This window comes from Pseudoduganella sp. jia 9, from assembly GCF_055502615.1.
On record NZ_JBUPWE010000013.1, the window covers coordinates 113,877 to 170,591 of the forward strand.

The window sequence follows — 56,715 nt, forward strand, 5'->3', positions numbered from 1 at the left end:
GGGTCAGCACGAAGATGCGGTCGTCCAGCGCCGCTTCCTTCAGCTTCTCCACCCATTCGCGCTGCAGTTCCTCCTGGCCGACCACGGCGTCGGCCACGTCGGTCTTCCACGCCAGCAGCTGGCGCAGCCAGGCAATCTTCTCGTCGTATTTCTGGCCCTGGAAGCTGGAATTGCCCTCTTCCTTGTAGCGCCAGTGCGCGGCCACGCCATATTCGGCGAAGCTGTGCATTTCCTGCGTGCGGATCTGCACCTCGAGCGGCCGGCCGTCGTCCGCCATCACCACCGTGTGCAGCGACTGGTAGCCGTTCGGCTTCGGCCGCGAGATGTAGTCGTCGAATTCCTTCGGGATCGGCGTCCAGATGTTATGGACCAGGCCGAGCACCGCATAGCACGCCTTCACGTCCGCCACGATCACGCGGAAGGCGCGCACGTCGTACAGCTCCGTGAAATCGAGCTCCTTGCCGCGCATCTTGTTCCAGATGCTGTAGATATGCTTCGGCCGGCCGAACACCTCGGCCCGGATGCCGGCCGCGGCCAGTTCCGACTGCAGCCGTTCGATCGATTGCGTGACGAAGCTTTCGCGCATCATGCGCTTCTCTTCGAGCATCTTGGCGATGCGCTTGTAGTTCTCCGGCTCGATGAAGCGGAACGACAGGTCTTCCAGTTCCCACTTGATCTGCCAGATGCCGAGCCGGTTCGCCAGCGGCGCGTACAGATCGAGGGTTTCGCGGCCATAGGCGCGCGTCATGTCGTTGAATATCTTCTGGTCGGCGAACCAGCGCAGCGTGCTGCAGCACGAGGCAAGCCGCACCAGCACCACGCGCATGTCGCTGGCCATCGCCAGCAGCATCTTGCGCAGCGTTTCCATCTGCGCCACCGCCTGCTGCGCGGCGTTCTTGCCGCGCGTGGCGGCGGGCGAGCCCTGCGTCAATTCGCGCAGCCGGATCAGCTGATGCACGCCGATGACGAGGTCGGCCACTTCCTTGCCGAATTTCGGTTCGATCGCGATGCCCTGCGCCGGATCGAGCAGGCACAGCTCGAACAGCAGCGCGGCAATGCGCGTGGCCGCGTCGGTATTGAGCAGCGCCAGCGTGCCGGCCGCGCCCACGGCGAAATCGAAGGCCGGCTGGCCGCTCGTGCACAGCTTGCCCACATAGGCCTCGCCGGCGAAATCGAGCGCGGCAAGCACGCGCGCGCCGTCTTCCTTGGACAAACCCTGCACCAGCTGTTCGGACGTTGCGCTGTTCAGCGCCGCGATGGATACCATGACAAAACCTTTGCTGCTCGTCCAGCCGCCGTTCAACAGCCGGACCACTGCCTGAATTGGCAGGAAGCCGATGGCCATTGACCAGTGTCGGCTACCCTCGTACTGCGCGTGAATCTTACCGGCAAGCGCGGCGGATCAACGCTGGGCGGCGACCACCACGATCTCGATCAGCCAGGCCGGGTTGGCCAGGTTCGCCTGGACGGTGGCGCGCGGCGGCGTATGGCCTTGCGCGACCCACTCTTCCCACACTTCGTTCATGGCCGCGAAGTCCGCGAGGTCCTTGATGAAGATCTGGGTGGACAGGATGCAGCTCTTGTCGCTGCCGGCTTCGGCCAGCAGCTTGTCGATCGACGCCAGCACTTCGCGGGTCTGGCCCTTGATATCGGCATCCGGCTCGTTCGCGGCGACCTGGCCTGCCAGGTACACGGTGTTGTTGTGGATCGCCACTTCGGACATGCGCTTGCCTACGTACAGTCGTTTGATTTCCATTTCTTCTCTTTTCTACGGGTTCAACAAAAATAGGGTGAAGTAAACACTACGTTCCAGCAGCTTCCAGCAGGAACGCGCGCGCGACGGCGATCTGGTCGGCATGCACGAACGTCGGCGCGTGGCCCACGCCGGCGAATTCCGCCAGCCGGGCACGCGGCCCGCGCTGCGTCATCATCTGCGCCGTCGCATGCGACAGCAGATCCGACTCCGCGCCGCGCACCAGCAGCGTGGGACAGCGGATCGCATCGTAGGCGGCCCACAGCAGGTGCTCGTCGGCCGCCACCGACTCGGGTGTCGCGGCGCGGAACGGCTGCGCCAGCGCCAGGTCGTAGTGCCGCACCCAGCTGCCGTCGGCATCCTGGCGCAGCACGTCGCGCGCCATCTTCTGCCATTGCTGTTCGGTATGCGGGCCGAACGACGCCGACACATCGCGCACGAATCGCGCACCTTCCTCGAATGTAGCGAAGCGCACGTCCTGGCCGATGTAGTCGCCGATGCGGCGCAGCGCCGCGGGGTCCAGCACCGGGCCGATGTCGTTCAGGACCAGCCGCTCGATGGGGCTGTCCGGCAGCGATGCCAGTCCCATGCCGATCAGCCCGCCCATCGAGGTGCCGAACCACCCCACCTTGCCGTCGCCATCGGCCAGCACGCGCGCCAGCAGCGTGACCATGTCGCTGACGTATTGCGGCACCCGGTACAGGTCCGGGTTGCGCAGCCGGCCGGAGCGGCCGCGGCCCACCACGTCCGGGCACACCACGCGGTACTCGTCGGCCAGCGCGCGCGCCAGGTCGTCGAAATCGTCCGACACCCGCGTCACGCCATGCACGCAGACCAGCACTTTCGGGTTCGACGGATCCCCCCATTCCTGGTAGGCCATGCGGTGCAGGCCCGCCGGAGAAAGGCACTGCACCGACTTCAACGCTGGTTCGATCATCCTGGCCTCCTGCCGGGTCTTGGTTTTTGGGCTACATTCTACCGTGCGTTGCCGCTAAAATCCCTTGCAAGTTTAGCGTAGCGTAGAGGAGCACCGGCAACAGCAGGCCGGAACCGGCGGCACGGACCGCCATCAACTATGGAGCAGACCATGAGCAGCACACCTTCGAACGGCACTATCCTGGCCGGCAAGACGGCCCTCGTCACGGGGTCCACCTCCGGCATCGGCCTGGGCATCGCACGCGCGCTGGCCGCGCAAGGCGCCAATATCGTGTTCAACGGCTTCGGCAATGCCGACGACATCGCCACCCTGCTCGCCGCCACGGCGCAGGAATTCGGCGTGCAGACCGTACACCACAATGCCGACATGAGCAAGCCGGCCGAGATCGAGGCGCTGTTCGCGTTCGCCGCCGAAAAATTCGGCGGCGTCGACGTGCTCGTCAACAACGCCGGTATCCAGTTCGTCGCCAATGTCGAGGACTTCCCGGTCGAGAAATGGGATGCCATCATCGCCATCAACCTGACTTCCGCCTTCCACACCAGCCGGCTGGCCCTGCCGCGCATGCGGCAGCAGAACTGGGGCCGCATCATCAACCTCGCCTCCGCGCACGGCCTGGTCGGCTCGGCCGGCAAGTCCGCCTACGTGGCCGCCAAGCACGGCCTGGTGGGACTGACGAAGGTGACCGCGCTGGAAACGGCGCAGACCGGCGTGACGGTCAATGCCATCTGCCCCGGCTTCGTGCTCACGCCGCTGGTGCAGAAGCAGGTCGACGACCGCGCCGCGCGCGACGGCCTGAGCAACGACGAAGCCAAGCGCGCGCTGCTGGCCGACAAGCAGCCTTCCGGCGACTTCGTCACGCCCGAACAGCTGGGCGGGCTCGCCGTCTTCCTGTGCAGCGACGTGGCCAGCCAGGTGCGCGGCGCGGCCTGGAATGTCGACGGCGGCTGGGTCGCCCAGTAAGCAAACGCGGCCGGCAACGGCCGCAACGCTCCCTTCCTCCAGTTATGGGAGCGCTATCGTGAATAATTTACAACAGTATCCCGAGCGATACCTTATCCTCCTCGCAGAGTGAAACTCACGCGCGCCGGCATGCAAGCCTTGCTCGCGCACGCGAATTCCCGAAATATTCCGGCCCGCGGCATACCCCCTTGAGTTAGCATAATTTTACCTGATAGCGCTATCAAATAGAGTGTTTTCCTCGTTCTTGAGCAGCGCCCGAGTCAGGCTTGTTATCTTCCAACCATGGGGCATGACGCAATGAAATCAATTTCACGCAGCACCCTTCGTTCACGCTGGCGCTACCTGACGCCGGCATTGATGGCTTGTGCCACGGGGCTATCCGCGCCGGCGGCCCAGGCGGATGTCATCGATTTCGAGCAGATCGTGAACTGGTCTTCGCCAGCCGACAATTCCATCTACGTCGGCGGGGACACGTTTGCCACCAATGGTTTCAAGGCTGTCGTCGCGGACAGCAGCTACGTGCAGAGCTTCCCCGACTACGAGCCCGGCCTGGCTGGCGCCACGATCGCCGCGGGCGATTCGGGAGCGTGCGTGTGGCTGGCCTGCCCCTACCCCATCAGCCAGCATTATGCGGGGCTGAACGACGGCTCGCTGACGCTGTCGCGCGAGGATGATGCCGCGTTCCGGCTGTCCTCGCTCTCCTTCGGCGGTATCGCCAACGAAAACGAGGAAGGCAGCACGCTGCCGTTCGGCCAGCTGCGCATCACCGGCACCAGGGCGGACGGCAGCGTGGTCGCCACGGCGGCCGATTTTCCGGAACTGCACTGGTGGGCCGAATGGACGCTCGACCCGACGTTCGCAGCCACCGCCTTCGTCAGCATCACGATCGACGCCTGCACCTATGTGGGAGGAGGCGCGGTTGGCCGCGATTGCATCAACGGCCCAGACACGCTGAACGCCTCCCAGTTCGCGCTCGACGACCTGCACGTGAGTGCCGTACCCGAGCCGGGCACCGTCGCCATGCTGGTTGCCGGCCTGCTGCTGGTGGCCGCCCGCCGCCACATGGGAGGCAAGCCATGAAGCGCGCCTGCCTGCCCCTCGTCGTTCTGGTACTGGCCGCCCTGCCCGCATCCGCGGCGCTGGCCCAGAAGACAGGCCAGCTGCGCCGCCCCTATATCGTGCAGCTGGCCGAGAAGCCGGCCGCGAGCTATGAAGGAAGCATCGCCGGCATGCGCGCGACGCGCCCCGCGCCGGGCGCCAGGCTGGAGGCCCGCTCGGCCGGCGTAACCCGCTACGCCGACTACCTGAAACAGCGCCAGGCGGGCGTGCTGGCCGGCCTGCGCAACGCCAGGGTGCTGCACAGCTACCAGCTGGTCTACAACGGTTTTTCCGCCCTGCTGACGGATGCCGAAGCGAAAGCCCTGCGCCGCAAGAGCGGCGTGACGGCGGTGATGCTGGAAATCCCCCGCAAGCTCGATACGCACTACACACCCGCCTACCTGAACGTCGACGGACCGGGCGGCCTGTGGAGCCAGCTGGGCGGCAGCGAGAAGGCCGGCGAGGATGTCATCATCGGCATCATCGATACCGGTATCTGGCCCGAGCATCCCGCGTTCGCCGATCGCGTCGACGCGGACGGCAAGCCGACTTCCGATCCTTCCGGCAAGCTGGCCTATGGCCCGGCGCCGGCAGGCTGGAAAGGCGCCTGCCAGACGGGTGAAGGCTTCACCGCCGCCAACTGCAACAACAAGCTGATCGGCGCGCGCTACTTCAACGCCGGGATCCTGGCCGAAGGCCACGACATCCACTGGAACGAGTTCCTGTCGCCGCGCGACGGCATCGCAGTGGCACCGCGCTCGGGCTTCGGCCACGGTACGCACACGGCGTCCACCGCTGCCGGCAACCATGGCGCCGTGCCGGCGCTGGACGACGTCGCCGTTTCCCCGGCGTCCGGCATGGCGCCGCGTGCCCGCGTGGCCGCGTACAAGGTGTGCTGGACCTTCACGCGCCCCGCCTCGCCCGACGTGATGGAAAACCAGTGCATGCCGGGCGACTCGGTGGCCGCCGTGGAGCAGGCAGTGGCCGATGGCGTGGATGTCCTGAACTTTTCCATCGGTGGCGCGCTGTCGGTGGACGACCCGGTCGACCAGGCCTTCCTGGGCGCGGCGAATGCCGGCGTGTTCGTCGCCGCCTCGGCGGGCAATTCGGCACCGTGGTGGCCGGCTGCCCACCTCGTGCCATGGATCGCCACGGTGGCCGCGACCAATCACGACAAGATCACCGGCGCCGAACTGCTGGTCAGCGGCGGCCCGCGCTTCGTCGGCGGTTCGCTGAACAAGGCTCCCCTGCCCGCGACGCCTTTCGTGCTGGCACGCGACGCCGGTACGGTACCGTTCGCGGACCTGACGGAAGCGGACCGGGCCGCCCGCGCCACCTGCGCCAGCCCGGAGGAGGCTGCGCAACAGGGCGCCACCGCCGCGGCCGCCATCGACCCGGCCCGCGTGGCCGGCAAGGTGCTGGTCTGCGAGGGCGGGCTCACGTCACCGAAGGCCAAGAGCGTCGCCGCGCTCGGCTATGGCGCGGCGGCGATGGTGCTGCTGCAGTACGACCAGGCGCCCAGCTACGTGCAGTACGCGCTGCCAACCGTCGACCTGTTGCCGGCCGATGGCGCCAGCCTGGGCAACTACCTGCTCGAGCATCCCGAAGCCACGCTGTCGATGTCGGCGTTCGGCCTGCACGACAGCACCTCGCCGTCGCCGACGGTGACGTACTTCTCGTCGCGCGGCCCGAACATCGCGGCACCCGGGGTGATGAAGCCCGACCTGGCGGCGCCCGGCCTCGAGATCCTGGCGGGCACCACGCCGGACGGCGACCAGGCCACGCACGACCGTATCGCGGCCGAAGGCGCCACGCAGGCCGATACGCGCTGGCGCTTCCACACGGGCACCTCGATGGCGAGCCCGCACGTGGCCGGCCTGGCCGCCATGCTGCGCCAGCAGCATCCGGACTGGTCGCCCGCGGCCATCAAGTCGGCCCTGATGACGACGGCAAGGCCGACGCAGGACGACGGCAACTTCGGCACCATGAACGGCAGGCTGCCATGGGGCCAGGGCGCCGGTCTCGTCCAGCCGGCCCTCGCGGCCGATCCGGGCCTCGTGTACGACGCTGCGCCGCTGGACTGGCAGCGCTTCCTGTGCGGCGTGCAATCGGCCAGCGTTTCCCCCGCCGAGTGCACGGCGGCTGGCACCGTCGCGGACACGAACCTGAACCAGCCCGGGCTGACCGTGCCGTTCATCGCCGACACGGAAGTACTGAAGCGCTCCGTCACCAATGTGGGCCAGGCGGCGGCCACCTACACCGCCACGGCCGAACTGCCGGGCTTCGAGGTTGCCGTCGCCCCCGCCGAGATGACGCTGGCGCCGGGTGAGAAAGGCAGCTTCTCCGTGACGCTGAAACGCACCACCTCCGTCAACCGGGAGTGGCAGTACGGCTCCCTGGAATGGACCGATGGCGTACACCGCGTGCGCAGCCCGCTGCAGGCCCTGACGCTGGCATTCGACGCGCCGGAATACATCTCGTCGTGGATTTCGCGCGGCAAGAAGCTGTTCCCCGTCACGGCCGGGTCGGCGGCGCGCCTGCAGATCGCCGTCAGCGGACTGGCCCAGCCGCAGCGCGACATCCTGTCGATCCAGGGCGTCAGCGGTACCGACTACGGCGTGGCGGAGTGCCTGGCCGGCGGCAGCGAGCGCGTCGCCCTGAAGAAGTTCACGATCCCGGCCGGCACCCTGGGTGTGCGGTTCGGCGCCTTCTCGTCCGATTCGTCGGGCGCCGAAGGCGGCTTCATCGACCAGCTGAACCTGATCATCGTCGATCCGCACCAGCAGGTGGTCGGGCTGGCAACGTGGAACACGGGCAGCAGCGCGTCCACCACGGAGCCCGAGCCGGGCGAATACACCGTGTGCGTGTCGAGCGATGGGCCGGCGAACGGCGAAAGTGCCACGTTCGCCCTGTCCAGCTGGATCATCGCGCCGGGCCAGGACGCCGGCAACGTCAAGGTCACCGCCCCGGCGCGCCTGGGCAGGAACAGCACCGGGACGGTAGCGCTGGCATGGTCGGGCCTCGACAACACCAAGCGCTACTTCGGCGTGGCCAGCTATGTGCTCGACGGGCGCACGGAAGCCTTGACGGAGCTGTTCATCGATGCCGAGCAGCCCGAAGGCCTGCCGCTGGTCCCCGCCCGCATCCTGAAGAAGCCGCCGCCGCTGCAACCCAGCCGCAACCTGGTGAAAACGGCACGCTGGGCCCAGTAAGCACCAGCAACTAGCAACTACGTAGTAACCGCATTGTGGTTATCCCTGATAGGGGAAACCACAATGCGGATAATCACAATGGTGATAACTGAGATCGTTTGCAATGATGGGAGCACTGGGAAGCCAATGGAGACTCCAATCATGAAAAAACCGTTCTATAAAATCCTGTACGTCCAGGTGCTGTTCGCCATCTTCGTTGGCGTGCTGCTCGGCATCTACCTGCCGACCGACGCCGTGGCGATGAAGCCGCTGGGCGACGGGTTCATCAAACTGATCAAGATGATCATCGCGCCGGTGATCTTCTGCACCATCGTGTCCGGCATCGCCGGCATGCAGGACGTGAAGAAGATCGGCCGCGTCGGCGGCAAGGCCCTGCTCTACTTCGAAGTCGTCTCCACCTTCGCGCTGGTGATCGGCCTGTTCGTCGCCAACATCGTCCGTCCCGGCGACGGCTTCAACGCCGATCCCGCCACGCTCGACACCAAGGCGATCGCCCAGTACACCGAGAAGGCTTCCCACCAAAGCACCACGGACTTCCTCCTGCACATCATCCCGAACACCGTCGTCGACGCGTTCGCCAAGGGCGACATCCTGCAGGTGCTGCTGATCTCGGTGCTGTTCGGCTTCGCGCTGTCGCTGCTGGGCGAACGCGGCAAGCCGCTGCTGCACATCATCGACGAGGCGGGCGCCGTCGTCTTCGGCATGGTCAACATCATCATGAAGGTCGCCCCGATCGGCGCATTCGGCGCGATGGCGTTCACCATCGGTAAATACGGCATCGATTCGCTGCTGCCGCTGGCCAAGCTGATGGGTTCGTTCTACCTGACCTGCTTCCTGTTCGTGTTCATCATCCTGGGCTCGATCGCCAAGTTCACCGGCTTCTCGATCGGCCGATTCATCGCCTACATCAAGGAAGAACTGCTGATCGTGCTGGGCACCAGCTCGTCGGAAAGCGCGCTGCCGTCGCTGATGAAGAAGCTGGAAAAGCTGGGCGCGTCGAAACCCGTCGTCGGCCTGGTGGTCCCGACCGGCTACTCGTTCAACCTGGACGGTACCAACATCTACATGACGATGGCTGCCCTGTTCGTGGCCCAGGCCACCAACACCGAGCTGACGCTGATGCAGGAACTGACGATCCTCGGCGTGGCGATGCTGACCTCGAAAGGCGCATCAGGCATCACCGGCGCAGGCTTCATCACGCTGGCCGCGACGCTGGCCGTGGTACCGACCATCCCGGTGGCCGGCATGGCGCTGATCCTGGGCATCGACCGCTTCATGAGCGAAGCCCGCGCCCTGACGAACTTCGTCGGCAACGGCGTGGCCGCCCTGGTGGTGGCGAAATGGGAAGGCGAGCTGAACATGGATACCTTGAAGCGCGAACTGGCCCACCCGTCGTCCCCGCACGAGCCGCTCGAAGAGACCAAGCACGGCGAAGACATGCCGGTTGCGAAGTCGGCATGATCCACGCAGTCTGAACCAGCATGACGGCCACCCGCGGGTGGCCGTTTTTTATGGCGCTGCTTCCCGCCCCAACACAAAGAAAAGGCACGCCGCGGCGTGCCATTTCCCTGTCTGCGCCGCGTGCGCCTTACACGGCCGAAAAATCCAGCTCGACGCCGGTGGCGGCGGCGATCTGCTCCTTCGTCACTTCCGGCGCCAGTTCGATGACTTTCAAACCGGTCTCCGTGACTTCCATCACGCCCAGGTCGGTGATGACGATGTCGACGACGCCCACGCCTGTCAGCGGCAGGTCGCACTGCTTCAGCAGCTTGTGGGACGTGGTGCCGTCCTTCGCGGTGGCCACGTGCTCCATCAGCACCACCACCTTCTTCACGCCGGCGACCAGGTCCATCGCGCCGCCCATGCCCTTCACCATCTTCCCGGGAATCATCCAGTTCGCCAGGTCGCCTTTCTCGGAGACCTGCATCGCGCCCAGGATGGCCAGGTTGATCTTGCCGCCGCGGATCATGCCGAACGAATCGGCCGAGCTGAAGTAGGCCGAGCCGGGCAGTGCCGTCACGGTCTGCTTGCCGGCGTTGATCAGGTCGGCGTCCACTTCGGCATCAAGCGGGAACGGGCCGATACCGAGCAGGCCGTTCTCCGATTGCAGGAACACTTCGATGTCGGTCGGTACGTAGTTCGCCACCAGGGTGGGCAGGCCGATGCCCAGGTTGACGTAGAAGCCGTCCTGCAGCTCCCGCGCCGCGCGCGCGGCCATTTGATCACGAGTCCATGCCATGTTCTTCTCCTCAGGCGGCGCGCACGGTGCGCTGTTCGATGCGTTTTTCCGGATTCGGGTTGTGCACGATGCGGTGCACGAAGATGCCGGGGGTATGCACGGCGTCCGGATCGATCTCGCCCACTTCCACCAGTTCTTCCACTTCGACGATCGTGACCTTGCCGGAGGCCGCCACGTTCGGGTTGAAGTTGCGCGCCGTCTTGCGGAAGATGAGGTTGCCCGCCTTGTCGGCCTTCCACGCTTTCACCAGCGCCACGTCGGCCACCAGGCTGCGCTCCATCACGTACTGCTCGCCGTCGAACTCGCGGATTTCCTTGCCGTCGGCGACGATCGTGCCCACGCCGGTCTTGGTGAAGAAGGCCGGAATGCCGGCGCCGCCGGCGCGCAGTTTCTCGGCCAGCGTGCCCTGCGGCGTGAATTCCAGTTCCAGCTCGCCGGCCAGGTACTGGCGTGCGAACTCCTTGTTCTCGCCGACATAGGAGGCGATCATCTTCCTGATCTGGCGGGTTTCGAGCAGCTGGCCGAGGCCGAAGCCGTCGACGCCTGCGTTGTTCGAGATGGCCGTCAATTCCTTGACGCCCGAATCGCGCAGGGCGAGGATCAGCGCTTCGGGAATGCCGCACAGGCCGAAGCCGCCGACGGCAATGGTCTGCCCATCCTGCACGACGCCGGCCAGGGCGGACGGCGCGTCCGGATATACTTTATTCATTGTGCCCCCTTCCATTTTTGATAAGCTAGGCGGAGTGGTCCGCCTTCGTGGCGTTCCAGAATAGGTTACCCGTAAGGAAAGTACAATACAGTAGAAATACGGCCGTATGGTTAGCCGGTACACATAAGAAAGCAATCCGAGACAGCGCAATGAATGCACCATACGAGATCGACTACGAGACCATCTTCCGGTTCGCGCCGGTGGGCATGTGCATTTCCGTCAACCGCGTGATCCAGTCCAGCAACGACGCGCTGACGCAGATGTTCGGCTACCCGCACGGCACGCTGGACGGCCAGTCGTTCTGCGTGCTGTATCCAACGATGGATGAATTCCTGCGCACCGGCCACCGCATCATTCCCATCATGAACGCGCGCGGCCGCTATTCCGACGAGCGCATCATGCGCCGCGCCAACGGCGAACTGTTCTGGTGCCACGTGACGGGCCGCGCGCTCGATTGCGCCGACCCGCTCGGCGCCGGCGTCTGGACTTTCGAGGACGTTTCCGAAAAGCGCCCGGTCTCGGCCGAACTCACGCCGCGCGAACGCGAGATCGCGGCATTCCTTGTCGAAGGCAAGACCAGCAAGATGATCGCCCGCGAAACGGACCTGTCGCCGCGCACCGTGGAAATGCACCGCGCAAAGCTGATGCGCAAGTTCGGCGCCGCCACCTCGTCGGAACTGGTGCACAAGCTGGTCGGCATGACGCGCTGACCCACAGCCGATAGCGGGACGGCGCGGCGGCGGCCCCCCCGCTGCGCGTCAGTCCGGAATCCGGGCGATCACCTTGATCTCGAAGTCGAATCCATACAGCCAGGTCACGCCGACCGCCGTCACGGTCGGATACGGCGCCTCACCCCAGAATTCCCGCGCCACGTCCCAGATATGCTCGAAACGCGTTTGCGGGTCGACGATGAACAGGCTGACGTCCACCACGTCGTCGAACGAACACCCGGCGGCGGCCAGGATCGCGTTCAGGTTGGCGAAGGCGCGCCGCACCTGGGCGTCCAGTTCCGGTTCCGGCGAACCGTCTTCCCGGCTGCCGACCTGCCCCGACACGAACAGGAAGCCATCCGCCCGCACGGCCGGCGAATAGCGGTTCTTTTCATACAGGGCCTGGCGGCCCGGGGGGAATACCACATCACGCTTGGTCATTGCATCTCTCCTTGAGCATCCCGGCTTGGGTATCCAAGCTTCGGACATGGCGCTACTGTAGCGGCCCGGGCCTTCCCGATAAACAGGCAAGCGCGACCAGGACTGTTTGTATAATCCAAACAATATCTGGGGAGAGCATGGACCGTTTCGATGCAATGAAGGCCTTCGTTCGCGTCGTCGAAGCCGGCAGCTTTACGCGCGCGGCCGAGACCCTGCACATGAGCCGCGCGACCGTGACGCAGCTGGTGCAGCAACTGGAGGCGCGCTTGCGCGTGCGCCTGCTGAACCGCACTACGCGGCGCGTCAATGTGACGGCCGATGGCGCGGCACTCTACGAGCGGGCGGTCGGCCTGCTTGCCGAGCTCGACGATATCGAAACCAGCCTGCCCGGCGCCGCCACGGCGCCCCGCGGCCAGTTGCGGGTGGACGTGCCCAGCCCGCTGGCCGCGCTGGTGGTGGTGCCGGCGCTGCCCGGCTTCCACGAACGCTATCCGGACATCCAGCTCGACCTGGGCGCCAGCGACCGCAAGGTGGACATCATCGGCGAGAATGTCGACTGCGTGATCCGCGGCGGCGAGCTGGCCGACGGTTCGCTGATGGCGCGGCGCGTGGCGGACCTGGGACTGGGCGTCTATGCCGCGCCTTCCTATGTGGCGCGTGCCGGCCTGCCGGCACATCCCGGCGCGCTGCACGACAGCGAACACCGCATCGTGGCGTTCCGCTGGTCGGGAACGGGATTCCCGTACGTGATGCATCGCGACACCGAGCGCGCCGCCGTACAGGGCCGGTACATCCTGCGTACCGATGACGGCAACGCCTATCTCGCCGCCGGCCTGGCGGGCCTCGGCATCCTGTGGCTGCCCGATTACATGGCCCGGCCGCACGTGGCGACGGGCGCCCTGCTGCCCCTGTTCACGGACTGGCATATCGAGCCGATGCCGCTGTGGATCGCCTACCCGCCGAACCGCCACCTGAGCAGGAAGGTGCGCGTGTTCATCGACTGGATCGTGGAGCTGATGGCGCGGTCCTGAGCCCGGTAGCGCATTCCACCTGCCTGCCCGGCCATGGCGGCCCCGGGCACTTCCGGCCTGGCTGGTTCGTTTATTGCGCCGTCATGCCGTCATCGGCCGAAATCACTGCACCATTGATGAAATGCGCATCCTCGCCGGCCAGCAGCAGCAGCAGGCCATCGAGATCTTCCGGCTTGCCCGGCCGCTTGCGGGGCAGCATTTCGATCAGCCGGCGCCCATGCTCGCTGGCGAAATAATCCTCGTTGATCTCGGTGGAGATGTAGCCGGGGCAGATCGCATTGATATTGATGCCATAACGGCCCCACTCCACCGCCATCGCCTTGGTCATGTGGATCACGCCTGCCTTGCTCATGCAGTACACGCCGATCTGCGGCAGCACGCGCTGGCCCGCCACCGAGGCGATATTGATGATGCGGTGCTGCTTTTTCGGATCGCCCTTGGCGCGCGCGATCATCCGCTTGGCCGCTTCCTGCGCCACGAAGAAGGCGCCGCGCAGGTTGGTGTCCATCACGAAGTTATAGTCTTCCGGCGTCACATCGACCAGCCGCTGCGTGGTCGACACGCCGGAATTGTTGACGAGGATATCGATCGGTCCCGCCTCCGTTTCGGCGTGGGCGATCGCCGACTTGATGCTGGCGTAGTCCGTCACATCGAGCGCGACCACATGGGCCGCGCCGCCATCGGCCTCGATCTCGGCACGCAATTCCTTCAGGCGCTCGACCCGCCGCGAGGCCAGCACCACTTGCGCGCCGGCGCTGGCCAGCACTTTCGCGAAGCGTGCCCCCAGGCCGCTGGACGCCCCCGTCACGAGCGCGATCTTGCCTTCAAAATTGACTTCGATACCCACGGCTTGCTCCCTTGTCTCGATGCGCGGTCGACGCGGTACGGTCGCCGCGGCACTGCTCCCGTATCTGTTCCGCCCCTGCTCCGCAAGTGATTCCGCACGGCTTCCAGCGGTATCTACGTCCTGTCCCCGCTTTGTCCCCGCTTTGTTCCGTATCTTACACAATTGGCCAAATTAGACGGGAACATCTACTACAATGCCGTTGCATTTGGGGCAGAAAAAGAGCACACTCGTGCTAATTTTCCCCGATTTCATAAACCTATAAAAATCCTATGACGAATCTCGTTGAACAGTACGGCCCGCGCGAAGCAATGGAGTACGACGTGGTGATCGTTGGCGGCGGCCCGGCCGGCCTGTCCGCCGCGATCCGCATCAAGCAGCTGGCCCAGGAAAAGGGCCAGGAGGTTTCCGTGGTCGTGCTGGAAAAAGGCGGCGAGCTGGGTGCGCACATCCTGTCCGGCGCCGTGATGGATCCTCGCGCGCTGACCGAGCTGATTCCCGACTGGAAGGAAAAAGGCGCGCCGCTGAACACGCCCGTGACCGAGGACCGGGTGCTGTTCCTGACCGAAACGAAGGCCTACAAGACGCCGAACTTCATGGTCCCCAAGTGCCTGGAAAACCATGGCAACTACGTGATCTCGCTCGGCAACGTGGTGCGCTGGCTGGGCCAGCAGGCGGAAAGCCTGGGCGTGGAAATCTTCCCCGGCTTCCCGGCCGCCGAAGTGCTGTACAACGAGGATGGGTCGGTCAAGGGTGTCGCCACCGGCAATATGGGCGTCCGGCGCGACGGCGAACCGGGACCGGATTTCCAGCTCGGCATGGAACTGCACGGCAAATATACGCTGTTCGCCGAAGGCTCGCGCGGCCACCTGGGCAAGACATTGATGGCCAAGTACGACCTGAACAAGGGGAAGGATCCGCAGGCCTACGGCATCGGCATCAAGGAGCTGTGGGAAATCGATCCGGCGAAACACCAGCCGGGCCTCGTCATCCACACCTCCGGCTGGCCGCTGGCACATGACGTCTATGGCGGTTCGTTCCTGTACCACGCGGAAAACAACCAGGTGGTGGTCGGCTACGTGGTCGGCCTGAACTATGCCAATCCGTACATCTCGCCGTACGAGGAATTCCAGCGCTACAAGACGCACCCGGCGATCCGCGGCTACTTCGAAGGCGGCAAGCGCATTTCCTATGGCGCGCGCGCCATCACGTCCGGCGGCCTGCAGTCGCTGCCGAAACTGGTGTTCCCGGGCGGCTGCCTGCTCGGTTGCGATGCCGGTTTCCTGAACATGAGCCGCATCAAGGGCAGCCATGCGGCCATCAAGTCCGGCATGCTGGCCGCCGAGGCGCTGGTCGACGCGCTGGCCGCGAACCGCCAGCACGACGAACTGTCGGCCTACCCGGCCGCGTTCGAGCAGTCCTGGCTGCACGAGGAACTGCACGTGGCGCGCAACGTCAAACAATACCTGAACAAGGGCCTGGTGTTCGGCACGATCATGACCGGCATCGACCAGATCGTCTTCCGCGGCAAGGCGCCCTGGACGCTGCGCCACAGCGAGCCGGACCACGCCTGCCTGAAGCCGGCGGCGAACTACCAGCCGATCGTGTATCCGAAGCCGGATGGCAAGCTGACGTTCGACAAGCTGTCGTCCGTGTTCATCTCGAACACGAACCATGCCGAAGACCAGCCGGTCCACCTGACACTGAAGAACCCGTCGGTGCCGGTGGACGTCAACCTGGCCAAGTACGCCGGCCCGGAAGCGCGCTACTGCCCGGCCGGCGTGTATGAGTTCGTGAAGAACGACGGGGTCGACCGGCTGCAGATCAATGCGCAGAACTGCGTGCACTGCAAGACCTGCGACATCAAGGATCCGACGCAGAACATCGTGTGGGTCACGCCGGAAGGTGGCGGCGGGCCGAACTATCCGAACATGTAAGGCCAGGCCCGGCCGTGCAGGTGTGCCGGGCGCAGGCGGGTCGGCACCAGCGGTATGATGGGCTAATGCCGCTCTGTTCCCCGGTTCGGAGCGGTGCCTGCCGCAGTAGAATGCGGCATAGCCACTCGACCCGTTGCGATGACCACCACCAGCGATCATGCAGTATCCGGCAGCGCATCAGCGTTGCCTCCCGAACTCGAGCCTGCCGCGGCCGCCCTGGCCAGCGGCGATCACGCTACCGCGCTGGCACAGCTGCGCTCCCTGACCGGCACGCTGGCGCAGTCGCCCCACCTGTGGCGCCTGCTCAGCGAAGCCGTCCGGGCGCAAGGGGGCGATCCCCTGCCCGAGCTCATCCACTGGGGCCAGCTCGATCCCGGCAATCCTGATGCACACGTCCTGCTGGGCCACGCGCTGCAAGACCGCGGCGAACTTGCCGCGGCGGCAAACAGCTACCGGCAGGCGTTGACTGCCGATCCGTCCAATCTTGCTGCGCTGGTAGAGCTCGCCGGTGTCGAGCAGGGGATGGGCAACGCCGCCGTTGCCGTGGAGTGTTACCAGCTGGCCCTGCAACTGGCCCCGAAGCTGCATCAATTGTATCCTTCGCTTGCCTCGGGCCTGCATGCCCTCGGACGCTATGAAGACGCCAATGCGGCCTGGTCGAAAGCGATCCGGCTGCTGGGCGATGACGCGCTGCTGCATTACGCGCGAGCGGAATCGCTGCGGGAGTGCGGACGCATGGGCGAGGCGCTCAACGCCAGCGAACGGGCCGTGAAGCTGGCGCCGGACGACGCCGCGGCATTGCAGCAACTGGCATCGTTACAGATGGCGCTGGGCAAGCTGCACGACAGCGCGCTGAACTACGGCAAGGCGCTGCTGCTGGCCCCGGACAACGTGCAGGCGCACATCGATTTCGCCGCCGTGCTGCACAAGCTGGGACTGGAAGACGAGGCGGTCTCGCACTTGCGCGATGCCCTGCGCATCGATTCCCAGTCTTATCTCGCCGCAGGCGTTCTCGGCGGGCTGCTGATCGAACTGGGGCGCCACGACGAGGCGCTGCCGTACCTGCGCCATGCGCTTGCAATCAAGCCCGACTATGCATACGCGCTGAACAACCTGGGTACCACGCTGCATGCTCTCGGCGAAAGCGCCGCCTCCGTGCAGTATTTCAAGCAGGCTATCGCAATCAATCCCGGGTTCATCGACGCCTACCGGAATCTGTCGCTCGTGCTCAGCCAGTTGGGCAGACACCGTGAATCGCTGGAGAACAGCGTGGTCGCAATGGCGCTGGCGCCGGATGATGCGGAGTTGCTGTTGAATCTTGCCAATGCGCAGGCGGCGATGGGCGACATCGACCGGTCCATCGCCCACTTGCGCAAGGCCGCAAGGCTCGATCCCAAGGCTGCGAACATCCGCTCGAACCTGGCGCACTATCTGAGCATGGCTGGCGAGACCACCGAAGCAATCAAGCTGTGCAGGGAGGCGATCGCCCTTGACCCAACGTTCACCGGCGCCTATTCAAACCTGCTGTTTTGCCTCGCGCACGCCGATGCCGATCACACTGCCTTTCAGGACGCGCACCGCGCCTTCGCCGCGCAGTTCGAGCGGCGGGATCGCTGGATCCGGCCGCTCGAAACGGAAGCCAATCCAGACAAGCGCATCAGGCTTGCGTTCATTTCCGGCGACCTTTACAACCATGCCGTGGCCAGCTTCATTCGTCCTGTGATCGAGCACCTGCGACACGATACATCGCTCGAACTGCTGGTCTATTACACCAATACCCTGAATGACAACGTAACCGCCGCACTGCGCGGTTACGTGCCGCTCTGGCGCGATGTCGGCCACTTGTCCGATGACGAACTCGACACCTTGATCCGCACCGAGCGGATCGACGTGCTGATCGATCTGTCGGGCCACACCGGCCACAACCGCCTGCAAGTACTGGCACACAAGCCTGCTCCAGTGCAGATCACCTGGATCGGCTATCCCGGAACGACCGGCCTCGGCGCCATCGATTACTTCCTGACCGACCAGCATCTGCTGCCGCTCGGCCGTTTTGACAACCAGTACAGCGAACACATCGCCTACCTCCCCGCCTCCGCCGTGTTCGAACCGTCGACAGAGGCCGTCGATGTCAATCCGCTGCCCGCATTACGCAACGGCTACATTACTTTCGGCAGTTTCAACCGAGCCAACAAGATCAATGGCGAAGTGGTGAAGTTGTGGGCGCAGGTCCTGCACGCGGTTCCTGCTTCGCGATTGCTGCTGGGCGCGCTGACGGGCAACAATCTGGAGACCAGCCTGCGCAGGATGTTCGACGCCGCCGGTGTGTCTGGCGAGCGACTGATATTCCATACGCGTGGCAACATGCGTGAGTACCTGACACTGCATCACCAGGTCGACTTGTGCCTTGACACGTTCCCGTACACGGGGGGCACGACAACACTCCATGGACTGTGGATGGGGGTGCCGATTGTCACGCTGGCAGGCTCGACGCCGTCTGGCCGGACCAGCGCGGCAATCCTGAGCCACCTGGAGCTTGCCGATTTCATCGCGGACACGCCGCAGGCTTTTGTCGATGCTGCCGTGGACTGGGCTGGCAAGCCGGCCGCACTCGGCGAGTTACGTGCAACGATGCGCGAACGCATGCGTGGCTCCGCCCTTGCACGTCCCGATCTGCTGGCGGCGAACCTCAGTGCAATGGTCCGGCTCATGTGGCAACGCTGGTGCGAGGGAATGCCGCCAGCTCCGCTGGTGCTGGAATCATCCGCGCAGCACGGCACGGCACGAAATCAGGATTAGGCCACTTGCAGCTTTGCAGGCAACGAAGGCACCGGTTACAATTGCCGCAGATAAACATCCAGCGGCTCCGGTGCCGAATACATTGCAACCGTCCGGTTCGCCGACCACCGTTTACGCTGCAAGTTCGAAGCGGTCGTGCAATAACGTCACGAGGATGACAGTATGAACAAGAACATGTGTGAGGTGTACCCACATGCGCCAATCAATTTCCCGAACTGCGGGATATATCGCGGTGGCGCACGATGAAACAGCCACCCACTTCGCCCATCTATGTCACGCAACCGGCCTTGCCGCCACTGGAAGATTTCATCCCCTACCTGCAACAGATCTGGAACAACAAGATTCTGACAAACGGAGGGCCGTTCCACCAGCAGTTCGAGACGGAACTCGCCCGTTACCTGGGCGTGCCGCACCTGTCGCTTTTTTCGAATGGCACGCTGGCGCTCATGACTGCCATGCAGTCGCTGCGCATTACGGGCGAAGTCATCACGACGCCCTATTCATTCGTCGCCACTGGGCACTCGCTGCTGTGGAACGGCATCAAGCCCGTGTTCGTCGATATCGAACCGGGCACGTTCAACATCGATCCACGCCTGATCGAAGCGGCCATTACGCCGCAAACGACAGCGATCTTGCCCGTCCACTGCTACGGTCGCCCGTGCAATGTGGAACAGATCGAGGAAATTGCTGCGAATTTCGGCTTGAAGGTCATTTACGATGCCGCGCATGCGTTCGGTGTCCAGCACTGTGGCAGCAGCGTGCTCAATCACGGAGACCTGTCAGTTCTCAGTTTTCATGCGACAAAAGTCTTCAACACGTTCGAAGGCGGTGCGATCATCTGCAAGGATGCGCGTACCAAGCGTCACATCGACCATCTGAAGAATTTCGGCTTCGCCGATGAAGTGACGGTCGTCGCTCCAGGCATCAACGGCAAGATGAGTGAAGTGAACGCGGCGTTCGGCCTGCTGCAGCTCAAGACCATCGATGCGGTGCTGGCGGGCCGGGCCGCGGTCGATCACCGCTACCGTGCCGCACTGCAGGACATTCCCGGAATCGAGTGCCCGGCAATTCCGGCGGAAACGCAGCCGAATCACTCGTATTTTCCCATCCTGGTCCAACCGGGCTATCGACTCAGCCGGGATAAATTATACGAAAAGCTGCGTGCTGCAGGCTTCTATGCGCGGCGCTATTTCTACCCGCTGATCAGCGAGTTTCCGATGTACCGTGGCATGCCCTCGGCCCGGCGCGAACATCTGCCGGTTGCCCATCGGCTCTCTCTACAAGTGCTTTGCCTGCCGATCTATCCGGATCTGCCCGCCGACCGGCAGGACGAACTCATAGACCTGATCCGAACAGCCTGAGAAGCCGATGCGAACGATTATCTTTGGAAACGGCGCCACTGCCCGCCTGCTACATTCGTATGCCCGCCACAGCCTCGATATCGCCGGTTTCACTGCGGACGACGCTTATGTCGAGGAAAGCACCTTTCTGGGTCTGCCGCTCGTCCGTTTCAGCGAACTCGAGCACCATTTCGCGCCCGCCGACCATGCCGTGATCGTCGCGGTCGGTTTCGTTGACATGAACGGCCTGCGGGCGCGCCGCCAGGCCGACCTGTCGGCACGGGGCTTTCGACTTGCCAGTTATGTCCACCCTTCCGTGTTCCGGCACGACGGCGTGACGATCGGCGACAACTGCATCATCCTCGACAATGTTTCGATCCACCCCGGCTGTTCGATCGGTGATGGCACTTTCATCTCCAGCAATGTCAACCTGGGGCATGACTGCGAGATTGGCCGGTTCAACTGGATCAACGCGGGGATCGCACTGGCGGGGAACTGCCGCGTTGGTGAAGCTTGCTTTTTCGGCGTCAACGCCAGTGCCGCGCACGGACTGACGATCGGCGCGCGCAATTTTATCGGCGCAAACACACTCATTTCTGCCAGCACATCCGACGATCAGGTCTGGCTGCCGGAGCCGGCACAGCTGTTCAGATTGAAGAGCCGGTCTTTCCTGAAATTCTCGAAACTACTGGGATAACATGATGTTTTCCGCAAGCGAAGGCAGCCGCCAGGGCTGCGTTGCGCCGTCTTTTTTCAATGCTGCCAACGCGCATCCCGACAAGCAGGCCATCTGGTGCGATGGCCGTACCGCCACTTATGGCGACCTGTCGACGCTTGTGCGCCGCTGGTCATGCGCGCTGGCGGAATCCGGCGTACAACCCGGCGAACAGATCGGCGTCCTGCTGCCGAACAGCATTGAGTTCGCGGCGCTGCTCCTGGTGGCAGCCGACCTGGGCGTCAGTCTCGTTCCCCTCAACACGTCGCTTGCTCCGGAAGCGGTCCAGCGCGCCTTTGCCGCCACCGAAGTTCGACATATCGTCGCCACGGCGAGTCTGCTGGGCGCCTTGAACGAAACAGTGAGCATGGGGCAGGCGTTGGTGCCAGGGCTGCAAATCTCCGTGGATGGCGCAGTGTCCGGCGCAGTGACGCTGCAGGAACTGCTCGCGCCGGTACCGCACGACGTGCCGCCGCGCGGCCTCGGCGATCCGCAGCACCCGCTGATCCTGACGATGACATCCGGCTCGACCGGGGACCCTAAACCGATCGTCCTGACACAACGCACCAAGGTGAACCGCGCCGCTGCGGCGATGGAAATGTATGGCGTTGGTCCTGACGATGTGATCCTTGCGGCCACGCCGATGTATCACTCGCTGGCCGAGCGGCTGGTCCTGATGGCACTGATGCATGGCGCCACCGCGGTCGTGATGGCGCGCTTTTCCACCAACGCCTGGCTGCGCTGCGTGGCAGAGCAGCGCGCGTCGTTTACGATCGCCGTATCGTCGCAACTCCGGCAGATCGTTGCCGAACTGCGCACGCCCGGCAGCCACGACCTGACCAGCCTTCGGTGCATCGTATCGTCGTCGGCGATGCTCGACAATGCGACGAAGGACGAGCTGCTGTGTCGCATGGGCTGCGCGTTCCACGAATGCTATGGCACATCCGAAATCGCCATTGCGACGAACCTCGACAGTTCCCGCGCCGCCGGCAAGCTGGCGTCGGTCGGCAGCCCGGCGCCGGGCGTCGACATCCGCATCCTCGGCGCAAACGACGTCGAACTGTCACCGGGGATCGTTGGCGAAATCGCCTGCAGAACCCCGATGCTTTTCGGCGGTTATTATCGCCGGCCCGAACTCACGGCAGCGGCGATGTGGGGCGACTACTTCCGTACTGGCGACCTCGGCTGCCTGGACGAGGACGGCTTTCTTTACTTCCGCGGCCGCGCCAAGGACCTGGTCATTACGGGTGGTGTCAATGTCTATCCGGCCGACGTCGAGGCAGCGGTAGCGGCGCTGCCGGGAATTAAAGAATGCGCCGCTTTTGCCGTTGCTGACGATAAACTCGGCGAAGTCGTGGGAGTTGCGCTGGTTCTGGAAGATGCGGATTCGTTCAACATGCGCGCACTTCGCGTCCTGTGCGCTGAGCGGCTGGCCGATTACCAGCAGCCGAGGCACTTTTTCGTTGTTGAAGCGTTACCGAAGAACCCGATGGGGAAAATCATGAAATTCGAACTGGCAAGACAATTCAGCAAGCCCGCCGCCGCGGCGACGCAACGATGAGCACGGTGCCGCCCCCTCCCCTGCGCATTGCCTTTATCGGCGGTGCCGTCAACTCCGCCGTGGGATATGCCCACTTTGCCGCCAGCACGATGGACCGCCGATGGGAGCTGGTGGCGGGCTGCTTCAGTACACAACAGCAGGACAATCATAGCTCCGCGGCAAGCTATGGCATAGCGGCCGATCGTACTTACGCGACTTGGATGGATCTGGTTGCAAACGAACGCGACCGGATCGATGCCGTCGCAATCCTGACACCGATTCCTGCACACTTCGACATGGTGGCCGGCTGCATGCGTGCCGGGCTCCCCGTGATCTGCGAAAAGGCGCTGACGGGAGCACCGGAACAGGCACGTGCACTCCTGGCCTTGCGCGATGAGCTTGGCGCATTTCTTGCAATTACGTATAACTATTCGGGCTACCCGATGCTGCGCGAACTTGCCCACAAGGTGCGTTCCGGCGAGCTGGGGCGTATCCTGCATTTCCAGGCCGAGATGCCACAGGAAGGTTTCGTGCGTACCGACAGCCGCGGCAACAAGCCGTCGCCACAGGCCTGGCGGCTGAGCGATGGCGAGGTGCCGACGCTGCACCTCGACCTGGGTACGCACCTGCATCAGATCGTGCATTACCTGACGGGCGAACGTCCGCTCGACGTCGTAGCTGACCAGAACCATTATGGCTGGTTTGACGGCGTGGTCGACAACTCCAGCTGCCTGGCCCGGTACAGCGGAAATATCCAGGGGCAGTTCTGGTTCAGTAAATCGGCGCTCGGCCACCGCAATGGCTTGCGCATCCGCATCTATGGCGAGCGTGCATCGGCCGAGTGGTACCAGTTGTCCCCCGAAGAGTTACTCGTGTCACACCGTGACGGCCGCCGTGAGCTGCTCGACCGCGCCGGCGCATGCGAAATCACCAATGCACGCCGCTACAATCGCTTCAAGGCCGGCCATCCGGCCGGATTCCTTGAAGCCTTCGCCAATCTCTACGTGGACTTGGCCGACTGCCTCCAGCAATATCGCGCTGCGGGCGCCTGGCAGTCCAATGAGGTATTCAGCGCTGAACTGGCACTCGAAGGGCTGCACTTCCTTGATGCCATGGTCCGCTCCACGCAATCGCGCGGCTGGGTTGCCGTGCAACGCTGAGTTATCGAACTAATAAGGAACGCATCTTGAACGACCCGATCCGCGCACGCATCCTGGCGCAACTGCAACGCAAAGGCGGCCTGCCTCCCGGTTTTACCGACGACACGGACTACATCGACGAAGGTATCGTCGACTCGCTGGCCATCGTCAAGTTCATCGTCGAACTGGAGACGGCGTTCGGCATCGAGTTGACGGAGGAGGACATCGAATCGCCCGCCTTCCGCACCGTTGCCGGCCTGGCCGGACTAGTCGCCGGCAAGCGTAGCGATGACTAGGCATCCTCAATTTGCATCGGCTGCCGAGGCGGCTAGCGCGTTTTTCTCGCCGGATCTGTCGGCCGCGCGCTTCCTGCTTGGTCGCAACGAGAATGCTGCCGCGCTCATGAGTAACCCGGCCATTGCGGCGCTGGTCGACGGCATCGTCGACGATCATGCCGCTGCCTCCGTGTGGTGCGGCAAGCCCGTGCTGAGTGGCGACGATATCCCCGCGCCGGCGCTGGTCGTGAACTGCTCGATGTCGATCAGCCCTGTATCGGCCACCCGCCGCCTGCTCGGCCTGGGCCTGGCACCGTTGCATTATGCCGACTTGCTGGAAGCGCGCCCGGACCTGGTGCCCGTCCCCTGGTTCGTTGCCGACATGCGTGCCGATCTTCAGGCGCATGGGGAGGAATGGGCAGCGCTGGCCGAACGGCTCGCCGACGATGCTTCGCGCGACGTGCTGCGCGACCTGATCGCTTACCGCACCAGCGCCGATCCGCGCCACATGGAACGCTACACCGTGCGCCTGGACGAGCAGTATTTCGAAGAATTCATGCCGATTCAAGGCGAAACGTTCGTCGATGCAGGCGGCTTCGACGGCGATACCACCGAACAGTTCTGCCTGCGCGACCCTGCATACCGCGGCGTGATACTTTTCGAGCCGTCCATTGCCAATATTGCGCGGGCCAGAGCGCGCCTCGCCGGTCGGCGCGATATCCGTTTCATCGACATGGGCGTATCGGACGTCGCAGGAACGCTGAGCTTCGATCCGGACTCGGGGTCCGCTAGTGCCGTCAGCGCGGCCGGCACCGTCGCGATTCCCGTTACCACGATCGACGATTGCATAGAAGAACCGGTGAGCTTCATCAAAATGGATCTGGAAGGCTGGGAAACGCGTGCACTGGCTGGCGCCAGACGTCATATCCAGACCGGCCATCCCAAGCTGGCAATCGCGGTATACCACCGTGCAGGGGATTTCCGCGAGGTTCCCTCCTTCGTCCTCGACCTGCGAAACGACTATGACGTGTACCTGCGGCATTACTCGCAAGGCTGGTCGGAAACGGTCATGTTTTTTGTGCCGCGAGCGCGGTACACCATCCAACAGGATAGATAGAATGCTTGCCTCCCACACTCCCGTACGAGAAATTCGCCCGAAAGTACTGTTTCAACTGATCGAGGCGTTGCAACCCGACGTCAATCCGGATTTCTCTGTCAATATCCCCAGCAGCGCAATCGGCGGCGCCACGCTGCTGGAAAGCGCCGTACTGGTCAGCCTGGCAAAGTTGACGGGCGCACGGTCATTTTTCGAGTTTGGGACCTATCTCGGCGCCACTACGGTGCTCTTCGCCACCAACTCGGCCGACACGGCCCGCGTGACGACCGTCGATCTCCCACCGGAGACCATTGAAATGACGCCTGCCGCCGACGACGCTACGCGGGTTTTGCACGACGATACCGCGAACGATAATTATCTTCGCCGGGAATTCGCCGCCAAGGGCGGGCGTTGCATAGAAAGGGCCCCTGCCCATGTCCAGGCCAAGATCACGCGTTTGCTGCAGGACTCGCGCACGATCGACCCGGCAGGACAAGGACTGGCTGGCCGGTTCGACTTCATTTTCATCGATGGCGGCCACGATTTCGACACCATTGCAAGCGATACCGCGATCGCCCGGCAACTGGCGCGGGCGGACGCGGTCATCGCCTGGCACGATTACAGGTCCGGAATTCATCAGGACGTTACCCGCTTCCTGGACGGCTACAAGGCGCCGGCCCAACTCGTCCACGTGCAACATACGATGCTGGCGTTTATGTTGACGGGGCGATTCGCCGACCTGCTTCCAAACTGAACAGTCATGCCCGAACGCGTTTCATCCGGCCCGCCAGCAGCCCGCAATGTCATCAGCTGGTACCGTACGCCCCTTGCCGGCGACGCACTGGCCAGGCTGTGCGAGCGCAGCAACTTCCATGGCTGGCTGCAAGCAGGGGGCCACGTCCTGCTGTTGCTGGCGACGGGAACGGTGACCTTTTTCCTGTTCCGCCATGCGCACTACCTCGCCGCACTGGCGGCGCTGCTGGTTCATGGTGGCTGCTACGGGTTCCTCGGCTGGGCAGGTGCCGGGCATGAACTCTCCCACCGGACGGTATTCCGCAGCCGGCGCCTGAACGACTTTTTCCTGGCGCTGTTCTCATTCCTGACCTGGAATAATCACGTATACTTCCGCGCAAGCCATGCACGCCATCACCAGAAAACCGTGCATGACGGTGAGGATTTCGAGGTCCGCCTGCCGCAGACCACGCGCTGGCAGGACTGGGCCTGGGCTTTCACGGTGGACGTGCCTGCTGCAGTGCGCGCCATCCGCATCGTCATCGAAAACAGCCTCGACGTGGTGAAAGGGCCGGCCGGACGCCTGCTGTACGCGGACCCTGCCGGGCCTGCCCGGCGCGATCTGGTACGCACGGCCCGCCGTATCCTGGCCGGCCATACGGCACTGGCAGGTGTCTTTGCCGCAACCGGCAACTGGGAATTGCTTCTGCTCGTGACCTTCGCACCGTTCATCGGCGACTGGCCGAGCAAATTGCTTGCGCTCTCCCAGCACTACGGCATGGAACCAAACGTTGCCGATTTCCGCCGCAATAGCCGCACCGTCCTGCTGCATCCGTTCGGCGCGTGGCTCTACTGGCAGATGAATTACCACGTGGAACATCATATGTACCCGGCGGTACCATTCCATCGGCTAAAGCACCTGCGAGTGGCGATCGAACATGATTTGCCGCCGGCGACCATCGGCATGCGCGGGGTCGTGGCCAAGATCAGGTCCATGCACCCGTCCCGTTGAACCATGCCCGATACATGAGAACTGGACACCGGGGAACCTTGCCCAAGCCCCTGAGTGGCTCGCCGGCGCCGCTGTCCGTGGCGGATCGCTACTTCGATCCGCTTCAAACCTTCCTGCCGGAAGCGTCCGCCGAAATGCCACCGCGCAGCGCCGTCCGCTGCGCTCTCTCACCTGGATATTAATATGACGAACAGTTCAAAGCAGACATCGCCCCACGACAAGCCAATCCTGATTTTCCCGGCAGGCATGCCCCGTTCGCTCGACTACCTGGAGCGCTGCCAGCGTGAAGGAAAGCACGTGATTGGCGCTTCATCGCTTGCATATGACGTCGCCAAACCACTGTACCCCGAATGGGCGTTTCTTCCTTTCGTCAATGCGAGCGACTTCCCTGCGCAGTTGGAGGCACTGATCCAGGCGCGCGGCATTCATGGCATCTACACACCGAATCCCGTTGTCTGGAGCTTTCTGAACGATCGCCTGGCCACCATCAGCCCGGACGTGAAATTGCTCAACAAGTGGCCCGTCCTGGAAGAACTGGCAAGCTATGCTACCGCCGAAGAACGCGCGGCGCAGTGGATGGCACACGGTCTCGATCTGGCCAGTGGTCATGAGGGAAATCCGCCCATGCACCCTCGCGCGCTCGCGGCTCTGTTTCAGCACGCCAACGTCATTCCGGGCATGTGCGACAACGAAAAGATAGGTGCGCTACATGAAATTGCACGTCACTGCCCAGCCGGAGATATTGTCGAGATCGGCAGTGCCTTCGGTAAATCAGCGTTCGTGCTTGCAAACCTGGCGCGACACTACAGGCTTGGAAAGCTATTATGTATCGACCCGTGGCAGCCAGAGTTCGTCATCCAGGACGATAATGGCGGGTTGGTCGATAGCTGCCGGGAAAAATACGACTACGACCAGGCACTTCGCGTCTTCGAGATCAATCTTCTGCCATACAGCAATGGCGACGTGAACTACCTGCGCATGCCGTCGTTCGATGCCGTCGATTTGTACGGTGCAGGCGCGGCAGTCGAAACCCCGACCTTTGGACGTACCTGTTACGAGGGAAAAATCGCCCTGCTGCACGTTGACGGCAATCACAGCTATGACGCCGCCAGTGCCGATATCCGGCAGTGGAGTCCGTTCCTGGCCCCGGGCGGCTGGCTCGTCGTCGACGATTACGTGTGGCCTTATGGTGATGGGCCGCAACGCGCGGGGGATGAATTCCTGGCGCGCAATCACGCCAGGATCCACTGTTCATTCGTCATCGGCTCCGCACTGTTCATTCAGCTCGCCCAGACTGCCTAGCACTGGCAGTACCGACGCCGTTTCCGCATTCAGTATCTTCCCGACTCCACATAATTTCGTCATGAACACCCAATCATCCGCCTCCGTCGATGACGACCTGGCAATCGCCATCGCCCACCACCAGGCGCGACGCCTCGACGAGGCTGACAAGGCCTATCGCGACATTCTCGTGCAACGTCCCTATCATCCCCTGGCGAATCATAACCTCGGCATTCTCGCGTGGCAGCAGGGCCGCCCGGTGGAAGGGTTGCCTTACCTGCGCAAGGCATGGTCCGTCAATCCCGATGAAGGGCAGTTCTGGCTGTCTTACGCGGAAGGGCTTCTGCGCGCCGGACAACCTGACGACGCGCGGGAGGTGCTCGCCAACGCTCAGGCGCGCGGGCTCGACAGCCCGGAATTGCACGCGCTGCTGTCGCAGTGCGCCGACCATCTTGCTGCGCTGGCGGCCGCGTGCCCTTCGCCCGCCGATACGCAGGCCGTCGCACGCCTGTTCAGCGACGGCGACCATGCAGGTGCGGAGGTAGCGGTCCGCGCGCTGATCGGGCGCTTTCCGGCGTCGGGCATGCTGTGGGGCATGCTTGGCACGATCCTGCAAGTGCAGGGAAAACAGGCACTGGCCGTGCTGGAGGAAGCCTCCCGGCTGGCGCCGGACGATGCGGAAAACCTGGTAGGGCTCGGCAATGCCCAGCAGGAGGCGCAGCAGTTCGAGGCAGCCATCGCTTCTTACCAGCGCGCACTGGCGCTCGCTCCCGACATGCCGGAGGCATATTGCAATCTCGGCAGCGCGCAAGTCGCGTGCGGCGACTTCGACAGCGCTATCGACAGTTTCAGTCGTGCAGTGCAGCTTAGGGACGACTACCTGCAGGCCTACCTCCATCTCGGCAGTTGCGAGGCAGCCCTGCAACGGCTTGATGCTGCAGCCGACACGTACCGGCGTGCGCTGGCGCTCGCCCCGAACGATCACGACATTGCAACCAGACTCGCTAACGTGCTGGGCGCGCTTGGCCGGCATGCCGAAGCCGCAAAACTTTATCAAGCTGCCGTCGAATCGGCTCCACGCAGCGCCATCGCCTGGCTCCGGCATGCACATGGCCAGGGTAACCTGGACGACATGGAAGCAGCCGAGGCTGCCTATCTGCGCGCTGAAGAGCTTTGCGGCGACGATGTGCAGGTTCTGCTGGAAATCGGCGTCGGCTTGCAGTTTGCCAAGGCAACGGCCGCAGCGAAGCGGGTCTATCAACGCATTTTGAAGCTCGAGCCTGCCCATGCCGTAGTGAATAGCAATATGGGCGTCATCTTGGAAGGCGAGAAAGACCGCGAGGGCGCCTGCCAACACTATCGAACCGCCATCGCGACCGATCCCGGATTTGTGGACGCTCACCAGAATCTGGCCACTTGCCTGTATCTCACGGGCGAAAAGGAAGAATCACTGGAGCAATTCCGCCGCGTGCTGCAATTGAAACCGGATCACAAGGGTGCCCTCCTCAGCATCTCTGCGCTGCTTGCCGAGCAGGGGTTGCTGCCTGAAGCCATCAAGAACTCCCGCTCGGCGCTTGAGTTACTTCCAGGGAACTTGGAACTCATCGGGAATCTGCTTTTCTGCCTGTCGCATTCGGACAGTGTATCTCCCGAAGAGCTGGCCGCCGAACATTTCCGGTTCGGCACGCACTGCGAAGCACGGGTTGCGGCTGTAACAGGCCATCCAAACGACAAGGATCCGGAGCGTGTCATCCGGCTGGGTTTTGTCTCGGGTGATTTCAACAATCATGCCCTGCATAATTTCTTTACGCCGATCCTGGCATGCCTGCGCCGCTCCGACCGGCTTCGGCTGTATGCGTATTACAACAACGAAGAAGAAGACGTCGTGACGGAGGAATTACGGCCCGGATTCAGCGTCTGGCATGCTGTTTCCACCATGACCGACGATGCGCTCGAAACCCTGATCCGCAAAGATGCAATCGATGTGCTGATCGACCTTTCCGGCCACACCAACCGTAACCGGCTTGCGGTATTTGCACGCAAGCCCGCGCCGATCCAGGCTACCTGGATCGGCTACCCGGGAACCACGGGTCTCAAAGCGATGGATTACATCGTGCATGACCGGCACACCCTGCCCCCCGACATGGCCCCGCAGTTCACCGAGCAGTTCGCCTACCTGCCCTCATGCGCCGTTTTTCAGCCCAGAAGCGATCTGCCACCGGTGAACGCACTGCCCGCGCATACCAACGGCTATATCACGTACGGCAGCTTCAATCGCATCAACAAATTGCGCAGGCCCGTCATTGCCCTGTGGTCGAAATTGCTGCGGGCACAGCCGACCTCGCGCCTCATGCTGGCCGGCATGCCGACCGAGGGCAAGTATGAACACCTGATCGACTGGTTCGCTGAAGAAGGGATCGCACAGTCCCGCCTGGAATTCCAGCCGCGTGTGTCATTGCGCGACTATGCCTATCTGCACCATAAGGTCGACTTGTGCCTGGATACATTCCCGTACACGGGAGGGACGACGACCATGCAGGCGCTATGGATGGGCATACCGCTGCTGACACTTGCCGGGCCTACGCTGGCGGGACGCAGCTCGGCGGGTGCATTGAAGCAGCTGAACCTGGACGCGTTCGTGGCGGAAAGCGAGGATACCTTCGTCGAAAGGGGTCTGGCGGTAACGTCGCGCCTGGAGCTCCTGGCCGATCTGCGGCAGCACATGCGTGCACTGTTGAGCCTGTCGCCAGTCAGCAAGCCGGCCGTCGTTGCTGCGGCACTCGAAGGGGCGGTCCGCCATATGTGGCACCGCTGGTGCGCTGATGAGGCGCCTGCAACGTTTGAAATCGACTATGACGTCGTTCCGGTTACCGCTGCGGAGATGCATGCGGCTGAGCTGGCAAGAGAAATCTAAAATTTTTCCACACGGCATTTAATTAATCGCGCGGACCGGTCGTCTTGTACAGATGAGGGCGTGAAACGCATGCCCCTGAAACCAATCACGAGGATGTAATCATGCTGAGCCTTCACACCAACAACGCCGCCCTGTCCGCTCAAAACGCCCTGTCGCGTACCCAGAACAGCCTGTCGACCTCGATGACGCGCCTGAGCACCGGCTATCGCATCAATTCCGCAATGGACGACGCTGCCGGCCTGCAGATCGCGACCCGCCTGAAATCGCAGACGAGCGGGATGACGGTTGCCATGACCAACACGCAAAACAGCAAGTCGCTGCTGCAGACTGCCGATGGCGCATTCGACGAAGTGACGAACATGCTGGTACGCATGAAGGATCTGGCGACCCAGGCCGCCGATGCCTCGTCGAGTGCCGATGACAAGACCGCCATGCAGTCCGAGTTCGATGCATTGGGCAAGGAACTGAACAACGTCCTGCAAAACACCAAGTTCGGCGGCACGTCGCTGCTGGTGGGCGGCACGCTGGCATCGTCGATGACGTTCCAGATCGGCGCCAGCGCCAGCGAGCAGATGACGTTCGACGCGAGCACCGCGCTGACCGCCCTGACGACGGCTGTCGGCAGCTCCACCGCCAAGTATGCCGCACCAACCGCCACCACGGCCGGCACGGAACTGACGACTGCCGCAAGCACCGCCATCACGAACCTGACGACCGCCATCGACAAGGTCAGCGCCGTGCGCTCGTCGATCGGTGCAGCCGCCAACCGCCTGGACCACATCAACACCAACCTGGGCAACATCAGCTCGAACACCAAGGCCGCTACCGGCCGCATCATGGACGTCGACTTCGCCAAGGAAAGCGCGAACATGACGTCGAACCAGATGCTGATGCAAGCCGGCACCGCCATGCTGAAGCAGTCCAACAGCATGTCGTCGATGGTCATGTCCCTGCTGCAGTAATCCGCCGCGACAAACTGGCGGCATACCGGCTCCCGCGGCCGGCTTCCGCCCCAGGCCAACCGGATTCCCGGTTGGCTTTTTTTTACCCACGCATGATAAGCTGACGCAATGGCCATCGATCGAGTAATGCCGTCCAGCGCGGCGCTGACAATCGCGGAACGCTTTGCCCGCGAGCGGCCGGGCCAATCGCAACCGCATCCCGCCCTCGCTGGCCGTGCGCAAGAACACTTCGACCTGGTCTTGCCGGGCGCTGCCGGCGCGTTGCCGGACGCGGTGGACGAAAAACTGCTCACCGCGGCGCTGGCCGGCAAGCTGGCCGCGGAGGCATTGCTGGCAGATCCCGTATCGATGCAACCGAACCAGCTGTTCGCGTCGCGCCAGCTGGTGGCCCATGCGGCCGAACCATCGGCACTGGCGGCGTCGTGGATGGCGATGGTGCGCACGTACGCCGAGCAGCGCGCAGCACAGGCGACGCAACGCCACGGCCGCCACGTGCCCGCCGGCATCTTCCAGTCGGAGGGTGTGCCCAAGCTGTTGCGCGATGCCCCGCCCGCGCAGTCCCTGGTATCGGAGCTCAATGCCTGGCGCTTTGCCGTCTACGCATCGGGCGCAGAGAAACTGGTGCTGCGCGTGATCGTGCGCGATGCGGACGACGAGCAAAGCGTACCGCGCCGTCGCGGCCCGGCACGGGTCGCGCTGCGCCTGGAAGTGCACCTCGCCGACCTGGGCAAGGTGGTGCTGGAGATCGAGCCCGTCGACGGCGGCGGTGTGATTCTGGAGATCGGCGCCGCACAGGTTGACGCCATGCGGCACATGCGCAAGATGATGCCGCAAATCAGCGAGCTTGCCAGTCACTGCGGCGTGCGCATTGTGCGCATACGCCTGACACGCGAGCTGCCGACGGCGGGCAGCCGGCATCCCACCGCCGTGCAGGTGGCCATGCTGACGCCGCCCATGTTCAAGGCCATGGCCGACCTGGCCGTGCTGCTGTCGCACCCGGCGGGACCTGCCGAACATTTCCACGAACCGCGCAGCTGACGTATTGCCAAGGCGCGCAGCACCCCTCGCGATATTTTTATTGTCCCCAGGCCCCGGCTCGGACGCCGGGACCGTCATGCGGGTGCGAAGCAGCGCTTACCGGGTCCGCTGCCTCACCCCACCGTGCCGATAATCGACACTTCGCGGTTCTCCGGCACCTCGTTATACGACAGCACGTGCAGCCCCGGTGCGAACAGCCGGGCATAGCGGGCCAGCAGCGGGCGGATCTGCGGCAGCACCAGCAGCAGCGGCGGCGTGCCCTGCTGCTTCATCTGCTCGCGTGCGACCGGCATATTGACCTGCAGCTGGCCCAGCAGGTGCGGGTCGATCGGGTAGTTATCGAGCACTACCTTGCCGGACTGGCGCGCCTGGTTCAGCGAACCCAGCAGCATATTCTCCAGTTCGCCGCCCAGGTTAAACGCGAGCATTTCCTTTTTCTGGCCGAACAGGCCCGCCACGATCTGCCGCCGCAGCGCGCAGCGCACCTCGGCCGCCAGCAGGATCGGATCCTTGGTGGTTTCCGCACTGTCGACCAGCGTGGTGGCGATTGGCACGATATCCTTCAGCGAGACGTTTTCGGCCAGCAGCACGCGAAACACGCGCAGCAGCTGCGTATGGGTCATCGCCTTGTCCAGCGCGGAGCCCAGCTTGGGCGCCAGCGCGTTCAGGCGCTCCATCAGCGCCGCCACGTCGTCGTGCCGGAACAGCTCCGGCAGGTATTCGCGGATCAGCTTCGACAGGTGCGTGGCGATCGCGCTCGGCGCCTCGATCACCTGGTATCCCAGGCCCAGTGCCTGCGCCTTGTCGGCCGGATCGATCCAGACCACCGACATGCCGTACGCCGGCTCGACGCCGGGAATGCCGTCGATCTGGCCATACAGGTTGGGCGACGGAATCGCCATCAGCCGGTCCGCGAAGACCTCGGCCTGGGCGATGACGGCGCCGCCCAGCACCACCGAATACTGCGACGGCTTCAGGCCCAGGTCGTCGCGCACGCCGATCTGCGGCAGCACCATGCCCAGGGCCTCGGACAGGCTTTGCCGCACGCCGCGTACCCGTTTCGTCAACACCTCGCCATGGGCCTTGTCGACCAGGCCGACCAGCTTGTAGCCGAGCAGCACCTGCAGCGGCTGCACCACCGGCAGGCTCTGCCATTCCAGTTCCGGCGTTTTGTCCTCGCGCAGCACGGCCTCGATGGCTTCGAGCTGCTTCGTGTCGGGCGGCGCCACGCCGCGCTGCTGCATGCGCCAGCCCACGTAGGCCAGCGCGCCGGCAAACGACAGGAAGGGCAGCCAGGGCATGCCCGGCACGACGCCGAGGATCACCATCAGGCCGGCGGCCGAGAACAGCACGCTCGGATTGGCCAGCAGCTGCGAGCCGACCTGGGTCTCGAAATCGCCCGCATCGGAGATGCGGGTGACGATGATCGCCGCCGCGGCCGACAGCAGCAGCGCCGGGATCTGCGCCACCAGGCCGTCGCCGATCGTCAGCAGCGCATACTGGCGGAACGCATCGCCGAAGCTCATGTCCTGCATGATCGAACCGATGGCCACGCCGCCGACCAGGTTGATGATCAGGACCAGGATCGACGCCACCGCGTCGCCGCGCACGAACTTCGAGGCGCCATCCATCGCGCCGTAGAAATCCGCTTCCATCGCCACTTCCTTGCGGCGCAGCTGGGCCTTTTCCTGGTTGATCAGGCCCGCGTTCAGGTCGGCGTCGATCGCCATCTGCTTGCCGGGCAGCGCATCGAGCGTGAAGCGCGCCGACACCTCCGAGATGCGCTCGGCGCCTTTCGTGACGACGGCGAAGTTGATGATCATCAGGATCACGAACACCACCAGGCCGACGACGAAATTGCCGCCGATGACGACATTGCCGAATGCTTCGACCACGCGGCCGGCGGCATGCGTGCCTTCGTGCCCATGCAGCAGCACCACCCGTGTCGAAGCCACGTTCAGCGTCAGCCTGAGCATGGTCGTGGCCAGGATCACGGTGGGGAACACCGAGAAGTCCAGCGGGCGCCTGGCCTGCACCGACACGAGGATCACGATCAGCGACAGCACGATGTTGAACGTAAACAGCACATCCAGCAGGATCGGCGGCAGCGGCAGGATGATCATCGCCAGGATGGACATCACGAACAGCGGCGTGGCGAACTTGTGGCGGCGCAGTTCGGCCACCAGGGAGTTCAGGAAATTCATGTCGGGGAAGCCTCACTCATCGATGTTGGTACCACTATCTGGTCGGGGAAATCGGGGCGTGCCTGGCGGCCGCCGGCGCGGAATGCCTTCAGCTGGAACACGTAATGCAGCACCTGCGACACCGCCTGGTACAGCGGCACGGGGATCTGCTGGTTGACCTGCGCAGTATTGTAGATGGCGCGCGCCAGCGGAGCCAGGCGCAGCACTTCGATATCGTGCTCCTCGGCGATCAGCCGGATGTACTGCGCCAGTTCGTCGACGCCCTTGGCCACCACGAACGGCGCCTCGGCGCGCGTGTCGTCGTACTTGAGCGCCACGGCGTAATGCTCCGGATTGACGACCACTACGTCGGCGGTCGGCACCGTCTTGCGCGCGGCGCGCTGCGACATGGCCCGCTGCAACTGCCGGATCCGCCCCTTCACCTCGGGGCGCCCTTCGCTGCTCTTGTGCTCTTCCTTCAGGTCCTGCTTGCTCATGCGCTGGTTCTTGGCAAAGAAGAACGCCTGCGCCGGAACATCGATAATGGCGAACAGCACGAAGATCGCCACCAGCGACATCACGCCATCGAGCATCAGCGCCGCGCCGCCGGCCATGGCGTTTTGCAGCGGCAACGTCTGCAATTGCGCGTAGTCATGCAGCGTCGAGCGCGCCATGTGCACCAGCACGGCGATCAGGATCGAGGCCTTGGCGATCGACAGCCCCAGTTCGAAGAAGTGCTTGCCGGAGAACAGCCGTCCCAGGTTCGACACGGGGCTCATCTTCGAGAACTTCGGCATCAGGTTCTTGGTGCTGAAGATCCAGCCACCCGGCAGCATCGAGGCCAGCACGATGAACAGCGGCACCACGAACAGCGGCGCCACCATCTTCACCAGCAGCAGGCTGGCTTCATAGAACACGTCCGACATCGCGTTCATCAGCACGTCGCCGCCATCGAGCCCGATGAAACTGGCCGCGAAGATCGTGCGGAAGTGTTCCAGGTAGTCGGGCAGCAGGAACACGAACAGCCGCAGGCTGACCAGGATGCCGACCGCCGTGGCGAGGTCCTTTGAACGGGTAACCTGGCCTTCCTCGCGCGCCTTCCTCAGCTTCTGCTGTGACGCCTTCTCGGTCTTGTCGCCACCCTCAGCCATTGCGCCTGGCCTCCTCCGCCGTCATCTGCTGCCGGATCATCTCCAGCACCTGCCCCGTCATCCGCGTGTAATGGTCGGGAATGAAGCGCACCACCTGGCCCAGCATCAGCAGGCCGAACAGCGTAATCACCGAAAAGCCCAGCGAAAACAGGTTCAGCGATGGCGCCACGCGATTCAGGAAGCCGAAACCGATCTGCACCACGACCGTGGCGAACACCACCGGGATCGCCAGCAGCATCGCCGCCGAAAAGATCCAGGCCACGTTCCAGGCCACCGTCTGCAGCAGCAACGGGCCATACCCCCCGCCCGGCGGCCAGGCCTTGAAGCTGGCGCCGATCACATTGATGATCACCAGGTGGCCGTCGATGGCGAAAAAGACCAGGATCGCCAGCATGTTCAGCAGGGTCGACACCACGTCCGACGACGTACCGTTCAGCGGGTCGTTCATCACCGCCATCGAAAAACCCACCTGCGACGAGACGATGTAGCCCAGCACGCCGATCACGGCGATGGCGAAATAAAACGCCAGGCCCAGCACGAAGCCGATGATGGCCTGCTCGAGCGTGGCCACCACCATCGCCAGCGTAAAGGGGTCTTCGACGATCTGCACCTTGCCCGTTACCGGCAGCATCATCACCGCGATGGCGACCGAGATCAGTACGCGGATCGTCACCGGCACCATCGCCTCGCCCAGCACCGGCGCCGCCGTCAGCAGCGCCATCGAACGCACGAACGGCCACCACAACGCATTGAGCATCGGCAGCAGGTTGGCAAGCACCTGTTCCATGCTGGCGGGTCAGCCTACCAGCGTGGCGGCGCGCGTGAAGATCGACACGCAATAGTCCATCAGGTAGCCGGCCATCCAGCGCCCGGTGACGACGATGGCAAGCAGCGTGATCAGCAGTTTGGGCAGGAACGACAGCGTCTGCTCGTTGATCTGCGTGGCGGCCTGGAACAGCGCCACGACCAGGCCCGCGGCAAGCCCGGGCACCACCAGCACCATTACCAGCACCATCACGATGTTCAGGGCCTCGACCACCAGGTCGACGGCCACGTCGGGAGTCAGCATGTTTCCTTGTCCAGGTACCTGAAAAGACGAAGCACTAATATGCCTGGATGCTCGTGACCAGCGTGTTCACGGTCAGTGTCCAGCCATCGACCAGCACGAACAGCAGCAATTTGAAGGGCAGCGAAATGACCAGCGGCGACAGCATCATCATGCCCATCGCCATCAGCACCGACGACACGACCAGGTCGATGATCAGGAACGGGATGAACAGCATGCAACCGATCTGGAACGCTGTTTTCAGCTCGGACAGCACGAATGCCGCCAGTTTCACGGTAAAGCCGTGCTGCATCGGATTGGCCACGTTCTGCTCGCCGGCAAGCGCGGCGATCTGGCGCAGCGCGGCCTTGCTGGTCTGGGCCAGCATGAAACGGGAGACGGGCTGTTCGGCGATGCGCAGCGCATCCTGCAGGCCGATGCGGTCCTGGTCGTACGGCACGAACGCATCGCGCCAGATCTGGTCGCCGACCGGCTTCATCACCAGCAGGGTCAGGATCAGCGCGATCCCGGTGATGATCCGGTTCGGCAAGCCCTGCTGCAAGCCGAGCGCGGAACGCAGCAGCGACAGCACGATGACGAAGCGGGTAAAGCTCGTCATCATCATGACCATCACGGGCAACAGGCCCAGCAGGGTCATGACGATGAGGATCTGCATCTTCACCGACAGATCGGTGCGCGCGCCCGGCACCACGCCAGCCAGCAGGTCCGGCGTGCCGTCCCCCTGCTGGGCAAATGCCAGCGCGGGCAGCGACAGGGCGATCAATCCCAGGAGAAGCGGCAGGAGAAGCGGCAGGGGCAGCGGCGCGACGAAGCGGAGGATGCCGGCCGTGGCGAGGCCCGGCGCCTTGCTGGCGAAGGGCCGGCGTGGCCTGCTCATGCTCGAGAAAGCGGCCTCCACCGTCGCGGTCGCCTCGCTCATGAAGTCATCATGTCGAGATTGAGCCCGTCCAGGTCGATCACCTTCAAGCCATAGTTTTCGCCCGCCACCACCACCTCGGCCCGGCCGATCGCGGTACCGTTCACCTTGATGACCAGCGGTTCGCCGGCCAGCGCATCAAGCTCCACGACGCTGTCCGGACCGATATTCATCAGGTCCTGCAAGGAGATGCGCGCCGATCCCACCTCGAGGGTCAGCGTCACCGGAATCTTGCGCATCATCTGCGGCAGGTCGCGGCGCGGCGCGCGCGGCGCGTGGGTGAAGTCAGCGGCCAGGTCGCCGGCCACCGGCTCGATGATCATCTCTTCGGAGTCGTCGAGCAGCGCATCGTTGTCGCCGTTTTCGTTCACATTCATCATAGTCATTCGATGTCTTCAAAAGAGGTCAGGCACAGCTTTCCCTTGTGTTCCGTGACCGCGGCCGTGTACAGCCGCGATTCCTCGAGCATCACATCGGCCCTGTGCAGGCTGATCGGAATCACGTCGCCGATCCTCAGGTCGAACAGCGCGCCGAGCGTGACTTCCTTGCTCACCAGTTGCCCGGCCAGCGTCACCTGCAGCCGCTGCGCCAGCGGGGCAACCGGCTTCGGCTGCCGGCCAGCATTCGTGTCGCGCCCCGGCACCAGGGCACGCAGGACGTCGGATATCAACTGCTTATCCAGTGCAAACCATACCTTGCCCGAGAGATCTCCGGCGCGCACGTTCATCGTCACGACCCACGTGCCCTTGTCCGGCTGGCCACCGACGGCCGGCGGCGCGGGGGGCAGCGGCGCTGCCAGCGGCTGCCCGCCCGGCAGGCTGGCGGCGATTCGTGATGCCACCACATGTGCCAGCTGTTGTCCGATAGCAACACCAAGACGCTCCTCGGTGGCGGTCACGCGCACCTGGCTGGCATCGACAGCCGGAATTCCGGCCTTGCCGGCGCCGTAGCGCTGATCCAGCGCGGCGAGCAGCACCGGGCGATCGATCGCGAAGCCGATGACGCCGGCAGCGGCCGCAAAGTACTGCCAGCGCATGCGCGGCTCGTTGCCGCCAAGCTGCGAGAAACCAACGTGTTCGACCTCGGTCCCGCCCCAGTAACGCCGGCTCGCGGGCTGGCGCAGAGCGGCGGCCAGGTCGTCGCGCAACTGCGCGGCAAACTGCGGCAGCCGGTGAACCGGGCGGCCCAGCAGGCTTGGATCCAGTACCTGATGCGGTGCGGTGGTGGTTAGCGTGGTCATGATCTTGTTTTCCTCTGCACGCTACATCGTAGCGCAAATGCAGGCAAACGCCACGGAGGCTCCGTGCAGACCCGTAGGATACTCGAAGTTGGCGCATATTGCCACGCAACAATACTGCGCACGATTGAAATGGCTCTTTACAGTGTTGTTGCCACGCGGTAAGCTTCTTTCTGTCGGGCGTCAATTAATGCTGCTACACAGCAAATATGCATGAGTTATTTGATTGGCGCTTAGTGCATGATTTTTAACGAGTTTTGCCACGAATTCAAGTTTCTTACATGAGAAACAACGCAGCGCAACTAAACGTTCCTGGCCATTAACGACCGAGTGCCTCATTTAAAACGGCCATGCTTTTTTATCCCCGACGCGGGGGCAGGAAAATCGGAAGTTTTTCTTTGCGAGTATCAAGTTGCAGCGCTGGCGACCGATACTCACAAGCAAACCGGCAGCAAGAATTGATGAATCAAATCAATTTATTGCATGCCAGGCCCGCCGCCAGCGGCAGGACGCAGTTCAACGTTGTATTCAAGTGGAGATAGCACATGGCAAATGATTTCGCCGGCATGATCAAGATGGACCTCGCGGCACTGACGAACGCCGCATCCGACCTCGCCGCACAGGCGGGTTCGATCGCTCCTGCCGCACAGTTCGGCGCACAGGATGCGGCTGCCGGGCAATCCGGCGGCAGCTTCGCGCAAGCGATGATGAGCGCTGTCTCCGGCGTCAACGCGGCCGACCGTGCCGCGGGTGAAAAAGTGGCCGATGTCGAGGCCGGCCGCAGCGACGACCTGGTGGGCGCCATGCTGGCCAGCCAGGAAGCCAGCCTGTCGTTCTCGATGCTGATGCAAGTCCGCAACAAAGTGATGGGCGCTGTTGACGAGCTCATCAAGCTGCCGCTGTAAGCGGCCGCGTTTCCCATCCCGCCTTAAATCTTCACTGCTGAAAGTCCGACGTGATCGACACCCTTAAGTCCGCTTATGGGCGCTGGCGTGGCAATGGCGTACCCGCCATGCCCCCTGCCCTCGTCAAGAACCTGTACCCGATGATGCTGCTGGCCGTTGGCGTCACGGCCATCGTCCTCATGTTCCTCTGGAAAGACCAGTCCGGCTACAAGGCCGTCTTCGGTGCGCGTGAAAAAGTCGCCGCGGCCGACATGATGACCGTGCTCGATGCCGAACAGGTGCCCTACCGCATCCACCCGGACAGCGGCCAGGTGCTGGTGCCCGAATCGATGCTGGGCAAGGTGCGCATGCTGTTGGCCTCGAAAGGCGTGACGGCCCAGCTGCCCGCCGGCCTGGAACTGATGGACAAGAACGATCCGCTGGGTGTGTCGCAGTTCGTGCAGGACGTGCGCTTCCGCCGCGGCCTGGAAGGCGAACTGGCGCAAAGCATCATGACGCTGGACGCGATCGGCTCGGCGCGCGTGCACCTGTCGATCGCCAAGTCGACGTCGTTCGTGTCGTCGGATGGCGAGAAGTCGTCGGCCGCGGTTGTCATCGGCCTGAAGCCGGGCCGCAACCTGTCGCCGGAACACATCGCCGCCGTGGTCAACATGGTGGCCGGCTCGGTGGCCAGCCTGGACCCGACCCGCGTCAGCCTGGTGGACCAGGCCGGTAACCTGCTGAGCTCGCATGTCGACCTGTCCGACGGTTTCGACGCGAATGCCGCCGGCAACGAAGGCCAGAAGCGCATCCAGGACGAGATCAAGAGCAATGTGCGCGGCCTGCTCGGCCCGATCGTCGGCGACGACAATTTCAAGATCAGCGTCACCGCCTCGGTCGACAACGACAAGGTCGAGGAAACGGTCGAGAAGTTCGGCGAAGCGCCGAAGGTCACCAGCGAAGCGATGCGCGAAGAGCAGGACCGCAACCGCATGGTGATGGGCGTGCCGGGCACGCTGTCGAACCGCCCGCCCGCCGAAGCCGCACCGGCCGCGCCGGGTGCCGATGGCGCCGCCGGCGCACCGGCCCAGCAGCCCGATGGCACTGCACGCAAGAATGCAACCACGCGCCAGTACGCCTACGATCGCAGTATCGTGCAAACCAAGCGTGCCCGTGGCCGCCTGGAACGCCAGAACGTGGCGATCGTGCTGGCGCAGGCCGCCGCCGCCGACCCGAAAGCGGGCTGGACCGCTGCCGAACTGGCCAATGTCGACAAGGTGCTGCGCAACGGCCTGGGCATCAATGCCGAACGCGGCGATACGCTGGTGGTCTCCGCCATGCGCTTCCCTGCCAAGGCCGTGCCGGTACAGTGGTGGGAAGAACGTGACAACATCGTCGACATCGGCGGCTGGATCAGCTACGCGCTGGCGGCACTGCTGGGCTACTTCCTGATCCTGCGGCCGCTGCTGAAGCTGCTGACGAACAGCCTGGCCCCGGCCGCCTCGGCACCGCTGGCGCTCGATACCCGCAGCGGCAAGGAACGCCGCGCCGGCGACGCCCTGCCGGGCAGCGTGGAAGCACTGCCGGCCGGCAGCACCGCCCCGGTCGCCCTGGGCACCACCGTCGACGCCAACGGCACTGCAGTGATCCCGGCACAGGCCGAGGCTGGCGCCGCCGGCATCGCCGTCCAGCCGCTGCTGGAAAACTATGATCTGCCGCCCGCCGGTTCGCCGGTCGACGTGATGGTCGATCACCTGAAGGTTCTGGCCGAGAAAGAGCCGGAGCGTGTTGCGGAAGTCGTCAAACAGTGGATGCAGAAAAATGGCCGAGCTCAATAACATGAACGCGAACCTGAACGAACTGGCTCCGATGGAAGGCGCCACCCTTTCCCCCGTCGAGCAGGCCGCCATCGTGCTGCTGTCGATCGGCGAGGAACAGGCCGCCGCCGTGCTGCGCTGCCTGTCGCGCGAGGAATTGCTGGAAGTGACGCAGGTCATGTCGCGGATGAGCGGCATCAAGGTCGAGGCTGTCAAAAGCGCGATCCAGACCTTCTTCGACGATTACCGCCAGCAGTCCGGCGTGCATGGCGCCTCGCGGCAATACCTGAAGCGCTCGCTTGACCTGGCGCTGGGCGGCGACATCGCCAACACGGTGCTCAACAACATCTACGGCGACGAACTGCGCCCGAAGATGGCACGCCTGCAGTGGGCTTCGCCGAAATGGCTGGCCGACTACATCGCCAACGAGCACGTGCGCATCCAGGCGGTCTTCCTGGCCTTCCTGCCGCCCGCGCTGGCCGGCCAGATCATCGACGGCCTGCCGGTCGAAGGCCGCGACCTGGTCCTGCTCTCGCTGGCGCGCCTGGACGAGATCGACCGCGACCTGCTGGCCGAGCTGGACGAGCTGGTGGACCGCTGCCTGGCCTCGTTCGACATGCAGAGCACCAGCATCGAAGGCGTCAAGCAGGTTGCCGAGATCCTCAACCGCCTGCCGGGCAACCGCGCGCAGGTCGTGGAACTGCTGCGTGCGCATGACCCGTCGATCGTCGAACAGATCGAACTGTCGATGTACGACTTCCTGATCCTGGCGACACAGACCGAGGCCGTGCTGACCCGCATCATCGAGGAAGTGCCGCTGGAACAGTGGGCCATCGCGCTGAAGGGTGCCGAACCGTCGATCCGCAACGCGGTGCTGAAGACGATGCCGAAGCGCCAGGCGCAGGCATTCGAGGACATGATGCGCCGCGCCGGCCCGGTGCCGTCGTCACGTATCGAGGCGGCCCGCTCGGAAATCATGGCCACCGTCAAGGCGCTGGCCGATTCCGGCGAGGTCGAGGTACAGCTGTTCGCCGAGACGGTGGTCGAATGAAGCAGTTCCGCCCCTATCGGTTCCCGCCCCTGTCGCACCATACGCCGCCCGCGGCGCGCGGTGACGGTACCGGCACGCCCGATCCGGCCGCATGGCAGGCATCGATCAGCGAGGGATTCGAACAGGGCCAGCGCGACGGCTACGAAACCGGGCTGCAGCGCGGCCAGGAAGAAGGCTTCGAAGCCGGCCGCGTGCAGGGTATCGCCCAGGGCCGCGACGAAGGCCGCGCCGAGACCACGGTCGCGCTGGACGAACTCGCCCGCCCCATCGATGCGATGCTGAAAAGCCTGAAGAAGCTGCGCAGCGACTACCGTGCCGCGCAGCGCAAGGAAGTGGTGGACCTGGTGGCCAAGGTGGCACGTTCGGTGATCCGCGCCGAGCTGGCGCTGCAGCCGGTGCAGATCATGGCGCTGGTCGACGAGACGCTGGCGTCGATGCCGCCGACGCGCGAGGATATCGACGTCTACCTGAATCCGGAAGAATTGAAGCGGGTGTCGGAACTGGACCCGAAGCGTGCCAAGAAGTGGAACCTGATCGCCGATGCGCGCCTGGATGCGGGCGAGTGCCGCATCCGTGCCGGCGACAACGAAGTGGACGCCGGATGCACCCAGCGCCTGGCCGCCGTGATGGACCAGGTGGACAAGCAATTGCAGGCCGCCGACGGCGGCGATGAAGACGAGACCGAAGAATGATTGCAGACGCGCTGCGCAAGCTGGAACTGGATGCCGTGCCGATGGCCACGCCCACCGGCCGGCTGGTCGGCGCCTCCGGCCTGCTGCTGGAGGCGGTCGGCTGCCCGCTGCACACGGGCCAGCGTGCCCAGATCGAAACGGTGGACGGCCAGTGGCTCGATGCCCAGGTGGTGGGTTTCCGCGACAAGGTGTCGTACCTGATGCCGTTCAAGAAGGCCATCGGCCTGCAGACGGGCGCCCGCGTGCTGCCCCAGCAGGACAAGGCCACGCTGAAGATCGGCCAGGGCTGGCTGGGCCGCATGGTCAATGGCCTGGGCGAACCGATCGACGGCATGGGCAGGCTGACGGGCGAGCATGAGCTGGACATGCAGCCGCCGCGCGTCAACCCGCTGAAAAAGAAGCCCGTGCATGAACCGCTGGACGTGGGCGTGCGCGCCATCAATTCGATGCTCACCCTGGGCAAGGGCCAGCGCGTCGGCCTGATGGCCGGCTCCGGCGTCGGCAAATCGGTGCTGCTCGGCATCATGACGCGGCAAACCGTGGCCGATGTCGTCGTGGTCGGCCTGATCGGCGAACGCTCGCGCGAGGTGCGCGAATTCATCGATCTGTCGCTCGGCCCCGAAGGCTTGAAGAAAGCCGTGCTGGTGATCGCCCCGGCCGACGAATCGCCGATGATGCGCGTGATGGCGACCGAGCTGTGCCATACGATCGCCGCGCATTACCGCGACCAGGGCAAGAACGTGCTGCTGCTGGTCGATTCGCTGACCCGCTACGCGATGGCGCTGCGCGAAGTCGCGCTGGCGCTGGGCGAACCGCCGGCCACCAAGGGCTATCCGCCGTCGGTGTTCTCGAACCTGCCGCAGCTGGTGGAGTCGGCCGGCAATGGCGAACACGAGAACGGCTCGATGAGCGCCATCTACACGGTGCTGGCCGAAGGCGACGACCAGCAGGACCCGATCGTCGACACGGCGCGCGCGATCCTGGATGGCCACATCGTGCTGACGCGCTCGCTGGCCGAGCGCGGCCACTACCCGGCGATCGACGTGGGCCAGTCGATCAGCCGCTGCATGAACAGCATCATCAGCCAGGAACACATGCTGGCCGCCCGCGCGCTGAAGGCGGCCATGGCCAAGCACGACCGCGTGCGCGACCTGATCCCGCTGGGCGCCTACGTGCCGGGCGCCGACCCGGTCACCGATCGCGCCGTGCAACTGAACCCGCATATCGAACACTTCCTGTGCCAGGGCACCAAGGAAGACGCGCCGTACACCGGCTGCGTGGAAGGACTTGAAAGGCTGATGAAATGAGCGACCGCCTGCTGATCCAGAACCTGACCTCGCTGGTCGCGCTGCGCAACACCGAGCTGGAAAAGCTGCAGGCCGCGCAGGCCGCCAAGGTGGCGACCGCCGAGCGCTACAAGAAGAACCTGGAGCGGCTGCACAGCCTGGCTGTGAACAGCGGCCCGTCCGGCAACCTGCCGATCGCGCTGGCGGCCAATTGCGGCGACTACAAGCAGGCCGTGCTGGCGATGGCCGACAGCCACCGGCTCGACCTCAGCATGCACGAGGCCGACATGGCCGTCTCGCAGCGCGCGCTGAACAATGCGTACGTCAAGTGCGAGGTGCTGGGCCAGGTACTGGAGAAGAACGAAAAGGCGCTGGCTGGAAAGCAGGCCGTGCAAGAACGCAAAGTGCATGACGACCTGGCAACGCAAGTGTGGCTTCGGTCCCAAAACTGAGCACAAAATAGATCCATTAGGAAATAAATTTCATCGCAAGCGTACTTCGGTCGCTTTGACCAAAGTACACTGTCAATAATTTCCTTGGAGCACTAACATGGCCATCACCTCTCCTGTCTACGACCCGAAAAGCACGGCAACCCAGCTGGCGACGATCTCCATCCAGGATCGGCAGTCCCAGCTGACGCTGCAGAACAGCATTGCCGGCGAGACCGACAAGGCCCTGACGTCGCTGAAATCGGCCATGTCGGCGTTCGAGAATGCCATGTCGGCCATCTCGGCGAAAAAAACCGTGCTGGCCACGACGGCCACCTTCAACTCGACCGTGGGCACGGCGACCGCCAGTGCCACCGCGACGGCGGGCAGCTATTCGTTCTTCGTCGAGAAGCTGGCCACGGCCAACCAGGCACAATACAGCGGTATTTCCGATGTCACGCCGATGAGTGAAGCCGGCACGATCAAGATCACCGTGGGCAGTACCACGTTCGATGTCGACCTGACCCAGGCGGACAAGAGCGTCGACGGCAAACTGTCCGTGAACGAACTGGCAAGCGCGATCAATGCTGCCAGCGGCAACACCTCGAAGGTCACCGCGTCGACCATGACGATCGGCGGCGTGCCGACGCTGGTGATGTCGTCCAGCGAAACGGGCGCCGCCAACACGGTATCGATCAATGCCAGCGGCCTGCCGGCGGGTGCGTTGCGCACCGCGCTGTCCGACCCGACCAAGCGCAAGGACCTGGTGGCCGCGCAGGATGCGGTGATCTACCTCGGCGACAAGGCCAGCGGCATCAAGATGCAGCAGGCGTCGAATACGTACACCGCGATCAACGGGGTGTCGATGACGTTCACCAAGGCGCAGGCGCCCGGTGAAAGCCCGGTGACCCTGACGGTGGCGGCCGACAACGGCGGCACCGCCGCCAACCTGCAGAGCTTTGTCGACGGCTGGAACAAGCTGATCAACACGATGAAGACGCTGACCGCTGCTGGCGATGCCGCGAGCGGAACGTCAGCTGGCGTGTTCCATGCCGACTCCGGGCTCCAGGCGCTGCGCACGCGCATGCAGGCCATGCTGCGCCAGGAAGTCGACGGGGTATCGCTGGTGCACTTCGGCATCACCGGCAACCGCGACGGCACGCTGACGCTGGACACGACGCGCCTGAACAAGACGCTAGCCACCAAGCCCGACGCGCTGGACAAGATCATGGGCAACAACAGCCTCAGCGCGCCGAGCGGCGTGCTGGGCGACCTGGACAAGCTGCTCGATGTCTGGACCGACAGCACCGATGGCCAGATCACGAAGCGCCGCGACGTCGTTTCGCAGCTGCAGAGCTCCCTGCTCGAGCGCCAGGCGCGGCTCGACCAGCAATATGAATCCGCCTATCTGCGTTACCTGAATCAATTCTCGCAGCTGCAGACGCTGCAGGCGCAGATGGAAGGCAACTCCTCAATTTTCGATGCCATGTTGTCGAAGGACGACTGACGGGGCATCACAGTCTCAATGGTGACCACATGATGAATCTCGATGCGTATGGCGAATACCACGCGGCCAACCTGGACGCGCAGACCGCGCGTGCCTCGCCGGTCGAGCTGGTGCTCGTGCTGACCGATGGCCTGCTGGAAGAGCTGGCACGTGCACGCGGCCATATCGAAGGCCGGCGCTATGAGCAGAAGGCAATCAGCCTGGACAAGTGCACGCAGATCCTGAACGGCTTGTCCAGCGCACTGGACTTCGACAATGGCGGCGAAGTGGTCGTCAATCTGGGTCGCCTGTACGACTATTGCGTGGCGCGCCTGTACCGTGCCGGGTTCGACCTCGACCCGACCATCATCGACGAAGTGGTCGGCCTGCTGACGACGATCAAGCGCGGCTGGCTTGGCGTACAGGCCAAGCATGGCTAGGCAACAGCAACTGCTGCGCCTGGCGCAGCAGCTCGCTGCGGCCACCACCGCGGCTGACTGGACAGCGCTCGCGGCACTCGACATGCTGATCGCTTCCACCCTGCCCGTCATGGCCGCCAGCGGCGCCTGGACGGCGGCGGAGCGCTCAGCCCTGGTCCTGCTGCGCGAGCAGCACAAGAGCGCCGCGCAGCAGGTCCGCGCGGCCAGCAGCGAGCTGGGCAAACAATTGCAGCAGATGAACACCCAAAAAGAGGGCTGGCTGGCCTATGCCCTCGATAACGACTTTGCCGGAACTTCCTCATGATGATCACGACCCCTTCCGCGCCGGGTGGCGCGGCCGCGGCGCCGAGCGCGCTGCCTGGCGGCGCAATGGATGCCGCCCTTCCCGCGTCCTCTTCCGCGATGGAAGGCGTGGAGGGCACGGGCATCCCCGTTCCGTTCGCCGAACTCCTGCATCTTTCCGGCCTGGCGCTGCCTGCCGATCCCGCCGCCGCGCAGGCGGCACCCCAGCCTGCGAGCGCCGAAACCGACAGCGATACGCCGGCCGTTGAGGCCCGGGTCGAGCCGGCGCTTGCGGCAATGATGCCGGTCCTGCATTTCGCCATGCAGCCCGCCGTGCAGGCCCCGGCGGCTGCGGGCGACCAGCCACGGGCCGCCACGTCCGCCATGGCAACGGCTGCCGCTTCGGCCAGTGCGCGCCAGGCGGCCGCCGACGCGATCACCGCCGCCAGCAGCGCAGCCGCGATGCCGCTTGCGGCACGCCTGCTGCAGGGAGTGCCTCCAGTGCCGGGCGAAGCCGCCGCGCCGAAGGCTCCGGCCGACACACGTCAGGCGGCCGCCACCGTATCCCTGCACGCCGGCAATGGTACTGCTGCGCAGCCAGCGGCCGCCGCCGTGACGATGCCGGCCACGCAGGACGGCAGCAAGCAATCGGGCCAGGATGGCCAGCCGCAAGGTGACAATGGCGCAAGCTTCCGCGGCGTGCTCGCCGCCGCGGTGCCGGCGGCGAACGCCAATGCGCCCGCCGATACCGTCAAGCTCGTTGGCAATCCCGAGCAATGGCAGCAGCCGCTGCGCGCCGCGCTCGGCGATCGTTTGCAACTTACCCTTCAGAAAGGGAACGATCAAGCCGTTAATCAGGCTGTTATTCGCCTGGAACCGCCCAACCTCGGCAGCATCGAGATCTCGATCCGCCAGAGCGCCGGTGCGCTGCACGTCAGCATGTCGGCCACCAACAGCGAAGTCGTACGCCAGCTGAACGCGGTGGGCGATTCGATGCGCCAGGATCTGTCGCAACGCCAGCAAGGCGATGTGGCCGTGACGGTTTCGCAAGCTTCATCGCGCTCGCTGGCGGACAGCGAAGGCCGCGGCCGCCAGCCCGAGCGGGAAGCAGAGCAACAACGTGAACAGCGCGGCCCCGGCCGTGCGCTGAACGAGGGCGACGATACCAACACCACCTTCGCGATGCTGCGGGAGTAAGCGTTAAATGAACAAGAAACTAATTCTCATCATCCTTGCCGTGGCCCTGGTCTGCGGTGGCGGTGCTGGCGCGGCCGTGTGGTTCCTGGCGCCGCCGAAAGCCGATGCCGCCGAGTCGGAAGGCCACGACGAAGAAAAGAAACCCAAGAAAAAGAAAAAGAAGCACGACGAGGAAGAAGCCGGCCCGGTCAAGTACCTGACGGTCGACAAGGTCATCGTGATGATGCGCCGCTCGCCGAACGAAGCCGTGCCGCACTATCTGTCGGCCGACCTCGTGGTGGCCACGCCGGTCAAGCTGGAGAAGGAAGCCAAGGAACACCTGCCGCTGCTGCGCAGCGTGGCGGTGCGCACGCTGTCGGCGCTGCCGATGGACAAGGCGCAGGCGATGACGATCGACGAGTTCGCCGAGATGCTGAACAAGGCGTTCGAGGAAGAGTATGAAAAGGACGAGCGCGAGCAGCCGTTCAGGGAAGTCATGATCGGCAAGCTGATCCTGGAATAAGGAGCCGAGATGGTCTATGCAGCAACCGACTCCTCCGCCGGGAATTACGGCGGCGGCTATGCCGACACCCATGGTGAAACCTACGGCGAAAGCTACGACGTGCGGGCAGCCGCGCAACCGCTGTCGCCGGCGGCCGAGCAGAAGCACCTGATGTCGTATGCGCCGCTGGTGAAGAAGATCGTGCGCCAGCTGAACTCGCAGGTAGGCGGCGCGATCGACCGCGAGGACATGGAGCAGATTGGCCTGATGGGCCTGCTCGAAGCGCTGCGCCGCTATGGCGAACCGGATGCGGCTTTCGGCAGTTTCGCGAGCCTGCGCATCCGCGGCGCAATCCTTGACGAGCTGCGCCGCCAGGACTGGCGCCCGCGCTCGGTGCGCCAGCAAAGCCACAAGCTGCGCGACGGGCTGCGCGCGCTGACGCGCAAGCTGGGCCGCGAGCCCAGCGAGCAGGAAGCGGTCGCCGGCCTGGGCATCTCGGCCGACGAATACATGGCTTACCAGCTCGATGAAGGCGCCGAGGTGATGGCCAGCTTCGACGAGCTGCTGCAGGATGGCGCCGCCGATGGCAGTGCCGGCAGCGCGCCGGGCCCGGAAGAGCAGTTCATGGTACGGCGCAGCCTGGAACAGGCCCTGGGTGGCCTGAACGAACGCGAGCAGCGCGTGGTGCAGATGTACTACGAGTTCGAGCTCAGCTACAAGGAAATCGCCGCCGTGCTGGACTTGACGGATGCGCGCGTGTGCCAGCTGAACAAGGCGGCGCTGAACAAGATGAAAGCCGTGCTGCAGGGTTGACCCGCCGGCACTTCACGTAAAGGAATTCACCATGCAGCAAATTGTCGGCTTACTCATCATTTTCGGCAGCGTCTTCGGCGGTTACATGCTGATGGGCGGCACGTTCGCCGCCATCTGGCACCCTATCGAGATCCTGGTGATCGCCGGGGCGGGCGCCGGCGCGCTCGTGCTGGGCAACCCCGGCCACGTGCTGCATGAACTGGCGCACCAGCTGAAAAAGATCATCGTGCGCAAGAAATACGATTCCGAATTCCAGCGCCAGCTGCTGCTGCTGATGTACGAGCTGCTGCAACTGGCCGCCGGCGGCCTGAAAGCGCTGGACGCGCACGTCGAGGCACCGAAGGACAGCGCGATCTTCCAGCGCTACCCTTCCGTGCTGGAAGAGCCGAAACTGCTGGCCTTCATCGTCGATAACTTCCGCTTGATGGCGATGGGCAAGATCAATGCGCACGAGCTGGAAGGCGTGCTCGAACAGGAGCTGGAACTGATCCACGAGGAACTGACGCAGCCGGCCAAGTCGCTGGGCAAGATCGGCGAGGCGATGCCGGGCTTCGGCATTCTCGCGGCCGTGCTGGGCATCGTGATCACGATGGGCACCGTGGGCGGTGGCGCCTCGTCCGGCGAGATCGCCGAGAAGGTCGGCGCCGCGATGGTCGGTACCTTCATCGGTATTTTCCTGTGCTACGGCCTGATCGACCCGATCTGCAACATGCTCAAGCAGCTGGTGGGCGAGGAAGCAGGCGCGCTGGAGTCCGTGAAGGTGGTGCTGGTGACCCACGTGGCCGGCAAACCGCCGCTGCTGGCGATCGACTCTGGCCGCCGCCTGGTGCAGCTGAACACGAAGCCGAGCTTTGCCCAGCTGGAAAGCTGGATCAATGCGATGGAAAGCGGCGAGAGCGGAGGCGGCCGTGCAAAAGCCGCATGAGAAACACCATGAAACCACGATCGTCAAGCGCAGCGGCGGCAAGCATGCGCACGACGATCACGGCGGAGCATGGAAAGTCGCGTTCGCGGACTTCTGCCTGGCGCTGATGTGCCTGTTCCTGGTGCTGTGGCTGATGGCGGCGCGCAATACCGAAAGCCTGGAGCAGATCCTGACGGAATCGGACGGCAACCGCGCCGACCAGGGCAAAGGCGTGATGCCCGAAGCGGTGGGCGGCCCGCGTGGCAGCCTGATCGAACGTTTCCCGATGCCGCGTACCGGCAATTCGGACGTGCAGGGCAAGGAAGAGCAGAGCACCCAGCAAAATGCCCAGCAGGCGCCGTCGAAAGTAGCCTATGAAACACGTGAAGACCTGGCAACGCTGGCCAAGGCGCTGCAGCAGATGAGCCACGACGCCGGCCTGAAGAGCAACCTGGAATCCGTGATTACGCCCTATGGTCTGCGTGTCATGTTGCACGATACCGACAAGCAAGGCATGTTTGTACGCGGTAGCGCGGTTCCCACGGGCAAGTTCCAGTCACTCCTGCGTAAAATGGGACCCTTGTTTGCACGCATGAAAAACCAGATGCTGATCGTCGGCCACACGGATTCGTTACAATACGAAGATACCAGCCACGCCGCGTTCTCCAACTGGAACCTGTCGTCGAACCGCGCCATGTCCGCGCGGGCTCAACTGCTTGCCGGCAGCATGCCGGCCGACAGCGTGCTGCAGGTGGTCGGCATGGCCGACCGTGCTCCCCTCGACACGAAACATGCCAGGGCCGGCATCAACCGCCGCATCGAATTGCTGATCCTGACGAGCAGCCAGGCCGGCGCGATTGCCGGCATGTTCGGAATGCCGGGCAATACCGAAGCCATTGCTCCGGGTGTCGACACGGAACTGCCGGATGCAGGCGAACTGAGGCAGTTGCGCGACAAGCTGCTGCCGGCTGGAGGGTAACGGACATGGCGATTGAAACCAAGGCAAGAGGCCAACGTATGCGAATTTCCAGTGGAACCCAGGGCGTGGTGACGGTACAGACCGTTACCGGGACCGCCCCGGCAGAGGCACCGAAGGCGGCGACCCAGGCCGCAAGCTCGCCCCTGCAGTCTTCCGTACTCCAGCCTGCCGTGCAGGCGCTGAAGGAGATGCCCGACTTCGACCACGCCAAGGTGGCGATGTTGCGCGATGCGCTCGCCAAGGGCGAACTGCCGTTCGATGCCGGCAAGCTGGCCGGCATGATCCAGCGCTTCCATGGAGGCCAGTGAAGTGAGCGCGGCGGTACGTAACGCGACCCGCCAGGCGGCGATGACGCAGTTGCTGCAGGGCGTGGCCGACGACATGGCGGCTTACCGCACCCTGCTCGACCTGCTGGAACAGCAGTTCGAGGCGGCAATCCGGCACCGGCAGGAGCGGCTGGGCCAGCTCGCCGCCGAGATCGGCACGCTGGTCGACACGCTGGAAAACCGGCGCGCGGCCCGCGTCGAACTGGCCACGCGGCTGACGGGGGCGACACCATCGATGGCGCAAGTGTTCACGCTGCTGCGTCCGGAACCGCGCGCCCGGCTGGAAGCAGACTGGCATGCACTGGAACAGATGGTGCTCGCCGCCAAGGCGGCCGGCAAGCGCAATGGCGACCTGCTCGCCGAACAGTTCACGATCATGCAGCGCGTGCTGCACGGCGACAACCAGACTTACGAACCCGCCTGATGACGTTCCCGACGATGCCCACCCAGGCCACCGTGGCCACCCTGTCGAACATGACCTCGGCACGCCCTGCCCTGCCGGCCGCCTTCGCCGGCGGCGGCGGTGCCGGCTTCTCCACGGCCTTCCAGGCCGTGCAGGCCGACGTAGCGACGTTCATCGCCGAAGGCGGTGGCCCGTCTCTCGGCGGTCCGGATACGCCGTTGACCGCCGACGGCGCCGCGCTGCGTGCCCGGCTGGCCAGCCAGGCGATCGGCGGCACCGAGACGCCCGACGGCGCCGCCGGTATCGATGGCGATGCCCGGCAGCAATTCCTGTCGTCGATCCGGCCGCATGCCGAAGTTGCCGCGGCAAAGCTCGGCGTTTCGCCGGACATCGTGGCGGCCCATGCCGCCCTCGAGTCGGGTTGGGGCCAGCGCCCGCTGCGCAACGGCACGGTGGACACCAACAACCTGTTCGGCATCAAGGCCGGCAGCCAATGGCAGGGCGACGTCGCCGCCAATGTCACCACCGAATACGAACATGGCGCGGCGGTCAGGAAAGTCGAGAAGTTCCGCAGCTATCCGGACCAGGCCAGCGCCTTCCGCGACTACGCCGACCTGCTGGCCTCGAACCCGCGCTATCAGAACGCCCTGAATGCCGGCAGCGACGCGCACGCGTTCGCCAGCGGGCTGGCGCGCGGCGGCTATGCCACCGACCCGGCCTATGCGCAGAAGCTGTCGAAGCTGGCGGCGAAGATCGCGCGAACGGACTATTGAGATTGCAACTTCGTTGCAACTTCGTTGCAACTCCGGCCGGTTCGCGCCAGAGCAGTTGCACTAGAACGGCGGACTCGTGGTCTGCCGTTTTTCATTCCTCCCGCCCGCTGGCCGGCCGTGCAGGGTCAGCGGTTCCGGCGCATGCGCCGCGCAGCCATGCCCGTCACCATCAGGCCCGCCAGCAGCATCGCGTACGTGCCCGGTTCCGGAATCGGCATCGTCATCCGGTCCCGCTCGAACAGGGTCAGGTTCGAGAACCCGGGGTTCGAGCCATTATTGCCCACGGTCCACAGAATCTGCCAGGTGCCGGGCAGCGTTTCGGTTGCGCCCGGATTGATGGTCTGATCGTCGAACAGCCAGGCGCCCCCCTGGTTGCCGGCATGGATCGCGAACACGAGATCGAGCGTGATGATGTCGGCCCCGGTGTTGGTGACGGACCAGGTGCCGCTCGTACCGCCGGGATTTTGCGCGAACGTGAACGCCAGCGGGCTGGTATCGGGGAAACCGGAGCTCTCGTGCTTGGCGAGCAGCGTGAAGTCACCCGTGCCGAAGCCGTCGAATGCGCTACCGAAACCGCTGGTATCGCCCATCGGCCCGGCATGGGGATTCCAGCCTTCCTGGTAAGCGAACGCGTCGGCGGGACTGCCGTCGAGCGTCACGTCGGCGGCGCTGGCGCTGCCGATGTCGGCGTAGGCGTTCAGTGCAAAGGCAAGCATGGCTGCGGCGGCAAGGCATCGCTGTCGCAGCGTTTTCGTCAGAACGTTCATGGATGTGCTCCCCGTAAGTTTGAATACCGGAATCGCGGCTGCGATTGCCACGGCATACGCATTCAAACTAGCAGGCAAGCCGCCCGGGTCGACCGCAACCGGACCATTGCTTGACGCCGCTCCAAGCGATTGTTTTTGCTAGGAAATGATCGCTGCACCATGAATGGACTGCGCAATCAATCGACCGTGCAATCCAGGGACTGTGCGCTCAATCGGCGGGCTCGACCTGCCCCATGTCGGTGACCCGGGCCCGGATCGTGACGCCACTGGCGTTCTTCACACGGACGGTCGCGCCACGGCCGCCGCCGTCCAGTGCTTCGCCAGCCATGCTGACTTCGATTCCTTCGCTTTTCGCCACGATGCGTACCGCATCGCCACGCTTGACCAGCGTGGGGGCGACCAGCATGTTCTGTCGCAATACGTCGCCCGCGCGGATGGTCCGGCGCGTGGCCATGTCCTGGATCAATGTCAGATCCGAAAAACTGTCCGGCATGCCACTGATGTCGTGGCGCTCGAGCAACACATCCTCCGCCGACAGTATTTTCCCGGTCGACAAGTCAGTTGACGCAACGGCCACCTTCGCCGAAATCTTCGCGCGCGTGACGAATTCGTAACGCCAGCCCCCCTGGTCTGGACAGATCGCTACGAAACGCATGCGCGCCGGCGTGCGCACATCGGCCGGCTCCACTCTGGGCGGCTGGGCGCAGGCGCCGATCGGCCTGTTGTTGCGAACCACCTCGACACTGAACTGCGGTTCGCTCCAGTTTGCCAGTCCGGCATGCCTTTCCAGCTGCTCGCGCGCCGCCTGTTGCACTTGGGCGACAAGCTGCTCCCTGGTGACCGGCGCTGCCACTGAAAACTTGATGGTGCCGATGAGCAACAGAGAGAAAAACCGGGTTACAATGCGTTTGTTGAACATGGGCAACACCTTCTTCATGGCTATTTCGAATGACTGAACGGCCTGCAATGTCCCATGCCGGCCGGCGGCCATTTTACATGGGCTGCCATGCCACGCAGGGCGGCTCGTCTCACGGGAGGAAAATCAATGGGAATCAATTTCAAGGAAGCACTGGGCGTTCACGCCGATGCGCTTCACCTGCGGGCGGAACGTACCCGCGTTCTGGCGTCGAACATCGCCAACGAGAACACGCCGGGCTTCCAGGCCCAGGACATCGACTTCGCAGCGTCGATGGCGCAACGGCGTTCGGAGGACGCAGGCGGCCTCTCGCTGATGAGCGACAGCGATCCGCTGTATCGCGTGCCGTTCCACCCGAGTGCCGACGGCAATACCGTCGAGATCGGCGTTGAGCAGGCGGCGTTTTCACAGAACGCCACCGATTTCCAGACCAGCCTCACGTTCGTCAACATGAAGCTGCGCGGCCTGGCCAAGGCGATCAGCGGACAGTAAGGCCAGCAGGCAATTGCAGGCCAAGGAAAATATTTCCACCAGTCATGGTGAGTTTGCCATTCAGAAGGCAGGCAATACGCCGATAACCGCCCAGTCAGCCAAGCAGGAGAAGTAATGAGTTTCAACGATATTTCCAAGATCGCAGGTTCCGCCATGGCGGCGCAGACCGTGCGCCTGAATACCGTGGCATCGAACCTGGCCAACGCCGATTCGGTTTCCGGCAACGAAAACGACACATACCGCGCGCGCAAGCCGGTATTCGCCGCCGTCATGACGGATAGCGCGGATGGCGCCGGCGGCAGCCGCGTGCAGGTGCTCGACGTTGTCGAGAGCGCCGAGCCGCTGCGCAAGGTGTACGAGCCGGACAACCCGATGGCCAATGCCGACGGCATCGTGTTCTACCCCAACGTCAACCAGGTGGCCGAGATGACGGACATGATGTCCGCCTCGCGCGCCTTTGAAACCAATGTCGAAGTGCTGGGCCGCATCCGCGGCATGCAGCAGTCCCTGCTGAAACTGGGCGAAAGCTGATCATGGAAACCAATTTCTTCACCAACCCGGCAAGCACCGGCGCAGCCACCACGGGCGGCAGCACGCCACTGGCCAACGGCACCAGCGAAACGCAGGAAATGTTCACCAAACTGCTGGTGGCGCAGATCCAGAACCAGGACCCGCTGTCGCCATCGGATCCGTCGCAGTTCGTGCAGCAGCTGACGCAGCTGTCGCAGACCGAAGCCATGCAAAGCCTTGCCGCCCTGACCAGCAACAATGCCAGCGTGCTGCAAAGCATGCAGGTGCTGGGCCTGGGCGCCCAGGTGGGTTCGGACGTGATGGCCAGCGCCACCGCCGTGCAGCTGGACGGCGCCAAGGTCGGCGGCGCGGTCACGCTGGGTTCGAACAGCAGCAAGACGACCCTGGTGCTGACCGGGGCCGATGGCGTCGCCCATGAACTGGCGCTGGGGCCGCTGTCCGCGGGCAGCACGCCATTCTCGATCGATCCGACGGCGATGGGCTTGCCGGCGGGTAGCTAC

General features: G+C 64.1%; 56 protein-coding genes (2 of these 56 running past the window's edge). 40 read left to right on the forward strand and 16 right to left on the reverse strand.

The genetic code is table 11. The features are described 5' to 3' along the window. The 3 genes from ACY34H_RS18390 to ACY34H_RS18400 form a co-directional block, all read right to left on the reverse strand. Positions 1–1,267 carry the 5' portion of a RelA/SpoT family protein gene (locus tag ACY34H_RS18390; RefSeq protein WP_464978907.1) on the reverse strand. It extends 977 nt beyond the left edge of the window, so only the first 1,267 of its 2,244 coding nucleotides appear in the window; its start codon is at positions 1,265–1,267; the stop codon falls past the left edge of the window. Between the two features lie 135 nt (positions 1,268–1,402). Further along, the gene (locus ACY34H_RS18395; RefSeq protein WP_464978908.1) at positions 1,403–1,756 is read right to left on the reverse strand and encodes a RidA family protein; all 354 of its coding nucleotides are present in this window, start codon (positions 1,754–1,756) and stop codon (positions 1,403–1,405) included. A 46-nt stretch (positions 1,757–1,802) separates the two neighbouring features. Next, positions 1,803–2,690: an alpha/beta fold hydrolase gene (locus ACY34H_RS18400; protein ID WP_464978909.1), complete on the reverse strand. Its 888-nt coding sequence runs from the start codon at positions 2,688–2,690 to the stop codon at positions 1,803–1,805. Between the two features lie 150 nt (positions 2,691–2,840). Between ACY34H_RS18400 and ACY34H_RS18405 the strand changes: the two genes are divergently transcribed. The 4 genes from ACY34H_RS18405 to ACY34H_RS18420 all read left to right on the forward strand — a co-directional run bounded on the left by ACY34H_RS18405 (position 2,841) and on the right by ACY34H_RS18420 (position 9,421). Continuing rightward, on the forward strand, positions 2,841–3,650 hold the full coding sequence (locus tag ACY34H_RS18405; RefSeq protein WP_464978910.1) for a 3-hydroxybutyrate dehydrogenase: 810 nt from the start codon (positions 2,841–2,843) through the stop codon (positions 3,648–3,650). 297 nt (positions 3,651–3,947) lie between these two features. Next, on the forward strand, positions 3,948–4,730 hold the full coding sequence (locus tag ACY34H_RS18410) for an NF038120 family PEP-CTERM protein (RefSeq protein WP_464978911.1): 783 nt from the start codon (positions 3,948–3,950) through the stop codon (positions 4,728–4,730). Beyond that, the gene (locus tag ACY34H_RS18415; protein WP_464978912.1) at positions 4,727–7,960 is read left to right on the forward strand and encodes a S8 family peptidase; all 3,234 of its coding nucleotides are present in this window, start codon (positions 4,727–4,729) and stop codon (positions 7,958–7,960) included. The genes ACY34H_RS18410 and ACY34H_RS18415 overlap by 4 nt, the downstream gene beginning before the upstream one ends. Positions 7,961–8,098: 138 nt before the next feature. Then, a complete protein-coding gene (locus ACY34H_RS18420; RefSeq protein WP_464979053.1) occupies positions 8,099–9,421 on the forward strand; it encodes a dicarboxylate/amino acid:cation symporter in 1,323 nt (440 codons plus the stop codon). Between the two features lie 127 nt (positions 9,422–9,548). Here the strand turns inward: ACY34H_RS18420 and ACY34H_RS18425 are convergent, their stop codons facing one another. Continuing rightward, positions 9,549–10,199, reverse strand: coding sequence for a 3-oxoacid CoA-transferase subunit B (locus tag ACY34H_RS18425; RefSeq protein WP_464978913.1), 651 nt, complete (start codon positions 10,197–10,199; stop codon positions 9,549–9,551). Positions 10,200–10,209: 10 nt separating this feature from the next. Further along, on the reverse strand, positions 10,210–10,908 hold the full coding sequence (locus ACY34H_RS18430; protein WP_464978914.1) for a CoA transferase subunit A: 699 nt from the start codon (positions 10,906–10,908) through the stop codon (positions 10,210–10,212). A 149-nt stretch (positions 10,909–11,057) separates the two neighbouring features. Between ACY34H_RS18430 and ACY34H_RS18435 the strand changes: the two genes are divergently transcribed. Beyond that, entirely contained in the window at positions 11,058–11,618 is a 561-nt protein-coding gene (locus ACY34H_RS18435; protein WP_464978915.1) for a LuxR C-terminal-related transcriptional regulator, read from the forward strand. Positions 11,619–11,666: 48 nt separating this feature from the next. Here the strand turns inward: ACY34H_RS18435 and ACY34H_RS18440 are convergent, their stop codons facing one another. After that, positions 11,667–12,059 (reverse strand): Rid family hydrolase, encoded by a 393-nt coding sequence (locus tag ACY34H_RS18440; RefSeq protein ID WP_464978916.1) that lies wholly within the window; start codon positions 12,057–12,059, stop codon positions 11,667–11,669. Between the two features lie 137 nt (positions 12,060–12,196). Between ACY34H_RS18440 and ACY34H_RS18445 the strand changes: the two genes are divergently transcribed. Further along, a complete protein-coding gene (locus ACY34H_RS18445; protein ID WP_464978917.1) occupies positions 12,197–13,090 on the forward strand; it encodes a LysR family transcriptional regulator in 894 nt (297 codons plus the stop codon). A 70-nt stretch (positions 13,091–13,160) separates the two neighbouring features. On the opposite strand, the gene ACY34H_RS18450 is transcribed toward ACY34H_RS18445, so the two are convergent. Continuing rightward, positions 13,161–13,937, reverse strand: a complete 777-nt coding sequence (locus tag ACY34H_RS18450; RefSeq protein ID WP_464978918.1) for an SDR family oxidoreductase — start codon at positions 13,935–13,937, stop codon at positions 13,161–13,163. 308 nt (positions 13,938–14,245) lie between these two features. On the opposite strand from ACY34H_RS18450, the gene ACY34H_RS18455 reads away from it, so the two are divergent. From ACY34H_RS18455 to ACY34H_RS18520, 14 genes are all read left to right on the forward strand, one after another. After that, on the forward strand, positions 14,246–15,871 hold the full coding sequence (locus ACY34H_RS18455) for an electron transfer flavoprotein-ubiquinone oxidoreductase (RefSeq protein WP_464979054.1): 1,626 nt from the start codon (positions 14,246–14,248) through the stop codon (positions 15,869–15,871). A gap of 138 nt (positions 15,872–16,009) precedes the next feature. Beyond that, a complete protein-coding gene (locus tag ACY34H_RS18460) occupies positions 16,010–18,670 on the forward strand; it encodes a tetratricopeptide repeat protein (protein WP_464978919.1) in 2,661 nt (886 codons plus the stop codon). 242 nt (positions 18,671–18,912) lie between these two features. After that, positions 18,913–20,031 (forward strand): DegT/DnrJ/EryC1/StrS family aminotransferase, encoded by a 1,119-nt coding sequence (locus ACY34H_RS18465; RefSeq protein WP_464978920.1) that lies wholly within the window; start codon positions 18,913–18,915, stop codon positions 20,029–20,031. A 7-nt stretch (positions 20,032–20,038) separates the two neighbouring features. Continuing rightward, the gene (locus ACY34H_RS18470; protein WP_464978921.1) at positions 20,039–20,707 is read left to right on the forward strand and encodes an acetyltransferase; all 669 of its coding nucleotides are present in this window, start codon (positions 20,039–20,041) and stop codon (positions 20,705–20,707) included. A gap of 1 nt (position 20,708) precedes the next feature. Continuing rightward, positions 20,709–22,286 (forward strand): class I adenylate-forming enzyme family protein, encoded by a 1,578-nt coding sequence (locus tag ACY34H_RS18475; RefSeq protein ID WP_464978922.1) that lies wholly within the window; start codon positions 20,709–20,711, stop codon positions 22,284–22,286. Beyond that, positions 22,283–23,425 carry a Gfo/Idh/MocA family protein gene (locus tag ACY34H_RS18480; protein WP_464978923.1) on the forward strand — a complete coding sequence of 381 codons (1,143 nt, stop codon included), beginning with the start codon at positions 22,283–22,285 and terminating at the stop codon, positions 23,423–23,425. The genes ACY34H_RS18475 and ACY34H_RS18480 overlap by 4 nt, the downstream gene beginning before the upstream one ends. A gap of 26 nt (positions 23,426–23,451) precedes the next feature. Further along, positions 23,452–23,700 carry an acyl carrier protein gene (locus ACY34H_RS18485; RefSeq protein WP_464978924.1) on the forward strand — a complete coding sequence of 83 codons (249 nt, stop codon included), beginning with the start codon at positions 23,452–23,454 and terminating at the stop codon, positions 23,698–23,700. Continuing rightward, positions 23,693–24,796, forward strand: a complete 1,104-nt coding sequence (locus ACY34H_RS18490; RefSeq protein WP_464978925.1) for an FkbM family methyltransferase — start codon at positions 23,693–23,695, stop codon at positions 24,794–24,796. Before ACY34H_RS18485 ends, ACY34H_RS18490 begins: the two co-directional genes overlap by 8 nt. A 1-nt stretch (position 24,797) precedes the next feature. Next, entirely contained in the window at positions 24,798–25,529 is a 732-nt protein-coding gene (locus ACY34H_RS18495; RefSeq protein ID WP_464978926.1) for a class I SAM-dependent methyltransferase, read from the forward strand. A 6-nt stretch (positions 25,530–25,535) separates the two neighbouring features. Further along, positions 25,536–26,519, forward strand: coding sequence for a fatty acid desaturase (locus tag ACY34H_RS18500; RefSeq protein ID WP_464978927.1), 984 nt, complete (start codon positions 25,536–25,538; stop codon positions 26,517–26,519). A gap of 183 nt (positions 26,520–26,702) precedes the next feature. Then, positions 26,703–27,821 carry a class I SAM-dependent methyltransferase gene (locus ACY34H_RS18505; protein WP_464978928.1) on the forward strand — a complete coding sequence of 373 codons (1,119 nt, stop codon included), beginning with the start codon at positions 26,703–26,705 and terminating at the stop codon, positions 27,819–27,821. 61 nt (positions 27,822–27,882) lie between these two features. Further along, positions 27,883–30,714 carry an O-linked N-acetylglucosamine transferase family protein gene (locus tag ACY34H_RS18510; protein ID WP_464978929.1) on the forward strand — a complete coding sequence of 944 codons (2,832 nt, stop codon included), beginning with the start codon at positions 27,883–27,885 and terminating at the stop codon, positions 30,712–30,714. Between the two features lie 101 nt (positions 30,715–30,815). Then, positions 30,816–31,676 (forward strand): flagellin N-terminal helical domain-containing protein, encoded by an 861-nt coding sequence (locus tag ACY34H_RS18515; RefSeq protein WP_464978930.1) that lies wholly within the window; start codon positions 30,816–30,818, stop codon positions 31,674–31,676. A gap of 108 nt (positions 31,677–31,784) precedes the next feature. Further along, a complete protein-coding gene (locus tag ACY34H_RS18520; protein WP_464978931.1) occupies positions 31,785–32,714 on the forward strand; it encodes a hypothetical protein in 930 nt (309 codons plus the stop codon). A gap of 113 nt (positions 32,715–32,827) precedes the next feature. Here ACY34H_RS18520 and ACY34H_RS18525 read toward each other — a convergent pair whose 3' ends face one another. The 7 genes from ACY34H_RS18525 to ACY34H_RS18555 are packed head-to-tail and all read right to left on the reverse strand — an operon-like array spanning position 32,828 to position 39,270. Continuing rightward, a complete protein-coding gene (locus ACY34H_RS18525; protein ID WP_464978932.1) occupies positions 32,828–34,918 on the reverse strand; it encodes a flagellar biosynthesis protein FlhA in 2,091 nt (696 codons plus the stop codon). Continuing rightward, a complete protein-coding gene (flhB, locus tag ACY34H_RS18530; RefSeq protein WP_464978933.1) occupies positions 34,915–36,048 on the reverse strand; it encodes a flagellar type III secretion system protein FlhB in 1,134 nt (377 codons plus the stop codon). Before flhB ends, ACY34H_RS18525 begins: the two co-directional genes overlap by 4 nt. Continuing rightward, complete coding sequence (gene fliR, locus ACY34H_RS18535) at positions 36,041–36,835, reverse strand: flagellar biosynthetic protein FliR (protein WP_464978934.1); 795 nt, start codon at positions 36,833–36,835, stop codon at positions 36,041–36,043. Before fliR ends, flhB begins: the two co-directional genes overlap by 8 nt. Positions 36,836–36,844: 9 nt before the next feature. Beyond that, entirely contained in the window at positions 36,845–37,117 is a 273-nt protein-coding gene (gene fliQ / locus ACY34H_RS18540) for a flagellar biosynthesis protein FliQ (protein WP_464978935.1), read from the reverse strand. 34 nt (positions 37,118–37,151) lie between these two features. Beyond that, positions 37,152–37,991, reverse strand: coding sequence for a flagellar type III secretion system pore protein FliP (fliP, locus tag ACY34H_RS18545; RefSeq protein WP_464979055.1), 840 nt, complete (start codon positions 37,989–37,991; stop codon positions 37,152–37,154). Positions 37,992–38,029: 38 nt separating this feature from the next. After that, on the reverse strand, positions 38,030–38,407 hold the full coding sequence (locus ACY34H_RS18550) for a FliM/FliN family flagellar motor switch protein (protein ID WP_464979056.1): 378 nt from the start codon (positions 38,405–38,407) through the stop codon (positions 38,030–38,032). Between the two features lie 5 nt (positions 38,408–38,412). Further along, positions 38,413–39,270 (reverse strand): FliM/FliN family flagellar motor switch protein, encoded by an 858-nt coding sequence (locus ACY34H_RS18555; protein ID WP_464978936.1) that lies wholly within the window; start codon positions 39,268–39,270, stop codon positions 38,413–38,415. A 542-nt stretch (positions 39,271–39,812) separates the two neighbouring features. Here ACY34H_RS18555 and ACY34H_RS18560 point away from each other — a divergent pair. The 17 genes from ACY34H_RS18560 (at position 39,813) to ACY34H_RS18640 (ending at position 53,509) form a co-directional block, all read left to right on the forward strand. Further along, complete coding sequence (locus ACY34H_RS18560) at positions 39,813–40,172, forward strand: flagellar hook-basal body complex protein FliE (protein WP_464978937.1); 360 nt, start codon at positions 39,813–39,815, stop codon at positions 40,170–40,172. A 50-nt stretch (positions 40,173–40,222) separates the two neighbouring features. Beyond that, a complete protein-coding gene (gene fliF, locus ACY34H_RS18565; RefSeq protein WP_464978938.1) occupies positions 40,223–41,989 on the forward strand; it encodes a flagellar basal-body MS-ring/collar protein FliF in 1,767 nt (588 codons plus the stop codon). Continuing rightward, positions 41,973–43,019 (forward strand): flagellar motor switch protein FliG, encoded by a 1,047-nt coding sequence (locus ACY34H_RS18570; RefSeq protein ID WP_464978939.1) that lies wholly within the window; start codon positions 41,973–41,975, stop codon positions 43,017–43,019. Before fliF ends, ACY34H_RS18570 begins: the two co-directional genes overlap by 17 nt. Then, entirely contained in the window at positions 43,016–43,711 is a 696-nt protein-coding gene (fliH, locus tag ACY34H_RS18575) for a flagellar assembly protein FliH (protein WP_464978940.1), read from the forward strand. Before ACY34H_RS18570 ends, fliH begins: the two co-directional genes overlap by 4 nt. After that, positions 43,708–45,018, forward strand: a complete 1,311-nt coding sequence (gene fliI / locus ACY34H_RS18580; RefSeq protein WP_464978941.1) for a flagellar protein export ATPase FliI — start codon at positions 43,708–43,710, stop codon at positions 45,016–45,018. Before fliH ends, fliI begins: the two co-directional genes overlap by 4 nt. Beyond that, positions 45,015–45,449: a flagellar FliJ family protein gene (locus ACY34H_RS18585; protein ID WP_464978942.1), complete on the forward strand. Its 435-nt coding sequence runs from the start codon at positions 45,015–45,017 to the stop codon at positions 45,447–45,449. The genes fliI and ACY34H_RS18585 overlap by 4 nt, the downstream gene beginning before the upstream one ends. Positions 45,450–45,546: 97 nt before the next feature. Further along, entirely contained in the window at positions 45,547–46,932 is a 1,386-nt protein-coding gene (gene fliD, locus ACY34H_RS18590) for a flagellar filament capping protein FliD (protein ID WP_464978943.1), read from the forward strand. Between the two features lie 29 nt (positions 46,933–46,961). Further along, the gene (gene fliS, locus ACY34H_RS18595) at positions 46,962–47,351 is read left to right on the forward strand and encodes a flagellar export chaperone FliS (protein WP_464978944.1); all 390 of its coding nucleotides are present in this window, start codon (positions 46,962–46,964) and stop codon (positions 47,349–47,351) included. Further along, positions 47,344–47,655: a hypothetical protein gene (locus tag ACY34H_RS18600; RefSeq protein ID WP_464978945.1), complete on the forward strand. Its 312-nt coding sequence runs from the start codon at positions 47,344–47,346 to the stop codon at positions 47,653–47,655. Before fliS ends, ACY34H_RS18600 begins: the two co-directional genes overlap by 8 nt. After that, complete coding sequence (locus ACY34H_RS18605) at positions 47,652–48,830, forward strand: flagellar hook-length control protein FliK (RefSeq protein WP_464978946.1); 1,179 nt, start codon at positions 47,652–47,654, stop codon at positions 48,828–48,830. Before ACY34H_RS18600 ends, ACY34H_RS18605 begins: the two co-directional genes overlap by 4 nt. Before the next feature lie 7 nt (positions 48,831–48,837). Next, on the forward strand, positions 48,838–49,332 hold the full coding sequence (locus tag ACY34H_RS18610) for a flagellar basal body-associated FliL family protein (RefSeq protein ID WP_464978947.1): 495 nt from the start codon (positions 48,838–48,840) through the stop codon (positions 49,330–49,332). A gap of 9 nt (positions 49,333–49,341) precedes the next feature. Continuing rightward, positions 49,342–50,124 carry a FliA/WhiG family RNA polymerase sigma factor gene (locus ACY34H_RS18615; protein ID WP_464978948.1) on the forward strand — a complete coding sequence of 261 codons (783 nt, stop codon included), beginning with the start codon at positions 49,342–49,344 and terminating at the stop codon, positions 50,122–50,124. Positions 50,125–50,155: 31 nt separating this feature from the next. Continuing rightward, positions 50,156–51,049 (forward strand): flagellar motor stator protein MotA, encoded by an 894-nt coding sequence (gene motA, locus ACY34H_RS18620; protein WP_464978949.1) that lies wholly within the window; start codon positions 50,156–50,158, stop codon positions 51,047–51,049. Beyond that, the gene (locus ACY34H_RS18625) at positions 51,033–52,007 is read left to right on the forward strand and encodes a flagellar motor protein MotB (protein WP_464978950.1); all 975 of its coding nucleotides are present in this window, start codon (positions 51,033–51,035) and stop codon (positions 52,005–52,007) included. Before motA ends, ACY34H_RS18625 begins: the two co-directional genes overlap by 17 nt. A 5-nt stretch (positions 52,008–52,012) precedes the next feature. Beyond that, a complete protein-coding gene (gene flgM / locus ACY34H_RS18630) occupies positions 52,013–52,315 on the forward strand; it encodes a flagellar biosynthesis anti-sigma factor FlgM (protein WP_464978951.1) in 303 nt (100 codons plus the stop codon). 1 nt (position 52,316) lies between these two features. Continuing rightward, entirely contained in the window at positions 52,317–52,757 is a 441-nt protein-coding gene (gene flgN / locus ACY34H_RS18635) for a flagellar export chaperone FlgN (protein WP_464978952.1), read from the forward strand. Further along, a complete protein-coding gene (locus ACY34H_RS18640; RefSeq protein WP_464978953.1) occupies positions 52,757–53,509 on the forward strand; it encodes a glycoside hydrolase family 73 protein in 753 nt (250 codons plus the stop codon). The genes flgN and ACY34H_RS18640 overlap by 1 nt, the downstream gene beginning before the upstream one ends. Before the next feature lie 125 nt (positions 53,510–53,634). On the opposite strand, the gene ACY34H_RS18645 is transcribed toward ACY34H_RS18640, so the two are convergent. Next, positions 53,635–54,276, reverse strand: coding sequence for a PEP-CTERM sorting domain-containing protein (locus ACY34H_RS18645; RefSeq protein ID WP_464978954.1), 642 nt, complete (start codon positions 54,274–54,276; stop codon positions 53,635–53,637). 208 nt (positions 54,277–54,484) lie between these two features. Further along, positions 54,485–55,213 (reverse strand): flagellar basal body P-ring formation chaperone FlgA, encoded by a 729-nt coding sequence (gene flgA, locus ACY34H_RS18650; RefSeq protein WP_464978955.1) that lies wholly within the window; start codon positions 55,211–55,213, stop codon positions 54,485–54,487. Positions 55,214–55,321: 108 nt separating this feature from the next. Between flgA and flgB the strand changes: the two genes are divergently transcribed. The 3 genes from flgB to ACY34H_RS18665 all read left to right on the forward strand — a co-directional run. Further along, on the forward strand, positions 55,322–55,684 hold the full coding sequence (flgB, locus tag ACY34H_RS18655) for a flagellar basal body rod protein FlgB (RefSeq protein WP_464978956.1): 363 nt from the start codon (positions 55,322–55,324) through the stop codon (positions 55,682–55,684). A gap of 114 nt (positions 55,685–55,798) precedes the next feature. Beyond that, entirely contained in the window at positions 55,799–56,215 is a 417-nt protein-coding gene (gene flgC / locus ACY34H_RS18660) for a flagellar basal body rod protein FlgC (RefSeq protein WP_464978957.1), read from the forward strand. Between the two features lie 2 nt (positions 56,216–56,217). Further along, positions 56,218–56,715 carry the 5' portion of a flagellar hook capping FlgD N-terminal domain-containing protein gene (locus ACY34H_RS18665; RefSeq protein WP_464978958.1) on the forward strand. The gene runs 207 nt beyond the window's last position, so the window shows 498 of its 705 coding nt (coding positions 1–498); its start codon is at positions 56,218–56,220; its stop codon lies beyond the right edge, outside the window.

Excerpts from the sequence above, each read along its gene's own strand:
- ACY34H_RS18440 (WP_464978916.1), bottom strand. The coding sequence starts at position 12,059 with ATGACCAAGCGTGATGTGGTATTCCCCCCGGGCCGCCAGGCCCTGTAT.
- ACY34H_RS18555 (WP_464978936.1), bottom strand. The coding sequence starts at position 39,270 with ATGACCACGCTAACCACCACCGCACCGCATCAGGTACTGGATCCAAGC.
- ACY34H_RS18445 (WP_464978917.1), top strand. The coding sequence starts at position 12,197 with ATGGACCGTTTCGATGCAATGAAGGCCTTCGTTCGCGTCGTCGAAGCC.
- ACY34H_RS18395 (WP_464978908.1), bottom strand. The coding sequence starts at position 1,756 with ATGGAAATCAAACGACTGTACGTAGGCAAGCGCATGTCCGAAGTGGCG.
- ACY34H_RS18430 (WP_464978914.1), bottom strand. The coding sequence starts at position 10,908 with ATGAATAAAGTATATCCGGACGCGCCGTCCGCCCTGGCCGGCGTCGTG.
- ACY34H_RS18460 (WP_464978919.1), top strand. The coding sequence starts at position 16,010 with ATGACCACCACCAGCGATCATGCAGTATCCGGCAGCGCATCAGCGTTG.
- ACY34H_RS18415 (WP_464978912.1), top strand. The coding sequence starts at position 4,727 with ATGAAGCGCGCCTGCCTGCCCCTCGTCGTTCTGGTACTGGCCGCCCTG.
- ACY34H_RS18550 (WP_464979056.1), bottom strand. The coding sequence starts at position 38,407 with ATGAATGTGAACGAAAACGGCGACAACGATGCGCTGCTCGACGACTCC.
- fliR (WP_464978934.1), bottom strand. The coding sequence starts at position 36,835 with ATGGAACAGGTGCTTGCCAACCTGCTGCCGATGCTCAATGCGTTGTGG.
- flgB (WP_464978956.1), top strand. The coding sequence starts at position 55,322 with ATGGGAATCAATTTCAAGGAAGCACTGGGCGTTCACGCCGATGCGCTT.
- ACY34H_RS18560 (WP_464978937.1), top strand. The coding sequence starts at position 39,813 with ATGGCAAATGATTTCGCCGGCATGATCAAGATGGACCTCGCGGCACTG.
- flgA (WP_464978955.1), bottom strand. The coding sequence starts at position 55,213 with ATGAAGAAGGTGTTGCCCATGTTCAACAAACGCATTGTAACCCGGTTT.
- ACY34H_RS18615 (WP_464978948.1), top strand. The coding sequence starts at position 49,342 with ATGGTCTATGCAGCAACCGACTCCTCCGCCGGGAATTACGGCGGCGGC.
- ACY34H_RS18425 (WP_464978913.1), bottom strand. The coding sequence starts at position 10,199 with ATGGCATGGACTCGTGATCAAATGGCCGCGCGCGCGGCGCGGGAGCTG.
- ACY34H_RS18490 (WP_464978925.1), top strand. The coding sequence starts at position 23,693 with ATGACTAGGCATCCTCAATTTGCATCGGCTGCCGAGGCGGCTAGCGCG.
- ACY34H_RS18410 (WP_464978911.1), top strand. The coding sequence starts at position 3,948 with ATGAAATCAATTTCACGCAGCACCCTTCGTTCACGCTGGCGCTACCTG.
- ACY34H_RS18585 (WP_464978942.1), top strand. The coding sequence starts at position 45,015 with ATGAGCGACCGCCTGCTGATCCAGAACCTGACCTCGCTGGTCGCGCTG.
- ACY34H_RS18505 (WP_464978928.1), top strand. The coding sequence starts at position 26,703 with ATGACGAACAGTTCAAAGCAGACATCGCCCCACGACAAGCCAATCCTG.
- fliS (WP_464978944.1), top strand. The coding sequence starts at position 46,962 with ATGATGAATCTCGATGCGTATGGCGAATACCACGCGGCCAACCTGGAC.
- ACY34H_RS18640 (WP_464978953.1), top strand. The coding sequence starts at position 52,757 with ATGACGTTCCCGACGATGCCCACCCAGGCCACCGTGGCCACCCTGTCG.
- ACY34H_RS18600 (WP_464978945.1), top strand. The coding sequence starts at position 47,344 with ATGGCTAGGCAACAGCAACTGCTGCGCCTGGCGCAGCAGCTCGCTGCG.
- ACY34H_RS18480 (WP_464978923.1), top strand. The coding sequence starts at position 22,283 with ATGAGCACGGTGCCGCCCCCTCCCCTGCGCATTGCCTTTATCGGCGGT.
- ACY34H_RS18470 (WP_464978921.1), top strand. The coding sequence starts at position 20,039 with ATGCGAACGATTATCTTTGGAAACGGCGCCACTGCCCGCCTGCTACAT.
- fliI (WP_464978941.1), top strand. The coding sequence starts at position 43,708 with ATGATTGCAGACGCGCTGCGCAAGCTGGAACTGGATGCCGTGCCGATG.
- flhB (WP_464978933.1), bottom strand. The coding sequence starts at position 36,048 with ATGGCTGAGGGTGGCGACAAGACCGAGAAGGCGTCACAGCAGAAGCTG.
- fliH (WP_464978940.1), top strand. The coding sequence starts at position 43,016 with ATGAAGCAGTTCCGCCCCTATCGGTTCCCGCCCCTGTCGCACCATACG.
- fliQ (WP_464978935.1), bottom strand. The coding sequence starts at position 37,117 with ATGCTGACTCCCGACGTGGCCGTCGACCTGGTGGTCGAGGCCCTGAAC.
- motA (WP_464978949.1), top strand. The coding sequence starts at position 50,156 with ATGCAGCAAATTGTCGGCTTACTCATCATTTTCGGCAGCGTCTTCGGC.
- ACY34H_RS18465 (WP_464978920.1), top strand. The coding sequence starts at position 18,913 with ATGAAACAGCCACCCACTTCGCCCATCTATGTCACGCAACCGGCCTTG.
- fliP (WP_464979055.1), bottom strand. The coding sequence starts at position 37,991 with ATGAGCAGGCCACGCCGGCCCTTCGCCAGCAAGGCGCCGGGCCTCGCC.
- ACY34H_RS18495 (WP_464978926.1), top strand. The coding sequence starts at position 24,798 with ATGCTTGCCTCCCACACTCCCGTACGAGAAATTCGCCCGAAAGTACTG.
- ACY34H_RS18610 (WP_464978947.1), top strand. The coding sequence starts at position 48,838 with ATGAACAAGAAACTAATTCTCATCATCCTTGCCGTGGCCCTGGTCTGC.
- ACY34H_RS18525 (WP_464978932.1), bottom strand. The coding sequence starts at position 34,918 with ATGAATTTCCTGAACTCCCTGGTGGCCGAACTGCGCCGCCACAAGTTC.
- ACY34H_RS18435 (WP_464978915.1), top strand. The coding sequence starts at position 11,058 with ATGAATGCACCATACGAGATCGACTACGAGACCATCTTCCGGTTCGCG.
- ACY34H_RS18515 (WP_464978930.1), top strand. The coding sequence starts at position 30,816 with ATGCTGAGCCTTCACACCAACAACGCCGCCCTGTCCGCTCAAAACGCC.
- flgM (WP_464978951.1), top strand. The coding sequence starts at position 52,013 with ATGGCGATTGAAACCAAGGCAAGAGGCCAACGTATGCGAATTTCCAGT.
- flgC (WP_464978957.1), top strand. The coding sequence starts at position 55,799 with ATGAGTTTCAACGATATTTCCAAGATCGCAGGTTCCGCCATGGCGGCG.
- ACY34H_RS18405 (WP_464978910.1), top strand. The coding sequence starts at position 2,841 with ATGAGCAGCACACCTTCGAACGGCACTATCCTGGCCGGCAAGACGGCC.
- ACY34H_RS18455 (WP_464979054.1), top strand. The coding sequence starts at position 14,246 with ATGGAGTACGACGTGGTGATCGTTGGCGGCGGCCCGGCCGGCCTGTCC.
- ACY34H_RS18510 (WP_464978929.1), top strand. The coding sequence starts at position 27,883 with ATGAACACCCAATCATCCGCCTCCGTCGATGACGACCTGGCAATCGCC.
- ACY34H_RS18570 (WP_464978939.1), top strand. The coding sequence starts at position 41,973 with ATGGCCGAGCTCAATAACATGAACGCGAACCTGAACGAACTGGCTCCG.
- ACY34H_RS18400 (WP_464978909.1), bottom strand. The coding sequence starts at position 2,690 with ATGATCGAACCAGCGTTGAAGTCGGTGCAGTGCCTTTCTCCGGCGGGC.
- ACY34H_RS18645 (WP_464978954.1), bottom strand. The coding sequence starts at position 54,276 with ATGAACGTTCTGACGAAAACGCTGCGACAGCGATGCCTTGCCGCCGCA.
- fliD (WP_464978943.1), top strand. The coding sequence starts at position 45,547 with ATGGCCATCACCTCTCCTGTCTACGACCCGAAAAGCACGGCAACCCAG.
- ACY34H_RS18475 (WP_464978922.1), top strand. The coding sequence starts at position 20,709 with ATGATGTTTTCCGCAAGCGAAGGCAGCCGCCAGGGCTGCGTTGCGCCG.
- ACY34H_RS18500 (WP_464978927.1), top strand. The coding sequence starts at position 25,536 with ATGCCCGAACGCGTTTCATCCGGCCCGCCAGCAGCCCGCAATGTCATC.
- ACY34H_RS18605 (WP_464978946.1), top strand. The coding sequence starts at position 47,652 with ATGATGATCACGACCCCTTCCGCGCCGGGTGGCGCGGCCGCGGCGCCG.
- ACY34H_RS18520 (WP_464978931.1), top strand. The coding sequence starts at position 31,785 with ATGGCCATCGATCGAGTAATGCCGTCCAGCGCGGCGCTGACAATCGCG.